The sequence below is a fragment of the Microcoleus sp. MON1_C5 genome, from assembly GCF_036701875.1.
GTDB lineage: Bacteria > Cyanobacteriota > Cyanobacteriia > Cyanobacteriales > Microcoleaceae > Microcoleus.
The window spans coordinates 1-45,605 of sequence record NZ_JAUBRN010000056.1 but is presented as its reverse complement, the minus strand read 5'-3'; the positions used below and the strand labels follow the sequence as shown (position 1 = coordinate 45,605).

General features: G+C 45.7%; 36 protein-coding genes, 2 tRNA genes and 1 pseudogene. 14 read left to right on the top strand and 25 right to left on the bottom strand.

Annotated features, from left to right (window positions below; translation table 11 throughout):
• Positions 1 to 242: 242 nt before the first annotated feature.
• Positions 243 to 314 (bottom strand) — tRNA-Gln (locus QUA71_RS22930).
• A gap of 101 nt (positions 315 to 415) precedes the next feature.
• The gene (locus QUA71_RS22925) at positions 416 to 3,190 is read right to left on the bottom strand and encodes a GAF domain-containing protein (RefSeq protein ID WP_333288542.1); all 2,775 of its coding nucleotides are present in this window, start codon (positions 3,188 to 3,190) and stop codon (positions 416 to 418) included.
• 776 nt (positions 3,191 to 3,966) lie between these two features.
• On the opposite strand from QUA71_RS22925, the gene QUA71_RS22920 reads away from it, so the two are divergent.
• Entirely contained in the window at positions 3,967 to 4,353 is a 387-nt protein-coding gene (locus QUA71_RS22920; protein ID WP_006631154.1) for a response regulator, read from the top strand.
• A 147-nt stretch (positions 4,354 to 4,500) separates the two neighbouring features.
• Here QUA71_RS22920 and cheB read toward each other — a convergent pair whose 3' ends face one another.
• From cheB to QUA71_RS22870, 10 genes are all read right to left on the bottom strand, one after another.
• A complete protein-coding gene (gene cheB, locus QUA71_RS22915; protein ID WP_333288540.1) occupies positions 4,501 to 5,586 on the bottom strand; it encodes a chemotaxis-specific protein-glutamate methyltransferase CheB in 1,086 nt (361 codons plus the stop codon).
• A gap of 250 nt (positions 5,587 to 5,836) precedes the next feature.
• Complete coding sequence (locus QUA71_RS22910) at positions 5,837 to 8,332, bottom strand: hybrid sensor histidine kinase/response regulator (protein WP_333288545.1); 2,496 nt, start codon at positions 8,330 to 8,332, stop codon at positions 5,837 to 5,839.
• Between the two features lie 224 nt (positions 8,333 to 8,556).
• On the bottom strand, positions 8,557 to 8,832 hold the full coding sequence (locus tag QUA71_RS22905; protein WP_333288538.1) for a methyl-accepting chemotaxis protein: 276 nt from the start codon (positions 8,830 to 8,832) through the stop codon (positions 8,557 to 8,559).
• A gap of 530 nt (positions 8,833 to 9,362) precedes the next feature.
• Entirely contained in the window at positions 9,363 to 10,829 is a 1,467-nt protein-coding gene (locus QUA71_RS22900) for a methyl-accepting chemotaxis protein (protein WP_333288535.1), read from the bottom strand.
• A 253-nt stretch (positions 10,830 to 11,082) separates the two neighbouring features.
• Positions 11,083 to 12,213 carry a chemotaxis protein CheW gene (locus QUA71_RS22895; RefSeq protein ID WP_333288533.1) on the bottom strand — a complete coding sequence of 377 codons (1,131 nt, stop codon included), beginning with the start codon at positions 12,211 to 12,213 and terminating at the stop codon, positions 11,083 to 11,085.
• A 3-nt stretch (positions 12,214 to 12,216) separates the two neighbouring features.
• On the bottom strand, positions 12,217 to 13,776 hold the full coding sequence (locus QUA71_RS22890; protein ID WP_333288531.1) for a CheR family methyltransferase: 1,560 nt from the start codon (positions 13,774 to 13,776) through the stop codon (positions 12,217 to 12,219).
• A gap of 487 nt (positions 13,777 to 14,263) precedes the next feature.
• Entirely contained in the window at positions 14,264 to 16,030 is a 1,767-nt protein-coding gene (locus QUA71_RS22885; RefSeq protein WP_333288529.1) for a R3H domain-containing nucleic acid-binding protein, read from the bottom strand.
• Positions 16,031 to 16,152: 122 nt separating this feature from the next.
• Complete coding sequence (ldpA, locus tag QUA71_RS22880; RefSeq protein ID WP_333288527.1) at positions 16,153 to 17,304, bottom strand: circadian clock protein LdpA; 1,152 nt, start codon at positions 17,302 to 17,304, stop codon at positions 16,153 to 16,155.
• Positions 17,305 to 17,741: 437 nt separating this feature from the next.
• Entirely contained in the window at positions 17,742 to 19,064 is a 1,323-nt protein-coding gene (locus QUA71_RS22875; RefSeq protein ID WP_333288525.1) for a four-carbon acid sugar kinase family protein, read from the bottom strand.
• 192 nt (positions 19,065 to 19,256) lie between these two features.
• On the bottom strand, positions 19,257 to 19,925 hold the full coding sequence (locus tag QUA71_RS22870) for a hypothetical protein (protein ID WP_333288523.1): 669 nt from the start codon (positions 19,923 to 19,925) through the stop codon (positions 19,257 to 19,259).
• Between the two features lie 96 nt (positions 19,926 to 20,021).
• On the opposite strand from QUA71_RS22870, the gene QUA71_RS22865 reads away from it, so the two are divergent.
• Positions 20,022 to 21,194 carry an IscS subfamily cysteine desulfurase gene (locus tag QUA71_RS22865; protein WP_333288521.1) on the top strand — a complete coding sequence of 391 codons (1,173 nt, stop codon included), beginning with the start codon at positions 20,022 to 20,024 and terminating at the stop codon, positions 21,192 to 21,194.
• Positions 21,195 to 21,327: 133 nt separating this feature from the next.
• Here QUA71_RS22865 and QUA71_RS22860 read toward each other — a convergent pair whose 3' ends face one another.
• Both QUA71_RS22860 and QUA71_RS22855 read right to left on the bottom strand, forming a co-directional pair.
• The gene (locus QUA71_RS22860) at positions 21,328 to 22,350 is read right to left on the bottom strand and encodes a glycosyltransferase family 2 protein (protein WP_445243820.1); all 1,023 of its coding nucleotides are present in this window, start codon (positions 22,348 to 22,350) and stop codon (positions 21,328 to 21,330) included.
• A gap of 76 nt (positions 22,351 to 22,426) precedes the next feature.
• Positions 22,427 to 23,158, bottom strand: a complete 732-nt coding sequence (locus QUA71_RS22855) for a C40 family peptidase (protein ID WP_333288519.1) — start codon at positions 23,156 to 23,158, stop codon at positions 22,427 to 22,429.
• 95 nt (positions 23,159 to 23,253) lie between these two features.
• On the opposite strand from QUA71_RS22855, the gene QUA71_RS22850 reads away from it, so the two are divergent.
• Complete coding sequence (locus tag QUA71_RS22850; protein ID WP_333288517.1) at positions 23,254 to 24,192, top strand: serine hydrolase; 939 nt, start codon at positions 23,254 to 23,256, stop codon at positions 24,190 to 24,192.
• 154 nt (positions 24,193 to 24,346) lie between these two features.
• Here QUA71_RS22850 and QUA71_RS22845 read toward each other — a convergent pair.
• From QUA71_RS22845 to alr, 4 genes are all read right to left on the bottom strand, one after another.
• Positions 24,347 to 24,435: transfer RNA gene (locus QUA71_RS22845), tRNA-Ser, on the bottom strand.
• A 97-nt stretch (positions 24,436 to 24,532) separates the two neighbouring features.
• The gene (locus QUA71_RS22840; RefSeq protein ID WP_333214025.1) at positions 24,533 to 25,672 is read right to left on the bottom strand and encodes a patatin-like phospholipase family protein; all 1,140 of its coding nucleotides are present in this window, start codon (positions 25,670 to 25,672) and stop codon (positions 24,533 to 24,535) included.
• A 47-nt stretch (positions 25,673 to 25,719) separates the two neighbouring features.
• Positions 25,720 to 26,616: a mechanosensitive ion channel family protein gene (locus QUA71_RS22835; protein WP_333288515.1), complete on the bottom strand. Its 897-nt coding sequence runs from the start codon at positions 26,614 to 26,616 to the stop codon at positions 25,720 to 25,722.
• Positions 26,617 to 26,814: 198 nt separating this feature from the next.
• On the bottom strand, positions 26,815 to 28,017 hold the full coding sequence (alr, locus tag QUA71_RS22830; protein ID WP_333288514.1) for an alanine racemase: 1,203 nt from the start codon (positions 28,015 to 28,017) through the stop codon (positions 26,815 to 26,817).
• 134 nt (positions 28,018 to 28,151) lie between these two features.
• Between alr and QUA71_RS22825 the strand changes: the two genes are divergently transcribed.
• Positions 28,152 to 29,735 (top strand): peptidoglycan-binding protein, encoded by a 1,584-nt coding sequence (locus QUA71_RS22825; RefSeq protein ID WP_333288512.1) that lies wholly within the window; start codon positions 28,152 to 28,154, stop codon positions 29,733 to 29,735.
• Positions 29,736 to 29,830: 95 nt separating this feature from the next.
• Here QUA71_RS22825 and QUA71_RS22820 read toward each other — a convergent pair whose 3' ends face one another.
• The 5 genes from QUA71_RS22820 to QUA71_RS22800 all read right to left on the bottom strand — a co-directional run bounded on the left by QUA71_RS22820 (position 29,831) and on the right by QUA71_RS22800 (position 35,188).
• Positions 29,831 to 30,865, bottom strand: a complete 1,035-nt coding sequence (locus QUA71_RS22820; RefSeq protein ID WP_333288510.1) for an S-layer homology domain-containing protein — start codon at positions 30,863 to 30,865, stop codon at positions 29,831 to 29,833.
• 35 nt (positions 30,866 to 30,900) lie between these two features.
• Entirely contained in the window at positions 30,901 to 32,172 is a 1,272-nt protein-coding gene (locus QUA71_RS22815; RefSeq protein ID WP_333288508.1) for a transposase, read from the bottom strand.
• A 272-nt stretch (positions 32,173 to 32,444) separates the two neighbouring features.
• The gene (locus QUA71_RS22810; RefSeq protein ID WP_333214036.1) at positions 32,445 to 33,326 is read right to left on the bottom strand and encodes a hypothetical protein; all 882 of its coding nucleotides are present in this window, start codon (positions 33,324 to 33,326) and stop codon (positions 32,445 to 32,447) included.
• A 243-nt stretch (positions 33,327 to 33,569) separates the two neighbouring features.
• Positions 33,570 to 34,175 carry a DUF1517 domain-containing protein gene (locus QUA71_RS22805; protein ID WP_190657330.1) on the bottom strand — a complete coding sequence of 202 codons (606 nt, stop codon included), beginning with the start codon at positions 34,173 to 34,175 and terminating at the stop codon, positions 33,570 to 33,572.
• Positions 34,176 to 34,645: 470 nt separating this feature from the next.
• Positions 34,646 to 35,188 (bottom strand): hypothetical protein, encoded by a 543-nt coding sequence (locus QUA71_RS22800; RefSeq protein ID WP_333288506.1) that lies wholly within the window; start codon positions 35,186 to 35,188, stop codon positions 34,646 to 34,648.
• Between the two features lie 357 nt (positions 35,189 to 35,545).
• Here QUA71_RS22800 and rfbB point away from each other — a divergent pair, with 357 nt between their 5' ends.
• The 4 genes from rfbB to hpsJ-A all read left to right on the top strand — a co-directional run bounded on the left by rfbB (position 35,546) and on the right by hpsJ-A (position 39,415).
• A complete protein-coding gene (gene rfbB / locus QUA71_RS22795) occupies positions 35,546 to 36,652 on the top strand; it encodes a dTDP-glucose 4,6-dehydratase (RefSeq protein WP_333288504.1) in 1,107 nt (368 codons plus the stop codon).
• 387 nt (positions 36,653 to 37,039) lie between these two features.
• Positions 37,040 to 37,891 carry a cyanoexosortase A gene (crtA, locus tag QUA71_RS22790; RefSeq protein ID WP_190657336.1) on the top strand — a complete coding sequence of 284 codons (852 nt, stop codon included), beginning with the start codon at positions 37,040 to 37,042 and terminating at the stop codon, positions 37,889 to 37,891.
• Positions 37,891 to 38,559 (top strand): cyanoexosortase A system-associated protein, encoded by a 669-nt coding sequence (locus tag QUA71_RS22785; protein WP_333288502.1) that lies wholly within the window; start codon positions 37,891 to 37,893, stop codon positions 38,557 to 38,559. The genes crtA and QUA71_RS22785 overlap by 1 nt, the downstream gene beginning before the upstream one ends.
• Positions 38,560 to 38,737: 178 nt before the next feature.
• Positions 38,738 to 39,415, top strand: a complete 678-nt coding sequence (hpsJ-A, locus tag QUA71_RS22780) for an HpsJ-like protein, cyanoexosortase A-associated (protein ID WP_190657340.1) — start codon at positions 38,738 to 38,740, stop codon at positions 39,413 to 39,415.
• A 685-nt stretch (positions 39,416 to 40,100) separates the two neighbouring features.
• Here hpsJ-A and QUA71_RS22775 read toward each other — a convergent pair.
• Together QUA71_RS22775 and rpaB are read right to left on the bottom strand one after the other, a co-directional pair.
• The gene (locus tag QUA71_RS22775) at positions 40,101 to 40,742 is read right to left on the bottom strand and encodes a cofactor assembly of complex C subunit B (RefSeq protein WP_333288500.1); all 642 of its coding nucleotides are present in this window, start codon (positions 40,740 to 40,742) and stop codon (positions 40,101 to 40,103) included.
• 90 nt (positions 40,743 to 40,832) lie between these two features.
• Entirely contained in the window at positions 40,833 to 41,564 is a 732-nt protein-coding gene (rpaB, locus tag QUA71_RS22770) for a response regulator transcription factor RpaB (RefSeq protein WP_071587789.1), read from the bottom strand.
• Between the two features lie 164 nt (positions 41,565 to 41,728).
• Between rpaB and radA the strand changes: the two genes are divergently transcribed.
• The 6 genes and pseudogenes from radA to QUA71_RS22745 all read left to right on the top strand — a co-directional run bounded on the left by radA (position 41,729) and on the right by QUA71_RS22745 (position 45,442).
• Positions 41,729 to 43,285 carry a DNA repair protein RadA gene (gene radA / locus QUA71_RS22765; RefSeq protein WP_333288498.1) on the top strand — a complete coding sequence of 519 codons (1,557 nt, stop codon included), beginning with the start codon at positions 41,729 to 41,731 and terminating at the stop codon, positions 43,283 to 43,285.
• Between the two features lie 84 nt (positions 43,286 to 43,369).
• A complete protein-coding gene (locus QUA71_RS22760) occupies positions 43,370 to 43,552 on the top strand; it encodes a DUF2281 domain-containing protein (RefSeq protein ID WP_333214052.1) in 183 nt (60 codons plus the stop codon).
• Between the two features lie 92 nt (positions 43,553 to 43,644).
• Positions 43,645 to 43,869 (top strand): hypothetical protein, encoded by a 225-nt coding sequence (locus tag QUA71_RS22755; RefSeq protein ID WP_333288496.1) that lies wholly within the window; start codon positions 43,645 to 43,647, stop codon positions 43,867 to 43,869.
• Between the two features lie 127 nt (positions 43,870 to 43,996).
• Positions 43,997 to 44,077: pseudogene (locus tag QUA71_RS29370) on the top strand (type II toxin-antitoxin system HicA family toxin); the annotation flags it as partial.
• A 109-nt stretch (positions 44,078 to 44,186) separates the two neighbouring features.
• Positions 44,187 to 45,041, top strand: a complete 855-nt coding sequence (locus QUA71_RS22750) for a TIGR02587 family membrane protein (protein WP_333288494.1) — start codon at positions 44,187 to 44,189, stop codon at positions 45,039 to 45,041.
• On the top strand, positions 45,038 to 45,442 hold the full coding sequence (locus QUA71_RS22745) for a TIGR02588 family protein (RefSeq protein ID WP_333288492.1): 405 nt from the start codon (positions 45,038 to 45,040) through the stop codon (positions 45,440 to 45,442). Before QUA71_RS22750 ends, QUA71_RS22745 begins: the two co-directional genes overlap by 4 nt.
• Positions 45,443 to 45,605 lie beyond the last annotated feature (163 nt).

The window sequence follows — 45,605 nt, the reverse complement described above, 5'->3', positions numbered from 1 at the left end:
AGATTGACATTCAGGACAAATCATAGCTAAATTTTCGTTGATTGTTAGCGCTCAGCATACCACAACTGTGCAACGCCGCAAATCTACGCTTTTAGGCCAAATCCGCAGCAAGAAACCCGGTTTCTTATATCCTGTGAGCAACCCCTAATTAGGTTTGTAGTTAGGCAGTCGTTTTTCTCTCGTCGGACGAGCGGTGACTCTAAACTATCAGTTAAATAATTGATTGACCGAACACAATTTAACTGGGGCGAAAGGATTCGAACCTCTGAATGGCTGGACCAAAACCAGCTGCCTTACCACTTGGCGACGCCCCAACGTCTTAACCTTCACTATCTTAACATTCAAACACTGGAATCTGTCAAGCATTTTGACAATAAAATTTAAAAAATGTTTTTGGAACCGATCGCCGGCCGGTTTATTCTTTGATCGCAGGGGGGCGAGCTACCGGGATTTCAATCCTGAAATCAGCTCCCTGTCCCGGTTTCGAGATACAGTTCAAGCTTCCTCCGTGTTTTTCCACCACAATCTGGTAGCTGATTGACAAGCCGAGCCCCGTACCCTTGCCCACAGGTTTAGTGGTAAAGAAAGGGTCAAACAAGTGGCATTTAGCTTTTTCGGCCAATCCCGGCCCGCTGTCTTGAATCCGAATCACCACAACTTGACCGCTCGACTTTCCTGACTCACCAGCCTCCGAGTCTGGGTCCACCACCGCCGTCGAGATTTTGATCGTCTTGGGTGGGGGCTGATTTTCCAAAGAGTCGATCGCATTCGCCAAAATATTCATAAATACTTGGTTGAGCTGCCCGGGATAGCACTCTACCTTCGGCAAGTTGCCGTAGTCTTTAATTACCTCAATTCCCGGTACGAGTCCGTTTGACTTCAGGCGGCTCTGCAAAATCAGCAGCGTGCTGTCAATCCCTTCGTGAATGTCCACCAGCTTCATCTCTGCTTCGTCGTGCCGCGCAAAGTTCCGCAGAGACAGGACAATTTGGCGGATGCGTTCGGTTCCCATCTCTATTGAAGACAGAATTTTCAGCAAATCCGGCACTAGGAAATCAACATCGATTTCTTCGCTTTTGTCGAGAATTTCGGGGCAAGGCTCCGGGTAGTGCTTTTGATACAAGTGCAGTAAATCCAGCAAATTCCTCATGTACTGCTTGCAATAAGTCAAGTTGCCGTAAATAAAATTAACCGGATTGTTAATTTCGTGGGCGACGCCGGCGACCATTAGACCGAGAGAGGACATTTTTTCGTTTTGGATGAGCTGAGCTTCTTTCTGCTGCAACTGCTGCAAAGTTTCCGTCAGTTGGCGGGCTTGAGTTTGAGCGGCTAAGGCTGCCGCCCGGGTTTGGGCGTAGAGTTCGGCTTGGTCGATCGCGATCGCCAGTTGATCCACCACCGCTTGCAGCAATTCCACTTCGCTCGTCGTCCAGGAACGGTGGCTGCTGTAATGGTTGCAAACTACAGCACCCATTTGACCGGAGCGAGTCTTGAGCGGCAGCAGCAGGTTAGAAACAATGCCGAGACTGGTCAAAAAATCTCGCGTGGGCGGTTCTATGCACAGTGCTGTTGCCGCGTCCCCGATCCGGAGTGTTTGGCGGTGGCAAATTTTCTCGGCCAGCAGGGTTACTTGTTCGATCGGGTATTCTGTAAGCCGCTCTTTCAGTTCGGGATTTGCCGCCTCGTGGGTGATTGCAAAGCTTTGCTGCCCGTCTTGCGAGATGGAATACCACAAAAAGTAGCACTGGTCAACCTGCAACAAGCTGCGAATTTCGTTGACAGCCGTATCTAAAATTTTGTCGAGGTCGAGGGAATTCCGCATCTGGCTGGCAAGGCCGAAGAGCAGGCCTTCCCGGCGGCTCAACAATTCTTCTCGGGCCGTAATGCGATCGATCGCCACGGCGATGGCGTTAGCCATGCAGCCCAGAACTTCTAGCGCTCCGTCGCTTGCCAAAGCGCTACTGCACAAAGCCATCACTCCCACCAGCCGCTCCTCCACAATCAGCGGATAGGCAATGGCGCAGAGAGACGGGTTCGACAGTAGGCATACAGGAGCCGTTTGGAGTTTTCCCGGTTCTGCTCGCACCCAATCTTTTATTTCCCGTTCCCACCCTTCGGTGCTGAGTCCTGAATCGGCCTGCAATTCTAACTGCTCTGTCTGCGGGTTGAACGTCCAGATGCTCGCCTCTTTGGCGTCGAGGTAATCTACCATTGCCTCGGTGCAGCGGTTGAGGATGGGCGATATTTTCCCACCTTGTCCGAGGGCTGCACCGACTTTAGCTTGCAGAGCTCCCAAGCGAGCTCGCTCTTGTAGGGACGCTGCCGTTAGTTGGCGATCCGATGTGTCCCCGGAACCGACAAAGATTTCTCGGATTTGTTTGGTATCGTCCGCGCGCCCGATGCTCGCTGAAGTTTCCCACAAATATTGAGATTTGCCTGTTTCCTCGATCGTCGGGAGCTTTTTTGTGCCGTATATTCTCCTGCTGCTCTGTGGGGTATGTACGGCACACAAGCTGGATGGGTTCGAGCCAGAAACTAACTCCGAGATTTGCGGGCTGTCCGAGCTGATATCTTCTGCCTCTGCCAACTGTTTCTGGGCTTTGACTAATTGCCAGCGCAGCTCCACCAAACTCGCAACTTGCCGACTCAAAGCTTGGATAGCTTCTATGGTTTCTTTTGTCAAGTCTCTCGGTACTGAGTCCATGACCGATAGCACTCCCAGCATCTGCCCATCTGAGGTCATGACTGGGATGCCGGCGTAAAATTTCACGAAGGGGTAGAAAACCGTTAGGGGATGCTCGCCAAATCTCACGTCTGTGGAAGCGTCTCGAACAATGGCGGCAGGCAGTTCTTTAAAGGAATTTATAGGGAGTTCGATCGCAGATTCGGGAGCAACTCGCGGTTTTTGCAGGGGAATTGCCTGGTCAAATTCCGAGTTTGAGTTTGAACCGACTGCGAACTCTTCGGGAATTTTGTCCAGGGCGCGATCGCAAAAATTCAGGTAACGCTGGGCCAAACTTTGATCGATACCTAACTGCGACTTCAACCAGTGGCGGTTACCGTCAATCAAGCTCAAGAAAGCAATAGGAGTTCGGCTGATCTGAGCTGCCAAACCGACCAAATTGTCCAAGCAAGCGTCTGGATCAGAGCCGAGAAGCTGATACAAGTCAATGTTATGGAGCTTGAACACTTTTTTTACCAAGAGGCAAGGGTGCTTTCATCATGTGTAACTGCCCGTCTAGTTGCTGGCAACCGCCCTTCTCAATACTTCCCTTGAAAAACAAGCTATGAATTCTGTGCTGGGAGACTCTGGGCGCCAGTTCGGCGCAGGTTGCTTGCGCCGAATTCAGACTAACCTCTTGACCGATCTGGAAACTTTTGAGTTATGGGAGTTAGAGTACCCCAAATCTTAAGACTATATAAATTATACTTCCCGTTGACTATGCTTTTGAATACCTCCGGCTCTCTAAATCTAAGAGCCTCTGTTGAGAGGAAGCAGCTTTCCAAAATATAACGCGATTGCTTACCTAGAATTTTTTAATCAGTTTAATTGTATTTTAACAAACTTGTCTAATCCTGGGTAGCTGGCTTGCTGGTAGATTTAAATCAGAGGTGTGTGCCACAATACCAGTGTCCTTTAGCGAGCTGTGCCTTAGACGGTCGTTCAACTACAGTTAGGAGATGAATTACAAAAGATTGGTAAGATGTTAAACTTTGTAACAATAGTTACTTCAACTCGACCTTCTAGGGTTTCTGGGCCCAGATGCACATTTTGCAACTGTTGTAATCGCTGAGCGACAACTCTCCCAATCCCTTTTTTCGAGTTTGATGTAAAAAAACAGGACTAAACTTTCTACTAATGTTCCAACGGGGTTGGCAACTATTGCACAGAGGCAACTCTAAAAAAATGACGGGCGGAAGTATGTTTTGTATTTTCAAGAACTATAAATAAACAGGGAGAAGAATATGTCTGCAAGTAGCAGTCAAGTACCAACTATTTTGGCAGTTGATGATAGCGTCGTGATGCAAGGACTTGTTAAACAGGCCTTAAGCAAAGAGTTTCGAGTTCTCGTAACCGACAATGCAGTGGATGCTTTGTCAACGATTTATCACGAACAAATTTCTGTTTTGTTGCTCGATGTTTCGATGCCTGGTATTGACGGATTGGAACTCTGTCGCACGGTGCGGAGCTTGCCTCAGTTTCAAAATTTGCCGATCGTAATGCTGACAGCGCGAGATGGAGCTTTTGATAAGGTACAGGGGCGTTTGGCGGGAGCAACAGAGTATTTAACTAAGCCGTTTGATGCTGAGAAGTTGCGCGAGGTAATTGGTAAGTTTATCAAAATCAAATAATCGGACTTAGAAAAAAATTCAGTTTTGAGTAATTATGAAGTAATTTGAGTAATTAATGAACAAAAAAGTTGTGATCGCGCTTTCTTATCCCCGATTTTTTTAACAAGTCCCGGATCGGGGTATTCTACACTATTTGCGGGGTAAGTCCTAAATTTTTAATTTAGCCAGGAGTAAGGGAGCGATCGCACTGACAGGTAGAACATATTGGGCTGCACCGAGGGCGATCGCCTCCTTGGGCATTCCGAAGACAATGCAGCTAGCTTCGTCTTGGGCGATTGTCAAACCGCCCTGTTTAGCGATAGCCAACATTCCGTCAGCACCATCTCTACCCATTCCTGTCAGCAAAACCCCCGCTGCTGCCCGACTATAAAAATTAGCTACCGACTTAAATGTCACCGTTACAGAAGGGCAGTGTCCCATGACAGGAGCAGCTTCTGAATAAACAAATCGCCCTTGAGAGTCCAATTCTAAATGACGTTTTTCGGGCGGGAAATAAACAGTCCCTGCTTGTGGCAATTCCCCAAAAGAAGCTATCTTAACTGGCAGTTTCGATTCATTACCCAGCCAATCAACTAACCCTTGCAAAAAACCTTCACTGATGTGCTGGACACAAATTACAGGCACGGGAAAACTAGCCGGAAGTTTAGAAATAATGGCGTATAGTGCTTGCGGTCCCCCTGTAGAAGCTCCTATAGCCAATACTTTAATAGTTTGATATTTAAGATTTTCGTGGGAAAACTTGTAATTAACAACTGGTGTTTGGTTGATTTTTACCAGTGGGTTATTATCTTCTGTTTGTATAATTTTTTGATGCCGTGTAAATACTTTAACTCCTGAGACTATTTTAATTTTAGCTATTAATTGATTTCCTAGCCGCTCGTAATCTGATACCAAGCCACCAATCGGTTTCGGAAAAACATCCAATGCACCAGCATTTAACACTTGAAATACATTCTGAGTATCATTCGCTTGTACTGAAGCACTAATTACTAAAATTGGTAGCGGATATTTCTTCATTACTTCTTTCGTAAATTCTAATCCGTTCATTGGTGCCATGTTCAAATCCGTACAGATTACTTCAGGGTGAAGTTTCGGGATTAATTCTAGTGCTTCTAACCCGTTGCAAGCGGTTCCTACAACTTTGATTTCGGGGGAGGACTCAAAAATTCGTTTGAGGACGATTGTAACTACTGGAGAATCTTCAACTAACAATACTTTAATGGGCGATAACATCAGTTTGGGGGGAAATTGGGAATGAGCAATTGAGAACGGGCAATTGGGAATGGGCGACTTGTACTGCCCTTCGACTTACTTCCCTTCGGCTTCGCGAGCGACTAAGCTAAGCACGACTCGCTCAGGAACCGCGTAGTCAAAGTATTGGGCATTGGGAATCGATGCAATGGTAATTGTGCACTGGGCACTGGGCATTGGGCCTCGCTAATTAATAGTAAATAAGAAATGGCTAATAACTAAGGACTAATGACTAAACTAACCTGTTTAGTGTCTCTATGAGCACATCTTGATTGAAAGTCCCTTTAGGAATATAAGCATTTGCTCCCGCATCAGCTCCTCTTTTTCTATCTTCATCGGATGCCAAAGATGTTACTAAAATTATCGGTAACTCACTGTATTCTTTTTGCTCCCGAATCTTAACAGTCAGGGTCAAACCGTCTAAATTTGGCATTTGTACGTCAGAAATCACAGCATCAAAATGGCGAGTTTTTAATTTATGGAAAGCATCCAATCCGTCTACCGCTGTCACAACTTCGTAACCCGCACCTTCCAAAATGCGCTTTTCTTGAGTGCGCGTGGCGATCGAGTCTTCTGCTAAGAGTATAACTTGTTTTCTGGTGGCAGTCTCAAGTTGCGATCGCGCACCAGAAACCCCACGGGACGAAACTTGCTGGCGTACAGATTTTATCAAATCGTGGGGATTGAGTACCATACAAACTTCCCCAGTACCCAGAATTGTGGCACCCGAAACATTTCGCACCCGTTTCAGCAACTGACTTTGAGGTTTCATCACCACATCCTGTTCGTCTATCAAAGCATCTACCAATAATCCCAATCTTTCCTCCCCAACTTTCAAAACAATACAAGGCATTTTTGAATAAGTTGAATTGAGGAAGTCTGGGAAATTTTTTCTCATAATTTCGCTCCCGGTTTCCTGCCTCAAATATCGATTTTTTTGCCAACCTTGTCTATGGTTTAATTCTAGTAAATCTCTCAGATGAGCAACTGACAGAGGCTGACCGTTGGAAAGTATAGTTTCCTTACCTTCTATAGCAAATATCTCAGACTGAGACACCTGTTGGGCCGTCTCTACAAACTCGACTGGCAGAGCATAAGGAATGTCTTCAACTACTACAATTAATACATTTGCTGTAGCTAAAGACGTGCTTATTTGCAGCCTCAAGGTGCATCCTTTCCCCGGTAATGACTCTACTTGAATACTACCTTTTAGGGCTTCAACATTAGTGCGAACTACATCTAAACCTACCCCGCGCCCCGATACTTCTGTAACAAATTTTTTGGTCGAAAAACCAGGACTAAAAATTAAAGATTGTACTTGAGTCTCTGTCATTTCTGCCAGTTGTTCGCGCGTACAAATATTACGTTTTATAGCCGTTTGTTTAATGTTCTCTAGATTGAGTCCTCGACCATCATCAGCCACTTCAATAATAATATTGCTAGCAATATTATAGCCTTTAATGCGGAGAGTAGCCACGGGAGGTTTACCTATTTTTTCCCGCTCTTCAACAGTTTCAATACCGTGGTCGATCGCATTTCTAATCATGTGCATTAAAGGGTCTTTCATTTCCTCTAAAATGCGTTTATCTGCTGTAGTTTCGCCTCCTTCAATCACTAATGCAACTTCTTTACCTTCCCGTTTCGCTAAGTCTCGAACAGTTCGAGGAAATAAATTAAAAATAGTAGACAAAGGCAGCAGTCTCAGAGTGCGAATTCCTGATTCTAATGCCTCAGCGATTAATTCGAGTCTGGCAGTATCTTCATAAACTCGATTTCTCAAGCGGTTGACTAAAGTTCCGAGACGTTCTAAACGTTCTTCTGTACGTTGATAGTAATCCTGCAATTGGCTAAATTTACCGTTGGTTTTAATATCTTTGTCATCTATTGGCATCCGATCGACAGTCAAGCTCGTTACAAAATATTCTCTGCTCCACTCTTCCCACAAAGTTGTAATTTGTTCGATCTCTGCAACTCGGTGTCCTAGCCGAGTTTTTGTGACAGTAAGTTCCCCTGCTTGAGTCATTAAATCGTCTAAATTTTGAGTAGCAACGCGAATGGTTTCAATGCGGTAAGATGAGGTTGAGGATGCAGTAACTGCCGACTGCGAAGCCGACGTAGCGGCGGATCCAGAAGGTGCCGCCAAGTTGTGAGATTGCAGTAGAAATTCGGGCGGGGATTGTATGGGTAAAAAAGAGGAATTTGTCTCTAAGTTAAGGACTTCAGAAGTTTCAACATTTGTTTCTAGTTCTTGGGTAGGAGGCTCAGTAAATTGCGGTTCTACCAACGGCTGTTCTGGTACTTGTGAAGATGAGGGAGCTACTATTGAGGCTGCAGCCTGTCGCTGTGGCTGACTAGAAGCACCCATCATGCTAGCGAGGATGTAAAATGTATTAACGCCGGAATCTTCGCCCGTAACGGCTTCGTTAACGAGTTTCCGCATGGCGTCTAAACCTTGCAAAAGTCGATCGCTAATATCCGAATTCAGTTGAGTTTCTCCCCGCTGGATCGCTTCCAAAAGATGCTCCATTTGATGAGCTAAAGATGCTACATTTTTTACTCCCAGCATCCCTGCATCACCTTTAAGAGAATGGGTTTCCCGCAATAAGTGTTCTAACTTAGCTAAGTCGGCCGGATGTTGTTCTAAGTACAGCAATCCGTCGTCTAATTTCTGTAAGTGTTCTTGACTAGCGACCTTAAATACATCTCGCAGTTCTTGATCTTCAATCATCATATATGTTTTTGACTAATAGGTAATTGAGCCGGACTCACTGGTAATTGGTAATGATAATTATGTTGCATACTCAGTCGATTGCTAATGACTAATGACTAATGACTACACTACTTCTTTAAGATTAAATGCAGCTTCTGTGAGTTGTTGAGTACCGATTGTAACTTGAGTAATGCCGCTGACAGTTTGAGACGCACATTCCTTCATAGAAATCATCGCATCACCTACTTGCTGAATCGCGATGGCCTGCTGCTTAGCTTAACATTAAAAGAAATTTGCTGGTTGCTAGCAAACACAAGATTGCAAGCTTCCCTCACACCCATAAAAGCTCCTGCCGTATCTTGTGCTATTTTCACCCCTGCTGCAACCGTTTTGCGCCTATCTTCAGTTGCTTTCACCGTCGAGTCGATCGCGCCCTTAATTTCTGGAATAATACCATTAATCTTTTGGGCTGCTTGTTGGCTTTCATCTGCTAACTTACGAATTTCGCTTGCTACCACCCCAAAACCTTTACCGTACTCCCCGGCTCTGGTCGAGGCTGCATTTTTTGGAAAAAATGGTTAATCATTGGTTACTGGGAATTGGTTACTGGTAACTTGTACGCTCCCATAGTCTAAGTATAGACAATAGGGAACTTGTAAGCGTGCGTAGCAGAAGTATAGGAAATGGAGAATGGGTAGTAAATAAAAAAAAACAACTCCCAAATAATAACTCACAAATCACAACTAACTACAGTGCAGATTGGATATCAACTCAGGTAACATCGGAATTAATATTACCCACAGTCAGGACGCCGCAGTGCCGTGCCCCTACAATTGATCGGGGTAGGGACACGGCACTGCCGTGTCGTCGGTATCATTCCGATGCAACCGAAAACGATAGGAGATTAGGTTATGATTTGCTAATATAAAATTTATTACTCCCGTTAATATCGCTGGAATTGTACCGCGACAAATCGCCAAAGTAATTGCTTTAATTTTTAAGGATATATTTGGCCTTTTTGGGGAACTACTCATAATTCATCGCTCTCCTACAAAACTGCTTTCAAATCTAAGGCAGCTTCATTCAATTTTTGAGTGCCGACTTTAGTTTGACTGATACCGCAAGCGGTTTGGGCTGCGGCTTGATTGAGGGAGTTCATAGCTTGCACTACCTGTTCGATCGCGAGCGATTGCTGTTGGGCATTCAGCGAAATTTGCTGAGAACTCAAAACCACATTGTTAATGGCATTGGCAACTCCTGCAAATGCTGCTGCAGTTTCTGAGGCAATATTCACGCCCGATTCCACAGTTTTAGTCCCTTCGTCTGTCGCCATTACCGTTGAGTTAATTGCCCTTTGAATATCCGCAACTAATAGATTAATTTGTGCTCCTGATTTTTTACTGCGATCTGCAAGTTTGCGAATTTCTGACGCCACCACACCAAACCCCTTGCCGTGTTCCCCGGCCCGGACTGCTTCAACAGCAGCATTGAGTGCTAACATATTAGTCTGATTCGCCAAATCGCTAACTACAGTTGAGATATTACCAATGTGATCTGTTTGTTCGCTCAACTCGATAATTTGTCCTTGGATATCCTGAACTTTAGTTTTCAAAGTGGCCATTGCTTCTAAAGTTTGTTCTACAGCTTTTGTGCCACCTCCAGCTAAATTCAAGGCTTGCATTGCTTGAGCCACGGCGGTTTCGATCTGCTGTGATGTCGCCCTGGAAGAGGCTCCCAATTCGTCCATTGTAGTAGTAGTTTGATTTACTGAAGCTGCTTGCTGACTTGCCATACGTTCCTGTTCTTCCACGGTGGCTGCAATCTCAGTGGAAGAAGAGGCGATCGAGCTAATTGCCCGATCGATAGTTTGGGCAATTCCTGCCGAAATCAGCCAAGCTATGCCCGCACCAAACACCACTAACAGCACCGAACCAACCAGCAGCGTCGATACCAAAAAGGTTAAAGCTTCCTTCGTCATTTTCGTTTTTTGCTTAAAGATACTTAATTCTGTTTCCCGAAATTCCCCGTTCACTTTTAAAAAATCATTCAGAAAATTTGTGTACTTCCCTGTATTAAATACAGCCATAGCTTTCGCTGTCTGATTTTGCTGCAGTAAGCGAACAATGTCTTCATTACAAGCATCATAATATTGATTGAGTAGCTCTCGCATCCTTTGCAAACGGGTTCTCTGTTCTGGATCTTTAACTGTATTCTCTATATTATTGGCCGACTGACGAGCCAACTCTGCACCTGCTTGAAAATCCTTTAAAAATTGCTGATTTTTATTATTAATTAAATACCCGCGCAGCCCCCGTACCATTTGCTCCCCACCTAGCGATATATTACTTATTTCCTCGACTACCTGCTGTACCCTTTCCGTTTCTTGTAAATTTTTAAACACCTGATTTGTAGTAGCAATAACTAATACGGGAAACCCTAAGTATATAGCGGCTGGTGCTAGATATCCGAACAGCATCTTGTTTCTAATGTTTAAGTGGTTTATTTTAGCAAACATATTTTTCTCCTTGATTTAAGCACGTGCATACACGAATTAGGTTCCTTTGTCAAATAGCGCTTGAAAAGCAGATTTGGTATAACTAACTTCTTTAGTCCTGGACGAATTTCAAGATAATCCTCTCAGGCTGAGTCCCGCTCGTTACCAGTCCCGATCTCTGCGTTGGATCGGGATTGCGAAGGAAATGAAGTATCAAGCCCGATGGTTCACTTGACTCATGAAACATATGGTTTGCGTAAGTCTTGTTCTTGATTCAAACCTCTTCATCCACAACTACTCCTCCTTTTGTGAGCAGTTTTTGCAAGTTCAGAATAGCCATCATTTTTTCTCCGTAAATAGCTGTCCCCCGTAGATATTCGCGGTTAGCAGAATGCAGTGCTGCCGGAACAGCCGCCATTTCCGACACATTTAAGTATATAATATCTAATATTTCGTCAACAACTATACCAGCGACCAAATCCGCCACTTCAACAACGATCGCCTTAGACAGATAATTTGCCGCCTCCGACATATTTAAAGACATATTTAAAACACTGCGAATATCAATTAGCGTCAAAATTTCTCCCCGTAAATTCATATTCCCCACTATGCGATCGGGAGTGCAAGGAACCGGAGTTACTTGGTTAATATCAGTAAATTCGCGCACTACATCCAAAGGAATACCAAAGTATTCACCATTCAAAACAAACACCGCCAGGGACATATTAATTGCAGCATCATTTTCCCCCTCGCCTCGCCGCCTCAAATTATTAGTCCGCGATTGAAAAATTGCTTTTTCTTCCGGGGTAGCCTGCGGGCGAAAAACGTGACGATTGCTCAAAATTTGAGGATTTTTGCCTAACAAGTTTGCATTTATTTGCCACTGTAAATTTTCCGTATCCGACTCACCTGCTGTTTGTTGATTACCTGCATTGCTTGGAGAAACAGGCCAGCTTTTCTCTGACTTTTCGGGAGAATATCGAATTAAGTGATCGAGATTCAGCAGCATGATAATATCGGCTTCGCAGCGGGCAAATCCAGCTACAAAATGATGAGAGGCTTCTGAATTGTCTCGCCCGTAAGATAACTGCGAAGTGATGGCATCTTCTGAGAGTTCCTTAACTTCGCGAACTTGATTGACAATTATGCCGACTTTCAATTCTTGCCACTCGATGACGATCGTACTATCTGTCACAGCATACTCCTGCCAAGCGTATCCAAAGCGCAGATTCAGATCCATCACGGGCAGAATTTCGCCCCGAAGGTCGATCGCCCCAACAATATCTTCAGGTGCTTCTGCAATTGCTGTCAACTCCGGCAGAAAGAAAATTTCCCGAACATAACAGGCTTCTATACCGCAGAGAAAACCGTTCTGTTCAAAGATAAGATACGGTTTAGTGTCCATATTTTAGTGTACAGTTTCTTTACTGTATAATCTTAACAACTTTTTTTTAACATCCACCAGCACTTGATTAGCTGTCATTTTCCCCTGTGAATCTATGGGAGTGTGTTGCGGTAGTGCTTTCAGGATTTCACAAGATGAATTGTACATTTTAATCGCTCTTTTTACTTGACCTTCTTTATTGTATATATTCCCTAGTTCTATATAAGCTGAAACAAAAGATGGACACATATAAATAGTCCTTTTTAATAAAAGTTTTGCTGTTTCCAATTGCCCCTGTTCTTCAGCAATGTGAGCTTGTAAATAATCAGTAAATACTGAGCCCGGATCTACTTTTCTAGCTCGATTACAGTATTCTATTGCCTGAGAATAATTGCCGGCATTTGCCTGAACTTGAGCGATTAAAAAATAAGCATCAAAATTATGCCCCTGCAAGTCTATTGACTCTTGTGCCTTGTGAATTGCCTCAGCATAATCTTGATTTTTAAATAATTTTTTAGCCTCTAAAATTAGCATTTGAGGCGTTTTTTTTTGAGTATTTTCTGCTATTATTTTTTGTGTAACTGACACGGCATTGTTCCCCAATCCGTCCTCCCGATAGCGAGAGCGCAGTATCTTCCCCAGCGGATTACTTATTGTTAATACGGGCGGCATCTCTGGAAAATTGCTGTTAGTAACACTAGGTAGCCTCGTTTTTCCTGTTAGCAACTCACCACTATCATCCCCCACAGTATCTGGTTTGGGGAATTCCAGAAATGCCGAGTTGGCTTCCCCTACCGTCGCAACCCTAGACTCTATTTGACAGCCTTCCTCCGCTACTGCATCCCGACGCTGATAAACCACCGACTCCGGAAAAATCTTGGGTTGAAACTCGTTCATAATTTGACCGTAAACTTCAGCGTGACCGGTCATTAAATATCCTCCAGGTCTCAGGGTATTGGAAAATTTTTTCAGTACCAGTGAAATATACTTATGTTCAAAATACACAAAAACGTTTCTACACAAAATTAAGTCTATGTTATAAATATTTTGGTAAATATTAGGAAACTCATCTGTGATTAAATTAACACAGCTAAAGGTTACACTTTGGCGCAATTCTTGATTAATTTGCCAATCATTTTGCCTCTGATGAAAATACTGCTTTTGTATCTGCGGTTCAACCAGGCGAAACGACCAATGACTGTAAACTCCCTGGGGCGCTTTTTTAATTACTTTTTCATTGATATCTGTACCTAAAATTAATATTTTCCATTGTTCCCAATCGGGAATCAACTGTTTTAAAACAATAGCTAAAGAATAAGGTTCTTCACCGGTGGAGCAGCCCGCACTCCAGATTCGCAGTGTCGGCTGCATTCCGAAGGTCTTGTGCAAGTTTCTTTTCTGCTCTATCAATTCAGGAAAAATTACTTTTTTCAACAGATCAAACTGTCCTTGATCTCGCATAAAATAACTTTCACTTATTGTTAATAGCACTATTAATTCTGCCCATTCATATTTACTTTCAAAAGTTTTGGCGGTTAAAAGTTTATAATATTTTTCTGGTTCGGCGATGTTTTTTTCTCTCATTCTAGTCATAATTTTATGACACAAACCCTCTCGCTCTTGGAACCTAATTCGCACACCAATTTCAGTAGTAATTAAGTTAATAAATAGCTGAATTATGGAATCATTCATGTCAACTCAGGTAGATTCATTTAATAATTTGGGAAATGGCAACTTTTACTGAGCTGGTGCTGAGTTTGTGCTGAGGATAGCCGATCGCCCGCGGCTCGTCCGTTCGCAAAGCCGAGGGGAAGTGCGTAGCTGAACTATTGAGAATTGGGTAACTTGTAAGCTCGTGTAGTCGAAGAAGTGGTAATTGGAAATTGGCGAATTTGGAATTAGAAATCGGGAATTTAGCCGCTCGCATTAACAAGAACAGTGTTACAAAACATCATATCAGAAAGTTGCCAGCTACTTAAAGGAAAAAGGCAAAAGGTAAAAGACACAAGCCAGGAAAAAATTCTCCCTTCTGCCTTCTACCTTCTGCCTTCAAAGCCCTCAACCTCCAACTTTAAGCTGGATATATCCGCAAGCGGCGATTGGGTTCTTCCCCAAAACTGTGGGATTTCAGGTGATAGTGTTCCACAAGTTCGTGCTGCATTTTGCGGACGTTGGGAGAACGGGGCAGGAGTTCCACCGGCTGTCCCTTCGGAATGACAATTTGCTCGACTGCTAAGCGCGTTTCTTCCAAAGCTTCGAGCTCGTCAGAAGAACCGCTGCGGGCGAATAAGGCGAGGTCTGCCACTTCCGGGGTACCCGGGTCATCCATGTCCAACAGGCGCCGCAAAGCTCTCGCTACGTGGGGAATAGTGCCGGCCTTAATTGTGTGCAGGGGAACTTGGCGAGTTTTGGCCAAGTGCCTCAATTTCGACTGGTTCCGAACGTTCGATCGCAAAGCCAAAACCACGTCAGCGCTCTCAATATCCTTCGTCAGCAGTACCGGCAGGTTCAGCGTCGAAATCACCTGTTCGAGCTGGTGGCGAGCTATGCCGTAAGGATAAACGTGAAGGGGCAAATCTTCGCCGTTAGGGCCGACATTCTGGGAAAAACGTCCGGCATTAGGTACCGGCTCGACGGACAGGGATTCTTCGAGCAGTTGCTCGAAATACCGAGTCTCAGAAACCGGCGCGCTTTTAGCAGCGAAGTTCTCGCTGGGAGCGGGCATCGGCACCATTTTGCCAGCACTCCGCCACCCTGAGATCGGTGTGACCGGCCGCATTCCCGATACCGCAGCCGGGCCGCTGGAAGCTGCCATCCCCGGAAACCGGGCGGGGGGAGCGGGCGAGTCACGCTCGATAATTACTTCTCCACTCTCGCTGACGCTTCTGATTTGCTGGTGCGGTTCGCGTCCCCGCAGCAAAGTGTCGATCGCCTCTGCAACTCGCTCGTGGATTACCCAGCGCTCGCGTTCCAGCATTTCGATGGCAATTTCAAAAGTTGGCGGTGCTTTGCGCTCCAAAACCGTCTTTTGAGAACCGCGCCGTCTTGCTTCGTCATCTCCCAGCGTCACCGCTTGGATGCCCCCAATTAAATCTGCCAGAGTCGGGTTTTTCATCAAGTTTTCGATCCGGTTCCCGTGGGCCGTACCGACCAACTGCACGCCCCTTTCGGCGATCGTCCGAGCCGCCAAAGCTTCGAGTTCCGTACCGATTTCGTCAATCACGATCACTTGTGGCATATGGTTTTCCACTGCTTCGATCATGACTTGGTGCTGGAGTTCGGGACGGGAAACTTGCATTCTGCGAGCTCTGCCGATCGCTGGGTGGGGAATATCTCCATCTCCGGCAATTTCGTTGGAGGTGTCGATGATTACCACCCGTTTTTCCAAGTCATCGGCGAGCACGCGGGCAATTTCCCGCAGGGCCGTGGTTTTGCCGACTCCGGGGCGACCGAGCATTAAAATTGACTGACCGGTTTCCACTAAATCGCGGATAATGCCGATCGTCCCGAACACAGCGCGGCCCACCCTCAAAGTCAAGCCGATAATCTCGCCGCTGCGGTTGCGTATGGCGCTAATTCGGTGCAGGGTTTGCTCGATACCGGCTCGGTTGTCGCCACCGAAGTGGCCGACTCGTTCGATGCAATAGTTGAGGTGTGCCTTGGAAACCGGCGTTTGGGAAAGAGGTTCGGCCAAGGATGGAAAACGAGCTTCTGGTTGGCGACCCAAATCCATGACAATCTCAATGAGATTGTTGCGCTGCGGGTGCTGCTCTAAGGGCTGCCGGATCTCATCTGGCACGATGTCTAATAATCTGTTGAGGTCGTCTGTAATCTGCATTCGCCTCGATGTGTTCGGTGACGTTTTCAACTTTTTAGTCAGTTGTCAGTTGTCAGTTGCCAGTTGCCAGTTGTTTTTTACTTGTAACTAATGACTTCTGACTAATGACTAATGACTAATGACTAAATTTCTTTGAGCTGGGAAACTAGAGAACAAGCTAAACTCACGGCCTCCGAGAGAAGTTCTGGGACGGCTTCGAGCTGAGGTAGCCGAGATGTTTGAACTCCGGCTCCTGACCGCGCTACTGCCACCGGAACGGCATAGGCTCGATCGGTCTGCATTGTTTCTAATTGTTCTAAAATTGGCGATAGCAAAACCCTGGCATAGCTGCCGTAAGCTACACCTGCAATGTATGGGACAGGGGGAACTGACAAATTTTTCCCGCCATCCTTCATCAGTCCGTCGGCTCTCAGCTTGCTGACAGTGTGAGCATTAGTGCCGCCTGCCAGTTGCACGTATCCCGGCAACTGGGCCGCCAAAACTTTTTGACCGAGTTTGACCGCGGCTCTGGTAGTTCCTGTTCCAATATCTCCGCTCATTGGCCTACCGTCGGTTTGCCAAATTAGGGGACAAGGAAGGGGGGAAATTATTTGATAGAGTGTCCGCAAATAATCAATCAAACCGTCTCCATCGGGGCAACTAATTGCTATTACCTTGAGTTGACCGACCCAGGGAGCTATACTCGACCAAAGTCGCGCAAAATCTGCCTCTCTGCCTACTTGCGTGTGGATTTCTAGGGCGTCGGCACCGGATTGCAAGATTAAAGGTGCGATCGCGGCGGGAGCAGACACGTAAGAACGAGTGTAAATCAGTTGGCTCGGACAAATCGGCAGACAGCGACCGCAGCCATAGCATTGCTGGTCTATCACCCCGGAAAAACCACTGCCAGCACTCTGAAAAACTATTGCTTCGGCTGGACATATTTTTTCGCAAGGCCGCCAGCAGTCCGCCGGACAATCGGCTGGGTTGAATTCGGCTTTGCGAAAATGCGGGTCTTCCCCATCATTTAAACTCACCATCAGCAACGGCAACCCTTTGCCGCCAAACCTGCGGTTTTGAGTTCTTGCCTGTAATTCGCTGGCCACTTGTAGGGCTTCTTTCGCTGCGGCGACGGCGGCGGGATCTGCCGCGACATCGATACAGTCAGCGCCTGCTAAGGTGTAAGCCAAGGTGAGATTCCGTACAGCAGGCAGGTGTTGAAAGCTCGCCCCACAGATCAGCTTGAACCAATGGCCATCTTTTAATGAGTTTAGGGGATGATAATGTTCTGTCACCCTTATATGCTAATCCTTTGAGCTGAAAATTACTATCTGAAAATTTCTACTTAATTTTAAAATTTAGGCTGATACGAGCTGGAAACGCTACTGATAGCAGTAGCTCTGGTGCTGTTGGCCCTATATGTAGAGTTCTGAGGTACTATTTTTGAGAAATCTAATTTTTTTGATACTGCCTAACGATGAGGCGATTTTCAACTTTGCCGATCGCCTAGAGTTACACCTTGACTTACAGACAGACTCTCTAGTCTATCATATTTGGGTGGATTTAGCAAGGAAAAAGTAGACTAGAGATTTTTTTTGAAGTGACCGTGCAGTGGCCATTGCCATAAAGTTCGATCGAGCATTGAAACCCATCGACCAACCGCAGATGAACATTCTCCTCCCTGACTCGAAGCTAAATTCATCTGGGTTAATCTGCGATTGGTCGAGCTATACTACTTGCTCAGCCGCTTGTAAACCGTAGCCAAAGCATGGCTATCCCCCACATTTCCCGGAAACAAAACAACTGGCAAATTGGGAAACAGAGGATGATCGGCATCGGTTTTCACCACCGAACAACCTGCAATAATTTGACCGATTTGCCTGACACTTTTCAGGGACAAACCTGTACTCAAAACATCATTAGAAGTAATGCCGCCCTTGCTAATTAAAAACCCGATATCTGCCGGCAGTCCCCGCACGATATCCATCAATAAAGCAGAAACCGCCTCTCCAAATTTTAACCGGACTTCGGTATTTTCAAATTCGAGTTCCTTGCGGCTGGTATAAATTACAGGCGTTTTGCCATCTGCATGAGCAGTGCGGACTTTTTCGAGAATTTCATCGAGCATTTGGGTGCGATACTCTGGTGAATCTTCTACCAACTGAGATACATCTATTTCAATGCTAACTATATTGGGTTCTTTTAACAAGCGTTCCAATTGTTCAGTAGTTTTCTTAACGTGGGAACCAACTATTACTGCACCGGGTTTGCCCTCCCTCACGTATTTTGCCATTTCCTCGGCTGCTACTGGCTGCGGGCCGAGGTCAGCTAAGGATGTTAAAATACTTGCTGCACTGCGGAATAAAAACTTTTTGCCTTGACTGACTGCATGGAGAATGTGTTTGGCAAATGTGTCTAAATCGCCTTGGCTTTGGCCGTCAACAACCGCACATTGGTTGTCTGTCATGTCCATCAGTCGATCTAAACTTCCGTAGCGAATGTCTCCGAGTAAAATGCGATCGACTGCATCAGCGGGGATGCGACCTTTGGTTTTTTCTTCTACATAGTCTGGCAGGTAACTGTGACTGTAGCCGAAGACTGAATCTTTGGCAAATTCGGTTTGATGTACTGGTGTCGGGACGCTGTTAACTATTAGGTAGTGCACGCTGTGGCGGGTCATTCTCCCTCCTTCAAAAAAGGCGGGAATTAGAAAATGGGCGTCGAAGGGGCCAAGTTCTTCGGCGATCGCGTCGGTTTCGATGGGATAGTGGCCGCGCAGGGTAGAATCGGAACGGCTAACTATTAGGAAGTCTTCGATTTTTTCGCTGGCGATCGCCCTTTTTAGATTTTGGCACACTTCGCGGGTGACGGAGGCTGCTTTTTCGGGAGTTAGCGATCGAGTATTTGTCAGTATGAAGAAAATCGGGCACTTGTCCCGCAGCCCCAAACGCAGGGTGTCTTCGTCCCAACGTGTCAGCAGCAAGCAACTGTGCACGGTTTGAGAACCAGTCGGATCGTCGTCGAGAACTATAATCTTGGGTTTAACAGAAGACATACTGACCTGGTTGTTAACGTCACCTTTCTAAGATATCCTTAGCTGTTACGTAACAGGAAAAAATTTACAATAGTTATGATATTTTTTTCACAATTCTCATAACTTATAATTTGGAGAATGTGTTTTAGTTAGAGCGGTTCAGTAAGCTGCATATTGCTACTGGGTAAGAGGCGCACGCAGCCGTGTACCCTACTAAGTTTTGCCATTTTTAAAACTAGCATCGTTTCGCTCTTGCAACTTTTTCATTTCTGCTTGAACTCCGACGGCTACCTGCAAAGCTTCGTTGAGCAATCGTCCTTGTTCGCTGGCTCGATCGCTAATTTGCAGGGCATTCAAATTTTTTAAGTTATTGGTAAACAATTCGGAGTTAGTAGCGACAAATTTTTTGTTTTCCCTAAGAATTCTTTCAGTTTTCAAAGCTCGAACTAAATCGTCTCTGATTAGCTGCAAAGCTTGAATTACTTTTGCGCGATCGCCGATTTTGACTTTCGCATTGCCAGCATCTTCTATCTTGTCATTAATTTCAATCGCTTTGATTATACCATTATAGCGCTCCACATCATCAAAAAGATTGATTAAATGTTGGTTTTGCTGGCTGCACCGAATTTTCCAGGCATCCTCAAAGATTAAACCAACTATCGCAGCGAAGTGAAGGGCGAACCACAACAAATAAGCTCTAGGAAATATCGCAACCAGCAGCCAACAACTGATGAGAACCAAAACAATTAAACCGACTGTTTTCAAAGCTTCGCGGGCAAACTTAGTCGCTGTCGGCGGCCGGTATACGCGATCGGGCCCCGCGCCGGTGAGGTGCTTGAGCTCACCGAGAGTAATTTCTAATCCCTGAATGTCAGCTCGCATAAATCTTTACAAATATATGTTAATTATAAAGTTTTGTTGTAGAACAAGGGGCTCGTCTACAATAAACCTAACACTTTTTTCACCCAACCCTGCACTATGTCCGCACGTCCTATATACCTCGACAATCACGCCACAACCCCCGTAGATCCACGGGTACTTGATGCGATGATGCCGTATTTCACCGAACAGTTCGGCAACGCAGCCAGCATAAACCACGTCTACGGCTGGGAAGCAGAAGCAGCGGTAAAACAGTCACGACAAATCATAGCCGAAGCGATCAACGCCTCCCCAGAAGAAATTGTTTTTACCAGCGGCGCAAGCGAAGCAAATAACTTAGCGATCAAAGGTATCGCCGAAGCTTATTTCAGTAAAGGAAAGCACATTATCACAGTAAAAACCGAACACAATGCAATTCTCGACCCCTGTACCTATTTGCAAAAATTGGGGTTTGACATTACTGTTTTGCCGGTGAAAAGCGACGGGCTGATTGATATAGGCGATTTGATCAAAGCGATTCGGGCCGAGACAATTTTAGTTTCAGTGATGACGGCTAACAACGAAATTGGCGTCATCCAGCCGATCGCAGAAATTGCTGCAATTTGTCGCGGAAATGACATTCTTTTCCACACAGATGCGGCACAGGCGATCGGCAAAATTCCCCTCGACGTAGAGGAGATGAATATCGATCTAATGTCCTTGACAGCCCACAAAATCTACGGGCCAAAAGGGATCGGTGCTCTCTACGTGCGCCGCAACAAACCGAGAGTGCAGCTAGCGCCGCAGATGCACGGAGGAGGCCACGAACGGGGAATGCGATCGGGCACTCTCTACCCACCGCAAATAGTTGGGTTTGCCAAAGCAGTAGAATTGGCAATTGCAGAAATGCCGTCGGAAACAGAACGAGTGGTTAATTTGCGGCAGCGTTTGTGGGAAAACTTGAGTGAATTGGGCGATGTTTTTCTCAACGGTCACGCTACGAAGAGATTGCCGGGGAATCTCAATATTAGTGTAGGCGGGGTTGACGGTCAAGCGTTGATGTTGGGTTTGCAACCGGCGGCGGCAGTTTCTTCGGGATCTGCTTGCACTTCCGCAAAAATATCTCCCTCTCATGTTTTAGCAGCGATCGGGCGATCGGACAAATTAGCTTACGCTTCAATTCGGTTTGGTATTGGCCGGTTCAATACCGAAGCAGAAATAGATGCAGTCGCCGAACACGCGATCGCAACTATTACATCTCTCCGACAAGCTCAAAAAGTCACTCAATTTTAGATTTTAGATTTTAGATTTTAGATTGGAGAATTGAAGATTAGGAAGTAGTTTTGAGTTTTGAGTCTTAAATGATTTAACTTAAAACTCAAAACTTTTCCTTTTTTTATCACCTAGTCTAATTGGAATCAACCCCTTATTTAGAACCAAACACCTCGCGCACCCGATAAATCGGTTTTCCCTGCGACTCGTGATAAGTCCGCATCATCACTTCCGCCAGCAAACCAAAACAAAATAACTGCACGCCAGTTAACAGCAAAACCACAGCCAAAATCAGCAAAGGACGATTGCCAATACTTTGACCAAAAGCCAATTTCAGAAAAGTCAAATAAATTCCTAAAACCGTTCCTAACGTCATAGAACTCAGTCCCAAAAGTCCAAAAACGTGCATCGGTCGAGTCAGGAACTTTTTCATAAAAGAAATAGTTAACAAATCCATCAACACGCGAAAAGTCCGCCAAATTCCGTACTTACTTTGACCGAAACGGCGGGCGTGGTGTCGCACAGGCAGTTCTGCAATTCTCGCCCCTTCAATAAACGCCAAGGCAGGCAAAAAGCGGTGCAATTCCCCGTAGAGATTCAAGTCTGCTACCAACTCGGATTTATAAGCTTTCAAAGAACAGCCGTAGTCATGCAAAGTTACGCCTGTAACGCGACCAATTAACCAGTTAGCAATTTTAGAAGGAATCAACCGGCTAATAGTATTGTCTTGCCTATTTTTCCGCCAGCCGCTAACTAAATCGTAGCCTTCATTTAACTTTGACAACAATAGCGGAATATCAGCAGGGTCATTTTGCAAATCGCCGTCTAGGGTAACAATAGCACGGCCGCGAGCGCGATCGAAACCCGCCGACATGGCAGCAGTTTGCCCGTAATTGCGGCGCAAAATTACAGCACAAAGGTCATCGCGAGTGCTGGCTAACTGCTGGAGAAGTTCAGCAGAACCGTCCTTAGAACCGTCATCTACACAAATAATTTGATAGCTGAGTCCAGATGGTTGGATAGAAGAGGCGATCGCCTCAATCAAATGAGGCAAACTTTCCACCTCATTATACACCGGCACCACCACTGAAACGTCGAGAACAACCTCAGCGCCAGCCTGCTGTGCAGCCAATTTTTCCAAAAATAATGCAGCGTCCATTTCTTTGTTAGATAACATCAGTAATCATTAGTCATTGGTCATTAGTCATTAGTCATTAGTTAACAGTCAACCGTCAACCGTCAACCGTCAACAACTAATGAGGTTGATAACTTGCCACAACTTTACCATATCCCCGCAATTGCTGGTAATAAGCTTGACTGACTAGATCGCCATCGTCCGACAAAACATCGATACCGATACCGTTGCGACCTTGTGCTTTTCCAGAACTGTGAATGTAGCGATTATCTCCGAGATACAATCCTACATGAGTTGCTTTTTCTGGCGTACCAAAAAATACTAAATCCCCCGGTTCTAAAGCACTGATACTAACAGGTTTAGTAAAAGCTTCCTGCTGATAAGCATCCCTCGGCAACCAGATGCCGGCAGCCACAAAAGCCGCTTGCATCAAGCCAGAACAATCATAATTCGGCCCGACTGTACCGCCCCAAAGATAATAATTGGATTGGTTCATAGCCTCACGAGCGAAAGTAATTACTATTGGTAATTTTTCCTTGATTTCTGCCTCAGAAAGCACCAGAGGATGATACACTGTTTCTGTCGGGTCGAGCAACTCAACATCTCGAATATCCAGCCATCCCGGATAATCATCTTCGCACAGCCGCACCATCACAGCCGTTGTATCCCCCTCAACAACCGAGTCTATGCCATTTCTCCCCCCCTTCATAAGCTGGGGGGGGTCAACTACTCGCAAATGTCGCCCCAGCGCTGCTTGAGTGGCCAATCGATCGCACTTTGGGGAATCGTAAATATTTATGTGCGATCGGGTTCGGTACTCCACAACATCAGATAATTGATAATTGGCCATTGCTAATTGCTCATTGTTTGCTGTTAATTGTTCGCATTTAACGATAGATTGCCATTAGCTGCTAGCCGTTAACCGTTAAGCGTCAGCCATTAACCATGACATTTTTTCACCAAGACGAACAATTAGAAACCCTCGGCAGTAGCATTATAGACTCCGCATTGTCAGAATTTACAGGATTAAGTGGCGATCGTACAGCCATTACCTGGATAGTCTACGATCCGCCGGTGCGAGTAAATACAGGCGGCGCCCTGAGTCCAGAAGAATTTTGGAAATATCAACCGCGAGGTTTTAGCGCTAGAGCTTCCGAACGAATTTATCCCGCCAGCATCGTTAAATTATTCTACCTCGTTGCCATCTGGGAATGGGCGCAAAAAGGCATGATTAAAACATCGCCAGAATTAGAACGCGCCGTCCGAGATATGATAGTTGATTCCAGCAACGACGCCACCAGTTTAGTAGTAGATGCCCTTACCGGCACCACCAGCGGCCCAGAATTATCACCCGCGCCCTTTGAAACTTGGAAACAGCAGCGAAACATCGTCAACCGTTACTTTCAATCATTGGATTGGCCGGAATTACAAAATATTAACGCCAATCAAAAAACCTGGTGTGACGGCCCCTACGGTCGCGAACGAGCATTTCTGGGAGAATTAATGGAAAATAGAAATATGCTGACCACAAATGCAGCGGCGCGTTTGCTGCACAGTATAATCGGCGGCGTAGCTGTTTCTGCCCAAGCATCGCAAGAAATGATGGGTTTAATGAAACGCAGTTTAGACCCAGCAGAATTAGAGGCAGATCCCGAAAATCAAGTAACAGGTTTTTTAGGCGGGGGATTGCCAGAATCAGCAAAATTGTGGTCAAAAGCGGGACTGACAAGTCAAGTTCGTCACGATGCGGCTTATATTGAAATAGCGGGTTTGCGACCGTATTTGTTGGTTGTATTTACCGAGGGCAAAGAGAATAGCAAGAATGAAGAGATTTTGCCATTTATATCGCGGCAAGTTGTCGAAGCGATGAAAGTGCTTAATTAGATTTAGTAGTTGATTATTGCGGCTAGACTAGACTTGAACTGCAAAAATAATTTGGACGGGCTAGAAGCCCATCCCACAAAATTTTCTTGTGGGATGGGCTTCTAGCCCGTCCAAAAATTTGATTAAAAGGAATTTTTTCCTAGAAGCTCTAGAACGGAGAGGGAGGGATTTGAACCCTCGAAGGATGTTAACACCCTTAACAGATTAGCAATCTGCCGCTTTCGACCACTCAGCCACCTCTCCAAGATGACAGTAACTAACTATAGCACACACATCTTATTTTTGCCAACCCCTAATTCAAAAATTCCTCAATCCCTTACTCTGTCTAGCATCCGCGACATCAACCGCCAGCCTCTGCCCCAAAGCCCCTAGCCTTCAAGTGCTTGTCCCAACTAAAATTGGAACTCAAAAAGAACCTCTTAGTATACATATATCCCAAGCGGTACAGGTGAGCCTTGCGATCGCCATCGAGATTAAAGTCCGTCGTCGTCACTCCAGCTTCAGTCACATCAATATTAATCACCCTGCCTTTATCCATTTCTCGCTGGTGATAGCGGTCTCTTGCTTTCATCATCGTTCTGAACATCGCCGCCAGCATCGACAGGGGAGTATCAATCTTAGCTTTAGTCTCAATTCCGGTATCGACTAATCGAAACCCAAAGGTAAACCAGCGCGGCGACGCAGGAGTCGCACCGACGGATTGTTTGTCATAAATCCACAGGGGGAAATTGCTCAAAATTCCGCCATCTACAATTAAGTCATCGCCGAGTTTTCCTGGTTCAAAAAATAGCGGAATACTCATCGACAACCGAACGGCTTCAGCGACGCTAAAATGTTCAGCGCTTGGGAGGTGCAACTGCTCGTACAAAGCATCGGAATCTGTCGATTCGCGCCGATGTAAGTCGTCGGGAAGCACCAACATTTCACCGCGAGTGAGGTTAGATATTACTACTTTTAATTCCCGGTCTTTTACGATTTTTTTGACATCGGCAAAAGTTTGCAAGTTACCTCGACCGAGCATTGCTTCCAGCCACTGCCGGAAAGGCTGCGCCGAATATTCTCCCATTTGACGGCTAACTGTTAGAAAAAGTAGCGTCCAAGCTGGGGATTGCAAATCATCGGCGGGGTCGCCGTTTAAAATTAGAGGACTATTTTTTTGAGTTAAAAATATGCTGTAATCGAGCTGACCTAAAATTTCCTCTAAATCATCAATTGACAAGTCGGTTGCCAATACTGCGGCAGTAATTGCACCTGCCGAAGTGCCGGCTAATTTTCGCCACCGGATGCCCAAATCGCTACAGCACCTGAGTGCTCCTAAAAATGCAACTCCGCGCACGCCGCCGCCTTCAAAAACCCCGTCGGCATATATTTGACCGTTTTCGTCGGGAGGCGGAAATTTGCTGAGAATTGTTTGTTTCTCCGTTGCGGTCATTCTGACACCGGGTTCTTGCAAAATTTGCTGCGGATACCACTTGCTCATGGGAAATACCTCGGATCAATTTTGGGTTTTAGATTTTAGATTTATATCTATTGTTCTTGATTGTTGTCGGCATCCATTGCCTCTTTGACGTATTGTTGAACTTGCGATCGCACTTGTTCGTAGGCCACCGACGCGCACCAAGGTCGGAGAGATAAAATAGTTGTATCGGGAGTAATCTCGGCCACCAAACAAGTCGGGGGCGGATTCTCCAGCACCAGCGGGTGAGAGTGGGCAATCTCTAATAACTCAGCCACTGTCTGACGGATCGGCCGATCGCCAATATCAATCTTCAAGTCTACTCGCCTCGTTCCCATTGCCGTTGTATTTTTCAATGTACCGTTAAACAACTGATTGTTCGGGACAATAATTTTTATCCGATCGTCTGTCACCACGGTTGTTGAAAAAATCCCGATGCTGTCCACCACTCCCTTAACATCCCCAGCTTCAATCCCATCTCCGACTTCAAAGGGGCGCAAACTAATCAACATTACCCCAGCAGCAAAGTGCGACAAAGTATTTTGCCACGCCAAACCGATCGCCAAACCCGCGGCACCCACCACCGCAACCACACTGGTAGTTTGAATTCCCAACTGACTCAAAGCGGCGACTACTCCCACTACCAAAATCGTAATTTCAGCAGCTTGAACTAAGAATTTCCGCAGCGTGGCTTCGGTGCGACTCAGTGCTCGGCGAGTCACGCGGCCCGCAAAGCCGATCGCAAATCGCGTAATTAACAAAATGCCGATCGCCCACAGCAGTTGAGGTACAATTTTAAACCCCAATTCTACGAATTTTTTCGAGAATTCTTGGGCTACTTCCAAGGCTTGTGTTCTTTCTGCATTTAGCTGAGTATAGAAGGTTTGAGCTATTGGTAAAAACGTCTGAATAACTGTCATATCAATTGGGAATTGGGAATTGGGCATGAGGAATTGGGCATTGGGCATTGGGCATTGGGCATTGGTAAATGCAGTCTTAGTCTTCTCGCTCACTCCGAGAGTCCGACGGGGGTTGAAAACCCCTGTCTCATAGCTAAAGTCCTCTAAAAGAGGACTAAAATCAATAATTTCCTTGCTCAAACTCTTGAGTCGGTTTTAACCGACTTTTGCTATGAGGCAGGGGTTTAAACCCCTGCCGGACTACTGCTAATAGTGTACTGCTACGCGGGGCAATCGGTGTTTAAAACTGCAGAGAATTTCCCACGAAATAGTTCCTAAAGTCGCGGCCCAATCGTCTGCAGTAATTTGATATTCCCCATCTTTGCCCAACAGCGTCACCACTTCGCCGACTTCTAAATTGGGAATATCAGTTACATCCAGCATTAATTGATCCATCGTTACCGCGCCCACTTGCCGCACGAACTGACCCCGGACTAAAACCTGCATTTTATTAGAAAGATTGCGCGGAATGCCATCTGCATAGCCGATACCAATTACGGCAATCTGTGTCTGGCGCTGAGCTATAAATTTATAGCCGTAACTGACGCCGGTTCCTGCTTCAATTGTTTTCACCTGCGTTACCCTAGCTTTTACCTGCATTGCGGGCTTCAAATTGGCGATCGACTGCAAGTGAGGAGCTGGATAAAGACCGTAGGTAGCTAAACCGACTCGCACTAAATCGTAGTGCAAAGCCGGGTCAGCGAGGGCTGCAGCAGAGTTGGCCAAGTGGAGGCGAGGGGGGTTAATTCCTGCTATTTTAATTTGCTCGATCGCCTGTTGAAACCGCTGGTGCTGCTCTCTCATAACTGCGGGGTCGGGACTATCTGCTGTCGCCAAGTGAGAGTAAATGCTGGCTAATTTTAAATTGGGCAACCGCTTGACTAATTGCACAAATTCTGTTGCTTCTTGCCAGGGCGTACCCAAGCGAGACATTCCCGTATCTAACTTAGCGTGAACCGGCAAACATTGGTTCAGATCGGCGAGAACTTCGGAAAAAATTAGGGCTTGTTTGGCAGTACAAATAGTGGGCTGCAAGTGCCAATGGGCGATCGCCTTTACCTGTTCCGGTGTATGGGTTGCCCCCAACAGCAAAATCGGCGCTTCTATCCCAGCTTCTCGCAATTCTATTCCTTCGGGAATTGTCGCCACTCCCAGCCAACTAGCCCCTGCTTGCAATGCTATTTGACTGACTGCAACAGCACCGTGACCGTAAGCATCGGCTTTCACAACTGCCATCAGTTCTGTGTGGGGAGATAAGAGCTTTTTAAGCTCTTTTACATTGTGAGTTAAAGCTGCTAAATCCATTTCTACCCAAGCCCGCTGGCAAAGTCCCCCGTCGCCGTCCCCCAGCAACGTCTGGCGGGATTCTTTTGTCGTTGATTCTGCGGTTGTTTTTTCCCCACTCCACATTGTCGATCGCTCCTACTTGCTGGCACCATTAAAAACTGCTTGGAGATTTTACCCTAAGTTTGATTATAATAAGATTCTCTCTTTCATCAAAGTTAACTGGTGTATCATAGCACCAAAAATACCCGGTAAAAACTATGGACGGACTGGCCTACCTACATTTAGCTGAAACTTGGGAAACGGCTGCGGGTCAAGCTCGATCGACCCACTCAAAAATGCACCGGAATTTAGCCTATACTCCTTTACTTTTCTTTACGATCGCTCTCACAATTGTCAATTTAGTCAATCCCGCACTCGCCATCAAAAAAGGTGATTCAGGCCCGGAAGTAGCCCAACTTCAGAAAACTCTACAAAACGCAGGCTATTTTAGCGGTAAGGCTACAGGATTTTACGGTTCTCTCACCCAGGCTGCAGTGAAAAAGTTTCAAGCAGAGAACAACCTGAAAGTTGACGGAATTGTCGGCCCTAAAACCTTGTCAGCACTCAAAGGTAAGCCGGAAGACGCCAGCATGGAATCTGCGGAAAAAATCTCGCCAAATGTCGATCGATCTTCCCCCTCTCCTACCGCCACAGATAACACAAACGAACTCGACGAAGATCAAACTAACACTCAGACCCAAGAACCTCTATTTCAAGAACCCTCTTTACCGCCCTTTAAAACTGAAAATTCCGAGGATAAAGAAAGTGAATTGCCACCCACCAAGCTCGAAAATCCTCCCGATAATACTCAAGGAAAAATGACCTTGAAAAAAACAATTTACGGTAACATATCGCCAAAATCAATAGTTTATTCGGGAGCGGGTTTGTTTTTTGCTCAAAACATGATGTACCGCCACACAATCACAGTTTATGACAGGAATTTTAAATTAGTCAAGACTATTCCCGATACCGTAAACTTGTCGAAGTTCGGGTTTTCTAAATTCAAAGGCAATTATAAAGGCTCTCCCGTAGAAGCGGCTTTTTCAACAGACGGCAAATATGCCTACGTCTCCAACTACAAAATGTACGGTTCCGGGTTTAGAAATCCGGGAACCGACAGGTGCTCTCCAGCGGCCAAACATGACCAAAGTTTTCTGTACCGCATCAATACCCAAACTTTGAAAATAGAAAAGGTAATTCCTGTAGGTGCAGTTCCGAAATTCAATGCTGTTTCCCCTGACAATCGCTTCGCCCTCGCTAGCAATTGGTGCAGTTGGGATTTGAGCGTAGTTGATATCAATAAAAATCTCGAAATCGAGCGAGTGAAACTGGGTGCATATCCTCGGGGTATTGTGGTTACTCCCGACTCAAAAAATGCCTATGTTGCCATCATGGGTTCTTCCGATATTGCGAAAGTGAATCTCATCGACTTTTCGGTAGAATGGCTCAAGAATATTGGCAATGCGCCGCGTCATTTGACGATCGATCCCAATGGAAAGTATCTTTATGCCACTTTAAATGGTGAAGGAAATGTGGCAAAAATTGACCTAAAAATGGGTAAAGTCGTGGACAAAGTTTCTACAGGAAAAGCACCTCGCAGCATGACAATTTCCGATCAGGGAAAACTGCTTTATGTAGTCAACTATTTCTCGAATACTGTTAGCAAAGTTAGGACGAGCGATATGAAAGTGCTGCAAACAGTGAAGGTTAATTCAAGTCCGATCGGGATTACTTACGATCCGGAAACTAATCAGGTTTGGGTAGCTTGCTATTCGGGCAGTATTATGGTGTTTCAAGATTAATTTAGCTGCTTCGTAGTGAAGGCTTCAGTCCTGACTACAAACAATAACGATTAAATGTTATTGTGGGGCGGGCTAGGAGCAACGCCCCTAAAATATTATTTGGGCAGCTTTAAAGGCTTGACAACATACTCTGAAGACTTAGCAGGTACTTTGCCTTTTTTGGCCATAGCTTGGTAAATCATGGCTGCTACTTCAGCACGAGTTGCTGTTTTATTAGGCTGCAAAAGTGTGCGCTTCGGGTGGTTGACAACAATGCCAGCTTCTGTGGCTGATGCTACTTTGTTAACTGCCCATTTCGGCACTTTTGCCCTGTCTGTATAAACTTGTAAAGTTTTGGTTGCTTTTGTGGATGGTTTCAGGCTCAAACCGCTCGCTAAAGCTGCGATGACTTCGACACGCGGAATCTGTTTTTCGGGACGGAACTCATTGTTTGGGTATCCTTTAAGATATCCAGTTTTGACGGTGTGGTCGATCGCAGGACCGGCAGGACTCTTGTCTTTTACGTCTTTAAAATCAATTGGTTTTCGGATCGGTTGTTTGTCGTCGGACATTCGCTGAATTAAGCGCGCTAGTTCGGCTCGCGTCATCGGTTCGTCTGGACGAAATTTGCTGTCGCTGGACTCAGCAAAAATTTTCCGATCGACTAAGGCTAAAATGAACGGACGCGCCCAATATTTGTCTGGAACATCGGAGAATCTAACGGGCCCAACTTTGGGTTGATCGGCTTTGGGTTTATCGCCTTTCGGTTTGGTAATTGCTGGAGCGGGAGTCGATCGCGCAATTGGCTTGGGAGGAACAACGATTACACCCACCGGAGGATTTTGCGGTAAAACCGGCCCTAAAGGTCCCACAGGTGCGGCATCCGGTTCTGAGGGAAGGAGCGTTTTAGCGGGCGATCGCAAATCGGAACTGGGCGATTCGGGTGTTAATATTCCCGGAGTCGCGGGCGTAACAGCAGGTTGAGAAAAAACGGCTGGAAATTGCCAATTTCGGGCATTCAATCGATCGGGATTTTTACCTGTTACCCAAAATAAAATTGCTCCCATCGTGCCGAAGGCAACCAAGATCGCAATCAATTCATCCAATCCTAGAGGGTTTCTTTCCCCTGACGGGGGTTGTGAAGAAGACATATTGTCACCTACATAGCTGGTAAAAGTATAGTCGTTTATGACATGACATGGGAGGCATTAAGTCCCTCCCCTTTCACTTTTACTTTGAGCGGATTGACCCGCCTCGGCTGAACTACGCAGCTCTCTATCCCATTGCTAAACGCATTTGGGACTGCTTTTCTGAGGATATTGTAAGACCCGTTGACATCAGAGTTAATTAATTGACCGACCGATGTCTTGTATAAACCTCTCTTAATTCGCTTGCCACTAAATGCGACACCATCAGCGCCAGTATGCCCGTACACAGGAATCGGATCTAGATTCAGGAAGTTCGACTTAGATGTGTAAGATTCTTCTTGCACGATCACCCTAATCCCAACCAGTCGAGCTTTGTATTCCAACATCTCAATTAATCGAGCGTGAGGAATACTGACGAAGTTTTGGTTGGTTTGCTTTCCTAAATCAATTTCGGTTTTCCATTGTGCATTCTTGCCAATTACTAGGGTCCCAATTTGTTTGGCGACCAAGATACCGATGATTAGCCGACTGGCGTGATGCAAGTAATTATCGACTTTTTGGTTGCGACAGCGAGTTAAGCGCTGAATGCGGGGCGAACTCTTGCGACTTCCTTTTAACTGAGATTGTAAGTGTGAAGAGCGTTTGTTGTAGAACTGGTTAATCGATTTTAATGGTCGCCCGTTAATCAGGAGAGGGATGAAACCCGGCTGATTTGAAGTTAACGCCACTAAACTATTCAGTCCTAAATCAATACTAGCTGCCCAAATATCGTTACTGACGGTGGACTCCGGCTCATTATAAATCACCTCAATCACATACGAATCACATTTGGGAACCAGCCTAACTTGGCAAATTTGATCGGGATTTACTTTGGTCTTTATCAAGATTTCCGTACCCGAAAGCTTGATAATTCCTTTCTTCAATTGCTTGCTGCTAATCGCCTGAATCGTATAGATAAGAATATTACGACCCTTGGCTTTATCCTTATATTTTGGTAGCTTCGGACGACCAGTAAATTTAGAGGAATCAATTTTGTAAGCTTTGACTGCTTCAAAAAACGATTTCCAATTCTTGTCCAATACCATCAAAATTTGTTGACTAACCTTGGCGGGCATTGCCTTGTAAGCTTGATGAGATTTCATCAAACGGTTCATCTCGTTGTAGTTGATGTAACCCCATCCATAAGTAAAACTCTGACGAATGACGTAGTTGGCGGCATTGTAGAGATTCTTGGATTTAAAGGCTAATTCATCAATCTGGGCGAAACGATGTTCCGTAGATTTAATGATGTGCCTCTCTGCTAGTTGCATTTAAGGTTTCCCTTCTTTAAGTCATGTGTTTTTTACTCGAATAATCAGATAATCTGATACTACTATTGTTGATTGATGCTTACAAACTTAATGAAGTTTCACAATACCACTGTAGAAATTAAATCACCTATTTTTGGGGTCTGGGGGAAACAGAGAAGGCTAAATCAATTATTCCAAAGTTTTCCTTCTCCCTACCTGCGGTGGCGTGGCATCGGGAGAATAATAAAATCAACTTTTACCGATGTCAGTTGCTGATTTTTGCCATTTTCAACTCAGCGCCTTCTACTCCCGAAAGAGCGATTCCGACTCGGTTGACGAGAATTCCTGCCGCTACCAAAACTCGGCTGTCGCTTGTATTGATTTTGACGTTGCTGCGGCGATCGCCTCAAAGTGCTGCCACCGTAACCCGAACCGGTCGATCGATTGCCATTTGGCCGTGCTGAGGGTCTTACTGGCTGGTTATAGGTGGGCGATCGCAAGCGGCCGGTCGTCCTTAAAACTTGACGGTTTCTCACAGCCGGAGGCGGAGTTCGATAGCGAGTTTCATACTGCTGAACAGCTTGGCCGTAAGTATTACCATACCCGCCATATCCTGTCATAATCCCCGGCTGATAGACTGGCGGCATATAATATCGCGGTCTAAATAACAAACTGCCGATCGCCTGACCGGCTATAGCCCCAGCAAACGGTGCCCAGAAGCCTGATTGCTGTCTCACTACTACGGTTTGGGGCTGACCTGTTTGAGGATTCGGAACAGTTTCGGTAACGTTGTGAACGTACTCAATTTTAAAATCTTCTGTCAAATGCAAAACCGCTTGATTGTTATCCACATTTAGATAACTTTTCTTGCCTGCCGATATTTCTTCATCTGTTAAGCGAGCCATTTGCAAATCCCTAGTGCGGTAAACTGGGGGACTGCCGGGGGGAGTATTCAGCAACATCAAACTGTATTCGCCATCAGCATCGTCGTAGGTAGCTTGCTGTACGGGATATTGGCCTTGAGCCAAGTTATTGTTTGGTGCCGGGCGCACTGTGTTAATATTTGGATTGCCAGCAGGATTTGTATAAGTTTGTGTGCGAGGTGAACCGCAGCCGATTGCCGTCCCCAAAAAAGTTAAAGCCATTAAATAAATTGTCAGTTTTCGCAGCATCATAAATAGTAATTGGTAATGAGTAAATACAGCCTATTCCATCTTTAACAAGTACAGTAGCAGCTATATTGTGGGGTGTTAATCTGTAGGCTGCGTCGCTGCAATATTTTGGATAAAACTTGCAGATTGTTACTAGCGACGCACCTTAATCCCTAGAAAATTCTGTGTACTACATATACAGGGAATGTGCTGTGGTAATTTTGGTAAATAGTAATTGGTAATTTCTCCCTCTTCCTTCTTCCTTCCTTAAATGGGAATAAGTTCGGGGAAATTGACCAACACTTGGTCGTTGGTAAGTTCGTCTCCCAACTGTGCGGGAGAAAAGTGAACTTGCACAGCTCGGAGCCTTTCTTGGTAATGTAAATTAATCAGGGCTTTTAAACCGACTTTCAGCGTGCTGATGTCAGCGAGGTCAGTTTCTAGGGCAGGAACTTCCCCTTCATACGCAACTGTCAGCATCACTACGATATTTCTAGTTATCGGCAAAGACAAGGGGGATTTTTGATCGTAAACAGATGTGCTGTATTGAGGCTCGCTGAGATAGCGATCGGCTGAATCAATGAAAAGTTCATCCACATAATCGCCGGCTTCCCCTTCATTCCAAAAAACATCGCCCTCATTGGCGGCTGACTGCCAGTAGTTGTCGTACTGCAACAGGTGATTGCAAATTTCTACCAGACCTTCTCCTAAAACTACTATGTCGCCATCGGCATCGATTGCTTTTCTAGCGGTGCGGTTGAGAACTCCTAACAGCGGTGCAACTTCTTCGCCTGTTAGGTGAACGAACACGCGGCAAACTGCCAATCTAGTTTTACCTGTAAATTGATTGAATCGATCGCGCCAAGCATTCATAATAACCTATAGTTGTAATCTGTAGGGCTATATTTTCCACCATAGCAGGGGATTTGAACTCTTGCCGTCTACCCTCAGATTGATCTGAAGAGTATTTTTAGCGATCGCCTCTGCCGGGTACTGTTTCGCTTTGAGTCATCTAATTTTATAGCAGTTTTCACTCGGATCAAATACAGTTCAAATACATTAGGGAAACGCCACAGCCTTGTCCTGACAAAGAGCGGCGACTTTTAATAATTAATTAGTATGAGATTGATGATTGTAGCAAGAGTTTTTTTAATTGATATTAATTTAGCGCTCGTTTGCTTGGCCGGAATATAATATTGTGTGCTATCGATTCATCTGTCTATTGTTTGCAGTGCTTCGCGATCGCAATGACAAGAAATTGTAGGGTAGATAATTTCCACTCAAAAAACCTCCAATCTGGGAAGATTGGAGGTGCGCTAAGCGAATACTTTGGTCTGAGATAACTATTTGACGATCGCGCTTTGGACTTGTTCGATCGCAATTTCAGAACTCAACTCAGCAACTGGCGAAACCGGCAAATCCAGCTCACCGCCAGGAGCTTCTGGGTGTTCGCGAACGGCTGCAACCGCATCTGCTGACTCAGCTACAGCACCCGCCGGCGCCAAATCGAGCAAGGCAGGAACTTCCATGTGTCCAGAAACACCTGCATCTGCGATCGGAGCCGATTCTTCAAAAACTTCAAAATTATCGGTCATCGCAGCGCAAGCAGCAGAAGCGCGCTTGCCGGCGCGGTAGCTCATGTAGGCCGCACCCCCACCCAAAACTCCCGCCAAACCGAGGAAACCGAGAGCTGCTGTTTTGTAAGATTTCCACGGATTGATTCGCTCCGAGCCGCCGGAACCTAGGATCGTTGTCGCAGAACCAGATTTAGCCGCCCCAGATTTGCTGTAGGAACAGGGGAAAGCAGATGCAGCGTCACCTATGGCGATGCTGCTTGCGATCGCGACGACGGAAGCAATGCCAGCTAACACTTGAAACTTCTTCATGGTGCTCTGGAGATTGTAAAGGATAATTAAAAAATTAATGGTAACAGCTCTTTACAAATGTATCAACTCTGCGCGCCGCCCATATCGAGGATCGATCGCAAAAGTCAGCTATAGCCTCACGCAATTCAAATTTAAATTTGCCTGCTTAAAAATTTGCAATGCTTGCTCTGTAAGCGTTTCGGCTAACAGCTCGGTATAAGTTCAAGTTTTGTGAACCAATACTTCGATCGCGCCCAAATTAGAAAATCTGAGGTGAGATTGTAGAAAATTTAGTTACATGGCCGCAAACACTTGGTGACAAACTACTTTTAAGGCTACTTTTGTAAAGGCTTAGTTATTGGAATAACTCTTATTTTTATGACAGACAACGCGAATCAAGGCATTGAGCGAACCCCTCGCCGATTGTTGGTGACGGGCGGGGCTGGATTTATCGGCTCGAATTTTGTGCATCACTGGTGCAGCAGCTATCCGGGCGATCGAGTAGTCGTACTCGACGCTTTAACCTACGCCGGAAACAGACAAACCCTGGCAACTTTGGAAGGAGGCGAAAATTTTCGGTTTGTGCAGGGGGATATTTGCGATCGTACCCTAGTCGATACCTTGCTCAAAGAAGAAAACATCACCACAGTCGCCCACTTTGCCGCAGAATCCCACGTTGACAGGTCAATTATCGGGCCTGCAGCCTTTGTTCAAACAAACGTTGTCGGAACCTTCACACTTTTAGAAGCCTTCCGCAAGCATTTTGAAGCAATTGATGAGGCATCTCTCAAAGCACAAATGCGCTTCCTCCACGTTTCTACCGACGAAGTTTACGGCAGTCTCGGCCCCGATGACCCAGCCTTCACAGAAACAACTGCCTACTCGCCCAACAGTCCCTACTCAGCCTCCAAAGCTGGCAGCGACCACCTCGCCCGCGCCTATTTCCACACCTACGGCGTCCCGACAATTATCACCAACTGTTCCAACAATTACGGCCCCTATCATTTCCCAGAAAAGCTCATTCCATTAATGTGCATCAATATGCTATTGGGCAAACCGCTGCCTGTTTACGGCGACGGTCAAAACGTGCGAGATTGGCTCTACGTTCTCGACCACTGCCGCGCTTTAGATGCCGTTATTCACCGTGGTCAGCCTGGGGAAACCTACAATGTTGGCGGCAACAACGAGGTAAAAAATCTCGATCTAGTAAAAATGCTGTGCCAGCTAATGGACGAATTAGCTTCTGATTTACCCGCCCGTCCTTGCGAACAATTGATTACATTTGTCAAAGACAGAGCCGGGCACGATCGCCGTTATGCTATTGATGCCACCAAAATTAAAACTGAGTTAGGTTGGACTCCCTCAGTAACAGTTGAAGAAGGTTTGCGGCAGACTGTAGAATGGTACTTAGCCCATCGGGAGTGGTGGGAACCCCTGCTTTCGGAGGAATATCAAACTTACTACCGGAAAGTCTACTCTAATTAATCTACTCTTGGACGCACGGGCTACCAAAAACCAGCACCGGTAAAAAACTGGTTTTCAAGCTCAAGAGTGCGTCCAAGAAATCTTTCTGTCTTGCCTTCAAGCTTTTCATTTAAACTCTAGGCGCAGAAACCGGGTTTGAGGGAATAAAATCTTTCGGGGAGTGCGATCGATCACAGTTAAAAAACCTGTTTTCTTTAATCTTTGCGCCTAACTTCAGATTTAATTAGGTGGAGGGAACTATCACACACATTCGCCATTGTCAATCTTTGTGAAGATTTAGTTAAAAATCACCCCAAAGGCATAAATTCAAGTGTTTGTAGCTGATAATTTTAATAGAGTTACAAGATTAAGCATTTTAGAAGCTTTTAGGAAAAACAAAAAGCACCAATGACCGAAATAAACTGGCTCAAGCACGTCCAAGAACCTAAATACTGGCTGTTAGGCATCGCCTCCGGTTTGATAGCCTTACACCTAACTCTGACTTCCAGAACCAACGACACTGACCTGTTCGGTACAATGTTCCTGTTTTGGGGAGTTGTAGCATTTCTCATTTGGGAAAGGCACGAATCCTTAACTTTTGAAAGCGGAATTTTCGCCAGCTTCTTTGGGTCATCCTTAATTGCTTTAATATTGCTCAAAAGTTCGTCGATATCTGGATACGACTTTTTTATCAGAGCAACGCCTTTTTTGTCTGGAATCAGTCTTGCATTGCTGGCTTCTGGAACAAAAGGACTGAAACAATATTGGCAGGAACTTCTAATTCTTGCGTATACAGCTATTCCTCCCGGATTGATCGGAGTCTTCGTTGATGTCCCCAAATTAACAGCAAAATTTTCAGCTTTCATCCTGCATTATATAGGATTTGAAGTTGTGCAGAAAGGGGTTTATCTAATCCTGGAAAAGGGCAGCGTGGAAGTGAATCACGGCTGTTCCGGGGTGAATGCGATGCTACAATTGTTAGGACTAGCTCTGGTTTTCTTACTGATGTTTCCTACCACTACGAGTCAGAAAATTGTATTGCCATTCGTCGCAATAATTACTGCATTTGTAGTGAATGCCGCGCGAGTTGGTCTCCTGGCCGTGCTGGTATCGCTATCTCAACCCGAAGCATTTGACTACTGGCACGAAGGAAATGGTTCGGTAATATTTTCTATGATTGCTGTATTTATTTTCGGGTTATTCTGCTGGTTTGCAATTTTGAAAGACCAACCCCAAAATAAGGAAGGACAGAATTGCTAATGGCTATTACCTCTTGGAAACCAGTTAGGCTTTCCCTGTTGGCTGTTACTTTGGGAGGGGTTTTGTTGGTTGCCGGAAAATTGGTTTTCTATCCCTCTGTAGGCAAAAATCTGGCAACCCCGTTTGAGTTTCCCGAGTCGGTGCCTCTAGCCGATTGGAAAATGCAGAAGAGCGCGCCGCTGAAAATTAGCGGCAATTCAGAATTCAAAGCTGCCAGGAAATATGAATATCAAAAAAATAGCATGGCTCTCGAAATAGAGATGCGCTATGCGGTAGACACCATTGGGCAAGTGGAAGGTATGATGAAAGGACATACAGTTCTCAAGTCGTCTCCTGGTAAACTAACATTGGCAAACACTCAAGCCGCGGGGTTTCACGGAATTTTGCAACAGCAAAATCGACTTTATTTGAGTTCGTGTATCAATCCTAATGGCAGTGCTACAGTAACTTCCCAACAGTTTAGATATAATCGAAATACTCGCGATTGGCAGCCAAACCGTATTCTGTTTTGGTTGTTGGGTAGGGGAAATATTCAAGACCGGCGCTGTTTGTGGACTCAGATGTCTGTGCCTTTGGATAAAACAACTCCAGAAGATGCCAAAAAAATTCTAGAGAATGCTTGGGTTTCTTGGTATGGGTGGTGGCAGCCGCGATTCCCCGAGCCTTGACTCGATTCAGTCGATTTTAGCTTTTAGCTTTTAGCTTTTAGATTTACTCCACAGGTGAATCGGGAAGCTTGAACAAAAGTCTAAAATTTTTGATTCTCCACGACTGTTGTCGGGGACTTGTATCCGTTATTGGGCGGGTTCAAGAGAGATTTTTCTTAACAACAACTCTGATTATTTTATGAATGACTTACAAGGCGAACAAGGTTTTTCTATCTACAGACTGCGTTGGATTGGCTACGGTCTATTAATTCTGTCTGTATTAGATGCGATTGCAGTTCTTATACCAGCAAATTTTGGCAATCGCCTCTGGGAATTGCAAACGATTGGGGCTGTAGTTGAACGGGTGCCAGTTCCTTTACTGGCAATGGCGCTGATATTTTTTGGAGAAGGGTACGATCGCAGAGGTTTGGAAGACTTGTTTTTGAAGGTTTTGTCTTGGGTGTGTCTGCTGCTGGCCCTGGTTTTTCTGTTGATGCTACCTTTGGGAATTTTTGGCGCTATCTACGTCAACAACCAAAATAACCAGCAAATTACTACTCAAGCCAACCAACAATTAGCTCAGTTGCAGCAGGTGGAAGAACGGCTGAATAAGGGTAGTCCTGAAGATTTAAGGAATTTGGCCGGGGAACTTACCCGTTTGGGGGTACCAGCGGATACGCAAAACCCACAGCAATTGAAAGAGCAAATTCTTTCGAGAATTACTCCGGCTAAGGACCGGTTGCAGACGCAAAGCGCTGCGGTTAAGTCAAGTCAGCGCTTGGGGTTATTTAAAAATGCTATTAAGTGGCTGCTGGGCGCGCTGATTTCTAGTGTTTTGTTTTTTACGCTGTGGCGCGGTACTGACTGGGCTCGGTAGTAGTTTTGAGTTTTGAGTTGAGAGTTTTGAGCTAGTAAGGTGCGCTGCGGCGCACCCGGAGAGCGTTGTTGAGGACTAAGAGCCGCCCTGTGCACGCAGCCGGCTCAGGAGTGGCGAAGAATACCCTCAAACCCTGCAAATTTTGTTGGGGGGCTCGCTCGCTCTTCTTCTTTTCAAAAGATATCGGTATTGACATACTCACGCCCGCTAAAGCAACGGTGATTCTTGACACTTAGCTGAGATGTGCTAGCAAGCCAGTCTTACCTTCTCTCCATGTCCGTTTTAAGTCTCCCAATGCCCTACGGCGACTTTTCTGTTTTGTACGCAAGTAAAATACTTGTTTGCTTTTAGGGTTGGACTTCCATTGCCCGGCGTTGCTTCCCCTGTTTCTGATCGCAACTCTGACAGGACTTTCAACCAAGCTGTTTATTTTGGAGTATCTCAAATCTGGGCGGGTCTGTGACCAATCCTATTTTGACACAAAGCCGTGCTAGAAGCACGGGGTTTTAAACCCAATTTTCCGATAAATCTTGTTTATTGCCGATAGCCAACACCTAGAATGAGGCAAATCCGTCGTTAGCGCAGCCCTCGAAGTCGATCGCACTTTCACAGGGCTGCCATTGTGCACTCCACAATCTAAAATCCACAATCTAAAATCCACAATCTAAAATCTAAAATCTAAAATCTAAAATTGATTGATGGTATTTTCTAGTTTGTCGGCAATCCCTTCAATCCAGTTTTCATCTTGTTTGGTGTAGCTGCGGGGCGCGTTAGCACCTAAGATTAAAACGCCTTGGCTGCCGATCGGCTGACAGATAACTCCTTGAGTATTTTCTGGCAAATAGTCAAATTCAATTCGCCCGGGATAAATATTGAGATTTACTAAATAAACTGGTTTGTTTTTGTCGAGCACTCGCTGCAAAATCGGCCCGGGTTTAACTTCGGGATTGATGCCTAAAATACCGCGGCGCAATAAAACTTTTCCCTGATACACAATTACGATCGACCTTGTGGCGGTATTTGTCAACAGCAAACGCGACGCCCAAGCTAATTCTATTTTCACAGCCTCCGGCAAATCCGGCGCAAATTCAAAACCTTCTTCGCCGATAAGTTTTACCGAATCCGGCGATCGCGCTTGCACCTGCTGCCACAGCAAACCTGTTAAAATCAGCAAAGCGCTGATAATTACTCCCAAAGCGTCCGATCGAGCTTGAGAATCTGTGATTTGCTCTGTCAGCAAGCGGTTCACCATTAGCAGCGTACCTGCTAACCCTCCTGCAACTAAGGGCAATTGCCGCAAAACTTTATTGGGATCAGATTTAGTCATTAGTCATTAGTCATTAGTCATTAGTCATTGGTAATTGGTAGTTGGTAATTTAACTAATGCCAACTGCCAACTGCCAACTGCCAACTGACTTTATCCTACTTCTCCAATTTCGACAATTCGCTGGAAGAGATAGCCGGTGCCGCGGGCGGTAAGAATTAATTCGGGATTGCTGGGGTCGTCTTCCAACTTTGCCCTAAGCCGCGAGATGTGAACGTCCACTACGCGGGTGTCTACGTGGCGTTCTGGCGTGTATCCCCACACTTCCTGCAAAATTTCCGATCGCGAAAAAGGCTCTCCAGAACGGCTGACAAGCAGTTCTAACAGGCTGAATTCCATGCCCGTGAGCCGAATTCGTTCGTCGCCTTTGTAAACTTGGCGCTTGTTGGTGTCAATCCTAATATTGGTGACGTGGATGACTCCGGAGCTGGGAATGCCCGATGCTCCGTTTTTGTCAACCCTCCGCAGTACCGAACGGATGCGGGCTTCGAGTTCTTTGGGAGAGAAAGGTTTGACGACGTAATCGTCGGCGCCCAATTCTAAACCGGTGATGCGATCGGCTACGTCTCCCAAAGCGGTTAGCATGATGATGGGCACGTCTGACTCTTTACGCAACTCCTGACACACGCCGTAACCGTCTAGCTTCGGCATCATAACGTCCAAAACCACTAAGTCGGGTTCGGTGTTGCGAAAAGTTTCGAGAGCTTCTTCGCCGTCAGCAGCGGTGACGACATCGTAGCCAATCATGGAAAGGCGAGTCTCCAGAATGCGGCGGATACTGGCTTCGTCATCGACTACCAGAATTTTTTCTTTATGGTTTTCCAAGTTACCGAGCACTCCTTAAGTTACATTTCAGATAATGTTAATTTTTTGTACCCTATCATAGAAGACACAAATTGAATTATGTGTGGGGATGGGTCTGAAAGCTTGATAAGTGCTTTAACTCAGACTTTTCTAAATGTTAGGGTGACTATTTATCATAGTAAACAATGCCTAAGCCTCGAATACAATATATTTGTCGGGAATGCGGGTATGATTCACCACAATATTTTGGCAGGTGTCCTAGCTGTCAGAAGTGGGATTCTTTTGACGAGCAGTTAGAACAACCTACTGCTGCTGTGTCGCGGGCTGGTTTAACTGGGGTGACAACTAAGACAGTGGGCGGTTCGCCCCCTGATAAGTCGAAGGGTCAACCAAGGGTATCTTTCAGATTATCGCAGATTTCCGACCAAACTCAGTCTCGCTGGCCTTCTGGTTACGGGGAACTCGATCGAGTTTTGGGAGGCGGGATTGTTCCCGGATCGCTGGTGTTGATTGGCGGAGAACCGGGAATCGGGAAATCGACGCTGCTGTTGCAGGTGGCGAATATGTTGGCCCGCAAGGATCGGATACTGTATGTCAGTGCGGAGGAGTCCGGCCAGCAGGTGAAGTTGCGATCGCAGCGTTTGGGCGTAGCTAATCCGGTTGATTTGTCAAGCAACGGCGGGCATAAATCCGGCAGCAACGGGGAAGCTAAAAAGGATTCGGAGGACAATTCAGCGGAGAATTTCTATTTGCTTCCCGAGACGGATTTAGAAGTTGTTTTGCGGGAGTTGGAAGCGCTGAAACCGAATGTGGCGGTGATTGACAGCATCCAAACTATTTATTTTGCTAGTTTAACATCGGCTCCGGGTTCGGTGGCTCAGGTGCGGGAATGTACTTCGGCTTTGATGCAGGTTGCGAAAAGGGAAAATATTACTTTATTTATTGTCGGTCACGTTACGAAAGATGGAGCTTTGGCGGGACCGAGGGTTTTGGAACATTTGGTAGATACTGTACTGTATTTTGAGGGCGATCGCTTTGCTTCTCATCGACTTTTGCGATCGATGAAAAACCGTTTTGGCGCGACTCACGAAATCGGTGTTTTTGAAATGGTAGCCAACGGTTTGCGAGAAGTAGATAATCCATCGGAGTTGTTTTTAGGGAATAGAGATGAATTTTCTCCCGGTACTTCGACGACTGTTACTTGCGAAGGAACTCGACCGATTTTAGTGGAAATTCAGGCGTTAGTTAGCCCTGCAAGTTTTGGTTCGCCGCGCCGCACTACTACTGGTGTGGACAATGCTAGATTGCAGCAAATTTTAGCTGTTTTGGAGAAAAGGGTGGGGATTCCTTTATCTAAATTAGATGTGATTTTAGCGACGGTGGGCGGGTTGAAGGTGGATGAACCGGCGGCGGATTTGGCAGTTGCGATCGCCGTTGTGGCCAGTTTTCGCGATCGGGTGGTTGATGCACGCACTGTTTTGCTCGGGGAAGTGGGTTTGGGAGGACAGGTGCGGCCGGTTTCCCAATTAGAGTTGCGGCTGAGGGAGGCGGCGAAATTGGGTTTCAAAAGGGCGATTATTCCTAAGAATCAACCGGTGCCAGAGTTAGGAATGGAGATTATTCCGGTGGCGAAGGTAATTGATGCGATTATTGCAGCGATTCCGGCTACTCCTGCTCAGTTGCAGTCGGTTGATTTGGAGTTACAGTCTGTTGATTTGGAGGAAGATGATTTGTTGAATTGAGTTAAAAGAGTGATGTTTGAAATTGATAGTAAGGAGCCACGAATTATGTATCAAGTAGACCTTGTTGAAGCAAAATAAAAGCTTTTGGAATTAATCGAAGCGGCAATGAGAAGGGAAGAAATTGCGATTACTCAAGATAACCAGCCTGTTGTAAAATTGGTAGTAATTCCCAAACAAGCTAAACCCAATCGACAAGCAGGAAGTGCTAAAGGAATGGTTTGGATGTCCGATGATTTTGACGAACCGCTAGAAGAGTTTAAGGAGTAGATGGAATGAGGCTGTTGGACACTCATGCCTTTATTTTGATGCTTATGCGCGGCTGTAGTGAATTAAGTTAGTTAAAAAATAAAGAGGCGAAGATGAAACAATGTAGAATCATCCTTGAAAAACATCCTGATGGTTATGTAGCCTATCCCCTCGGAATCAAAAGTACCGTCGTTGGTGAAGGTGACACCTATGAGGAAGCCTTACCTGATGTCACGTCAGCTATTCGTTACTACATCGAAGTATTTGGCAAAGAAACCATGGAAAACGAATCACCTGCGATCGAGACTTTTTTAGTAGAAGCAGAGGTGGCTATTTAATGTCAAGTTTCCTGTCGATGCTTCTAAAAGACGAGTCATCAAAACATTTCAGTTGTTGGGTTTTCGGATTATTAGAGAACGCGAACATATTGTCATGGTGCGATAGAATCAGGATGGAACGGAGACTCCGTTAGTAATGCCTAACCACGATCAAATAAAATCAGGTACACTGAGAGCAATTTGTACTCAGGCGGGAATTTATAGATAGTAATTTTTAATAGCTTATGCACCAAGTTGAGTGCAAATGCTATCTACGATAACACTTGAAATATGTTAAATTATAGATTGCCTTTTTTGAGGTACGTTTTCACTAAAAAATGAAGAAATCAAAAAGACGTAAAAATCAGTGGTCAAGTGAACTAAACGACATCATTCGAGGTGCATCGGGCGGCTTTTTGTTCGGTACTCCCCTGCTTTATACGATGGAGGTTTGGTGGATCGGTTCGTATACTACACCAGCGGAAATGTCGATCGCGATCGCAACTACTTTTATCGTCGTTTTCTTGTTGACTCGCACGGAAGGTTTTCGCAAAACTAAGGACATCCGCTGGCTAGATGCTGCAATCGATACCGTAGAAGCGATCGCCATCGGCATTGTCTGCGCGGCTTTGATCCTGTTTTTGCTCAGGGAAATTACGCCGCAGACTCCGCTGCAAGAAACTTTGGGGAAAATCATCTTTGAAGGCCTGCCGTTTGCGTTGGGAGTAGCCCTGGCAAACGGTTTCTTAAGTGGCGATCGCTATCAAAGTTCAGACAGCGACAACGAACCTACCATTAATCCAACTCTAGCAGATATCGGCGCTACTTTAATCGGCGCGATGATAATTGCTTTCAATATCGCCCCTACTGACGAAATTCCCATGCTAGCGGCAGCGATTTCGCCGCCTTGGCAATTAGCAATTATCGCCGCTTCGCTGCTAATTTCCTACGGTATTGTATTTGTAGCAGGCTTTACTTATCAAGCAAAACGGCAGCAACAGCAAGGGATTTTTCAGCGTCCCCTCAGCGAAACTGTCATGGCGTATTTAGTGTCGCTGGCGGCTTCTGCATTTATGATGTTTTTCTTCCAAAAACTCAGTTTTGACGACCCGTGGTCGATTTGGTTGAGCTATACCTTAGTATTGGGATTGCCGGCGACTATTGGCGGCGCGGCGGGGAGGTTGACGGTATGACGGAAAGTAATAACGAACAGCAACCAAAAAGAACTTTGGCGGAAGGGGTGACATTTGCGATCGCCTGCTTCATCCTTTTTACCCTCACCGGACTCGTACTCTACAACTGGCTGGCTAAAAAGCAGGAACCTCCGATTATTTCTGTCACTCGCAACACGCCTATTCGCGAAACTCAAGGGCAATTTTACGTACCGTTTACCGTAACTAACACGGGCGGCGAAACGGCCGAATCAGTGCAGATTATTGCCGAATTGCGCGTCAATGGCGAAGTCGTTGAATCCGGCGAGCAACAAATAGATTTTTTGTCAAGCGGCGAAACGGAAGAAGGAGCTTTTATATTCAGCCGCGACCTCAGTCAAGGTGAATTGATTGTGCGAGCGAGCAGTTATCAACTACCTTAACAAAGTTTTCAACTCTCGTGTCCGGTAAGTGTGACCCTAATAAAATTTTGTCGCTGGGTGGGGGCGGGTTTAAAAATACTTTGGTTATTAACCCTCTTTTGTCACTCTCGTGGTAGTATAAGCAGTGACACACCCCAAAAGCATTGCCAGTCCTATGGTAGAC

What these genes read in the sequence shown, in the direction of transcription:
- QUA71_RS22920 (WP_006631154.1), top strand. Translation starts at nt 3,967, where the DNA reads ATGTCTGCAAGTAGCAGTCAAGTACCAACTATTTTGGCAGTTGATGAT.
- cheB (WP_333288540.1), bottom strand. Translation starts at nt 5,586, where the DNA reads ATGTTATCGCCCATTAAAGTATTGTTAGTTGAAGATTCTCCAGTAGTT.
- QUA71_RS22910 (WP_333288545.1), bottom strand. Translation starts at nt 8,332, where the DNA reads ATGATTGAAGATCAAGAACTGCGAGATGTATTTAAGGTCGCTAGTCAA.
- QUA71_RS22900 (WP_333288535.1), bottom strand. Translation starts at nt 10,829, where the DNA reads ATGTTTGCTAAAATAAACCACTTAAACATTAGAAACAAGATGCTGTTC.
- QUA71_RS22895 (WP_333288533.1), bottom strand. Translation starts at nt 12,213, where the DNA reads ATGGACACTAAACCGTATCTTATCTTTGAACAGAACGGTTTTCTCTGC.
- QUA71_RS22890 (WP_333288531.1), bottom strand. Translation starts at nt 13,776, where the DNA reads ATGAGAGAAAAAAACATCGCCGAACCAGAAAAATATTATAAACTTTTA.
- QUA71_RS22885 (WP_333288529.1), bottom strand. Translation starts at nt 16,030, where the DNA reads ATGCAGATTACAGACGACCTCAACAGATTATTAGACATCGTGCCAGAT.
- QUA71_RS22875 (WP_333288525.1), bottom strand. Translation starts at nt 19,064, where the DNA reads ATGTCTTCTGTTAAACCCAAGATTATAGTTCTCGACGACGATCCGACT.
- QUA71_RS22870 (WP_333288523.1), bottom strand. Translation starts at nt 19,925, where the DNA reads ATGCGAGCTGACATTCAGGGATTAGAAATTACTCTCGGTGAGCTCAAG.
- QUA71_RS22865 (WP_333288521.1), top strand. Translation starts at nt 20,022, where the DNA reads ATGTCCGCACGTCCTATATACCTCGACAATCACGCCACAACCCCCGTA.
- QUA71_RS22860 (WP_445243820.1), bottom strand. Translation starts at nt 22,350, where the DNA reads ATGTTATCTAACAAAGAAATGGACGCTGCATTATTTTTGGAAAAATTG.
- QUA71_RS22855 (WP_333288519.1), bottom strand. Translation starts at nt 23,158, where the DNA reads ATGGCCAATTATCAATTATCTGATGTTGTGGAGTACCGAACCCGATCG.
- QUA71_RS22850 (WP_333288517.1), top strand. Translation starts at nt 23,254, where the DNA reads ATGACATTTTTTCACCAAGACGAACAATTAGAAACCCTCGGCAGTAGC.
- QUA71_RS22840 (WP_333214025.1), bottom strand. Translation starts at nt 25,672, where the DNA reads ATGAGCAAGTGGTATCCGCAGCAAATTTTGCAAGAACCCGGTGTCAGA.
- QUA71_RS22835 (WP_333288515.1), bottom strand. Translation starts at nt 26,616, where the DNA reads ATGCCCAATGCCCAATTCCTCATGCCCAATTCCCAATTCCCAATTGAT.
- alr (WP_333288514.1), bottom strand. Translation starts at nt 28,017, where the DNA reads ATGTGGAGTGGGGAAAAAACAACCGCAGAATCAACGACAAAAGAATCC.
- QUA71_RS22825 (WP_333288512.1), top strand. Translation starts at nt 28,152, where the DNA reads ATGGACGGACTGGCCTACCTACATTTAGCTGAAACTTGGGAAACGGCT.
- QUA71_RS22820 (WP_333288510.1), bottom strand. Translation starts at nt 30,865, where the DNA reads ATGTCTTCTTCACAACCCCCGTCAGGGGAAAGAAACCCTCTAGGATTG.
- QUA71_RS22815 (WP_333288508.1), bottom strand. Translation starts at nt 32,172, where the DNA reads ATGCAACTAGCAGAGAGGCACATCATTAAATCTACGGAACATCGTTTC.
- QUA71_RS22810 (WP_333214036.1), bottom strand. Translation starts at nt 33,326, where the DNA reads ATGATGCTGCGAAAACTGACAATTTATTTAATGGCTTTAACTTTTTTG.
- QUA71_RS22805 (WP_190657330.1), bottom strand. Translation starts at nt 34,175, where the DNA reads ATGAATGCTTGGCGCGATCGATTCAATCAATTTACAGGTAAAACTAGA.
- QUA71_RS22800 (WP_333288506.1), bottom strand. Translation starts at nt 35,188, where the DNA reads ATGAAGAAGTTTCAAGTGTTAGCTGGCATTGCTTCCGTCGTCGCGATC.
- rfbB (WP_333288504.1), top strand. Translation starts at nt 35,546, where the DNA reads ATGACAGACAACGCGAATCAAGGCATTGAGCGAACCCCTCGCCGATTG.
- crtA (WP_190657336.1), top strand. Translation starts at nt 37,040, where the DNA reads ATGACCGAAATAAACTGGCTCAAGCACGTCCAAGAACCTAAATACTGG.
- QUA71_RS22785 (WP_333288502.1), top strand. Translation starts at nt 37,891, where the DNA reads ATGGCTATTACCTCTTGGAAACCAGTTAGGCTTTCCCTGTTGGCTGTT.
- hpsJ-A (WP_190657340.1), top strand. Translation starts at nt 38,738, where the DNA reads ATGAATGACTTACAAGGCGAACAAGGTTTTTCTATCTACAGACTGCGT.
- QUA71_RS22775 (WP_333288500.1), bottom strand. Translation starts at nt 40,742, where the DNA reads ATGACTAAATCTGATCCCAATAAAGTTTTGCGGCAATTGCCCTTAGTT.
- radA (WP_333288498.1), top strand. Translation starts at nt 41,729, where the DNA reads ATGCCTAAGCCTCGAATACAATATATTTGTCGGGAATGCGGGTATGAT.
- QUA71_RS22755 (WP_333288496.1), top strand. Translation starts at nt 43,645, where the DNA reads ATGAAACAATGTAGAATCATCCTTGAAAAACATCCTGATGGTTATGTA.
- QUA71_RS22750 (WP_333288494.1), top strand. Translation starts at nt 44,187, where the DNA reads ATGAAGAAATCAAAAAGACGTAAAAATCAGTGGTCAAGTGAACTAAAC.
- QUA71_RS22745 (WP_333288492.1), top strand. Translation starts at nt 45,038, where the DNA reads ATGACGGAAAGTAATAACGAACAGCAACCAAAAAGAACTTTGGCGGAA.